Here is a 57671-nt window from a genome sequence, read left to right as displayed (position 1 = left end):
GCGCTATACCGTCTCTACTTGGAACTGTCGCTCGTTGTTGTTCAAACTCACGTTCAGTGAGTTCTGCTTGACCATGTATCATTGTCCTACCCTCAGCATATCTAAGTTAATCCAATAAGGATGTGGTGATACTCTCGCACGCTCTCGCTCGGCTTGAAGGTGGCTAGCCATGCCTTTTTCAAAGAACGCTGGTTCAACCTCGGTATCAATCACACTCATCACATTTCGTAAGTAACGTTTCCAGTCCTTACGACCGAATGAGTCTCGATTACGCACAATTGCCCAATAGAAGCTGTATAGACGGTATAAATCATCGCCAGTAATAACGAAACTCTTGCATCGAAAGCACGCCAGAAAGTCCGCGCAGGTTGTACCGTTTTTAGGCGCTTTATCACCATCTATCGGGTCTTTACATCGACCTGTTGGGGTGGGTTGAGTATCACTTGTAAGCTCTTTCACTCTAATTTCGCCCATCAACCCTAAGTTTCTTTTAGACTTCTCTGGTGCTTCTAAATAATGGTCTATCGTACCTGTACCGCTATGCTTAGCCGATTTTGCTGCTATGAGTATGTTCTCGCCCGAAAGCTCGTAAATACCGTTTATAAATGTTTTACGAATCCTGCTTAGGTTTACTTTGATAGTTTTCTTATCTTCATCGATAAGTTCGTAGTTCTTTACTAGTTTGGCAATATTATAAGACAAGGCGCGATCATAAATAGACGTTGTTCTTCTGCTGTTTCCAGCCCCTCCTGTGGGACGATAAACAATCAGGCTATTAGAGCCTAACTTATCCCTCACAGACTTGTTTAACGCCGTTATTCTTTCAATGATATGCGCCACATCAAGCTTCACTCCTTGCACTAACTCTACTTGCTCAGATTTACGCAAGTTGTGTAACTGTGTGGCATTACCTCTGGCCTTGTAGACGGTAAGTAGCTTGCGGTTTGACTTAAGGGGATGGTCACTTAGAGAGTCCGTTGTCATATTTAATAAAGGCGTGGTATTTATGCCCGTTTGCATTGCGATTGCAAGCACGCAGACGGTTAGTTCATAGCCTGTTAATGGTTCTTCACGGTTAGGCGCGTAAATAGGCTTTAGAGCTTGTTTTAATGCGACAACAAGTTGGCGCTTCTCATGCTCACTGAAAGGTTTAGCTCCTTTTACTCGCCTATTGGAGTTGGGATAAGGGTTTGCAGGGAATATTTCACTGAACGCCTCGTTGGGTATAGGCCAATAACCGTTATTACGCATCGCGGTTAATAAGCCTTTTACTGATGTATAAACTATCTTCTGGCTGGTGTACCCCTTGCCAGCCCCAAGCATGTGCCCCCTAAACCCTTCGATGAATTCAGGTGTGATGTCTTTATGGGTAAGCTCCCGAGATAAAGTGTGATGCCAGATTGCTAGGTAATCTGATAGCTCGCTAAAACCGCCACTCAAATAACCCTTTTTAGTTTTTTCTGTTCCGTTTTTACTGTTTAATAGTGTTTTAACGGTGTAGAACGCTCGATTGGTTATGTCGTCAAAGCCTTTGCCGTAGTGTTTGGTCATATTATAGTTAGCGCCATTACCACCCTTTGAGCCAATACTTGGAAAGTTGATGATAGGGTTTATTGGGCGCACAACCCCTTGGTCAGTATCAGCTTCCATCATTGGTTCGGTGACGTGAACCTTTTTGAAGCGGTCGGCACTAATTTTCCTGTCTTTTTTTCTAGCCATATCCTTTGCCTTTATGCTGCTTCAAGTTCGTTAATAGCGTCTTGATATTCGATGGTAACATCGTCTAATAAGTCATTAACTAAATGTAGGTATTTCATTGTCGTGCTGAGTTGAGAGTGACCCAGCCTAGCTTGGATATACATCAATGGGCTGAACTTGATATTATTTGCCTTTAACAGCCCTTTTAACATATGGGTTGCGTAAGTATGTCTCAGCTTATGTGGGTTAACTTTAAAAGGTAGTTTCAAAGCCTTTAGTGCTTTATTAAACCCGTCGCCGTCAGCTTCCCATTCTTCACCAGATGATGTTAAAAACAAGTATTCAGATTTAACGCCAGAGTCTTCTTCTTGCTGAAATCTAGTGGTGTTTACATAGCGCCAAAGGTCTTCCATTAATCTAGGCGGTATGTCTATGCTTCGCTCATGCTCCCCCTTTGTGCGGTCAATATCTACTCTACACAGAAGCTCACCAGCTCTGGGTTTGCGGATAACATCGAGAGGAAATAACAGAAGCTCTTTCTTGCGAATGCCTGTTTGCAAGCAAAGCCTAGTCATAAGCTTAAGAGTTGGATTTTTAATGGCATTAAGGAGTTCTTTCGTCTCTTCAACCTGTAAAAACTTTATGGATGTTTTCTTGGTCTTTAACATGATATCAACACTAGCTGTTATGCCACCGTCAGTTACTGTATGAGCAAGGAAACTATGCTGATTCTGATTAGCCTTTACATCCTCTAATGAGTAAGGAAGTGAGTTTACCCAGCCACGCCCTACAGCATGTCTGTAAAACCTGACTATGGTTCTTAAGTGCTGATTGGTTGAGTTGGATGATATGCAAAAATCTTCTTGGCAAGAGTCTCGATAAACAGCGAGTAGCATTTCGTGTATGCCGTCATCTTCAATATCTCTCCAGTCTTGGTCATTGTCTTCACAAAAGGTAAAGAAGCTAACTAGATGCTTTGCGTAGGTGTCCCATGTTTTCTTACTCTTAACCCTACTTCGTTTAAGGCACTCGTAAGTTAAAAACTCTAGGCCTTCATTAAAAAGCATTCCAGCTTCAATACCTAAAATATCATTGTTCGTAGACCAAGTTAACAAAGGGAAATCAGGTATTGGATAACCCTTAATCTTAAAGTCAGAAGTGCTCTTTATTATTATCATTACTTACCTATACTACTGTACGTAACACCAGTATAGGTAAGTTATTTGTTAATGCAAGTAATTGTTACACTCGGCACTCTAGATAACATTTAAGTTTCCTTTTTCAATTTCAATGTTATTTAGCGGTATTATCATTATTAAACTCGATAAGTTTTTGGTCTTTATCAAGCCATAATTGATTAACCCACTTTTGAAATTTTATTTTAAAATGTCGATCGCGCACATAGTCGCCAACAAGATCATCCCCAATGTTTGAAACCTCTACATCGACATTTACCTGTTTAATTTTTCCCGCTAAAAAATCACTAAAAGTAGGGATCCCCTCTGGGTAATGAATGGTAACATTGACTATTTTATGCAAGTTGCCGCCCATGGCTTCTAGCACAAAACCTATGCCACCAGCTTTAGGTTTAAGTAGATGTTTAAAAGTGGAATTTTGCTTATCGTGCTTTTCGTTAGTGAAGCGTGTTCCTTCTATAAAGTTCATTATACTGACGGGTTTATGCTTGAATTTAGCACAAGCTTTACGTGTGGTTTCAACGTCTTTGCCTTTTAAATGAGGGTTCTTTTTAATGAAAGATTGGCTATAACGCTTCATAAATGGAAAGTCGAGGGCCCACCAAGCCAAGCCTAAAAAAGGCACAAAAATAAGTTCTTTTTTTAAGAAGAATTTCAAAAAAGGAATTTTGCGATGCATGACTCGCTGCAAGATAACAATATCAACCCAGCTTTGGTGATTACAGACTACCAAATACCATTCTTTCATGGTTAGTTGATCTAAGCCGGTTACCTTAATTTCTGTTTTATTAAAGAGCTTTTGAATGAAGGTGTTAACACCCACCCAATTGCTTGCCATTTGATCTAATAAATAGCTGAATATTTTTTTAGCAAAGGTTAAGGGAATAATAGCCTTACAAAATGAAAATATAATAATAGGTATTAACCAGAAAAGCGTATTAACGGTATAAATTGTTAGCGAAATAATATGAATAAGTAGCGGAGGTAAAAAATTCAACATGGAATACTTGCTCAATATAACAAAAATAAATAGATGTCCGATCATAATCTGATTTGAAGTAATTTTCAGCAAAAACAGTGAAATAAATTAATCACGATTAACAACCGTTTGAAAACGATTATTCATCAAGTTGTTGAAATGAGTGAAAGTTAACTAGGCTTAATGTTAATCATTAGCAGAGAAAGGCGTTTTAGGCGTCTATTATTGATATTTTAGAATGAGGTAAAAAACACCATCTTGTTATTTCAAGTTAAGTAACTCGCCATTTCTTAAGTTTTAAAGGATATAAATACCGAATTAATTCGATATAACAAGTCAACAGGCTAAAAAGGATAAACTCATCTATATTATGGCAAAAAGTTGATTGCAAATTACCTGCATATCGAGGCATGCTATGGGCTGGATCATAGGGGAACAACAATGAATTTTAATCGTGCGGTAATTAAAGTAGGCAGTGCTTTAGTTGCACCAGACAATAAGGGCTGTAGTGGTAAGTATATTCTTGCTATTGCTCGTTTTATTACCGAATGCCAACAGGCAGGTAAAGAAATTATTATCGTTTCATCGGGCAGTGTTGCTGCAGGACGACAATTAATTAAGCACGGCTCTCCCGTACCCTCTATTCCCACTAAACAAGCGATGGCATCTGTTGGGCAAATGAAAATGATGGCGAATTGGCAGCGATTTTTTGATGTTCCTTGTAGTCAGTTACTCATTACCCATGGAGATTTAAAAGATCGCCAGCGCTACATCAATATTAAAAACACCCTACGCATTTTATTGGAAAATGGTGTTATCCCTATTGTTAATGAAAATGACACGGTCGCGACCGATGAATTGAAAGTCGGTGATAACGATAATTTAGCCGCCTTAGTCGCTTTAGTGAGTGAGGCTGACTGCTTATTCATCTTAAGCGATATCGACGGTGTTTATGATCAAGACCCGCGTGAAAACCCTAAGGCAAGGTTACTCCCTGAAATTCACGAAATTACCGCTGAAATTCATGCCATGGCTGGAACAACAAATAACGTTATTGCCACCGGTGGTATGAAAACAAAAATTCAGGCCGCCGAAAAAGCGGTTGAAAATGGCATAGAGACTTATATTTTAAATGGTAGTCGTAGTGAAGTTTTTCAACAGATATTAAAAGGTGAAAACCCAGGTACACATTTTAGTGCCAAACAAGCGGCGACAAAAGCACGCAAACACTGGTTAAAACATACCTTAAAAAGCAGTGGAAAAGTACATCTTGATGCGGGTGCAGTGCATGCTGTGGTTAATGAAGGTGCTTCGCTATTACCCTCAGGTGTCAATCAAGTTGACGGTGACTTTGTCGCTGGAGAGTCTGTTGATATTATTGACGCACATTCTAAAAAGCTGATTGCTAAAGGTATTTGCCAATACAGTCAACGAGATTTGTTGCGTATTATGGGGTGTAATAGTGAACAGATAATCACTTTATTAGGCTGTTGTCCCAGTAAAGTGATTATTCATCGTGATGATATGGTTGTTTTATAAGGCTAGGTAACGGGGTAATTAACTGAGGCTCTAGCGGCCAAACTGTTTACTTTGTGTTGGCTTTTGCTTAGTCACTCTTAATTTTAGACGTTCAGGCCATTGACCACTATGGTCACGTAAGCAAGACTCTTCACTATCTAAATGGACATTGTGGCGAACGTTTTTTAAGACAATACCCACTTTGAGTAACTGCTTTTGAATGACATCACGCAAGTGATCATCAACTTTTTGTTCTTTCGCTGCAATCACTTCTGCATCGATATCGAAAATACAGGTCACCACTAAACTTGCGGGAAAATTAGTGTAATTAGCACGGTGGGTTAACCAACAGAAACCATCAACTTCGTTAGTGAAGTCTTCGCAGGCTAATTTAAGTGCTTTACAAACATTATTATCGATTTTTTGCGTGGTTTTATTGAGTTTCATTATTTATATTCAGCAATGGCTATTAAAGATGATTTTTTCATTAAATGAGTATTATTGATAGTAAATCAGCAATGTTTTTAGTGGCGAGGTGTTAAATAAGGTTTAGCGGTTATCGGCAAGAGCGAGTTAAATTATAATGATAACTTAACGTTAAATGTCGAAGTCCGTTTTAAGAAGGTGTCACTTTTAAGGTATCAGTGAGTTTTTGTCGATAAGGGTGACTTAAGCTAATGATAAGCACCTCCATTATCTTCGGAGGTACTGTTACAGCCAATAGATGTGGCTTTATGCTGCTATATAAGAACAGCAATAATCAGCTAACGTTTTTACTTTGATATCAAATTTAGCATCGGCGTCGACATAAAAGTGTCCACCTGCAGAAATGCTTTGCCATTGCGTCTCATTAGGTAATAATATTTCAACCTCACCAGCGATAATTTCCATCAATTCTTTTTCTGCCGTAGCAAAGGTATACTCGCCAGGCATCATAATGCCTAAGGTTACTACTGAACCATCTGCTAGCGTTACTTTTCTGCTAGTTACGTTACCGTCAAAATAAACATTAGCGGCCTTGGTCAGTGTTACATTCTTTAATTCTGTCATGATAATTTTCCTCTTTGATATAAAATAAAGCGCTGCAGTGTAGCACTTGCTGGCCAGAAAATAATACCATTAGACTCTCTGGCCTAAGTGTTTACCTTTAGTGACCTACAACGCTCGTTTTATTTTATTGATTTGACTCTACAATGCGTTTCATATCTGTCATGTAACCACGTAATTTTTTACCTACGCTTTCGACACCATGGCTGCGAATTGCTTCGTTAACTTCAATTAAGCGTACGTTATCAACACCATTAGAGCTTTCTTTTAAGCCTTCACCTAATTCTTCAAGTGACAATTTGCTGGCGAAATCGCTAAGTAAAGGTTGTGCAGCATGGGTAAATAAATAGTTACCGTATTCAGCGGTATCTGAAATGACTACGTTCATTTCGTACAATTTGTTACGGGCAATACAGTTAGCAATTAACGGTGTTTCGTGTAATGACTCGTAATACGCTGACTCCTCAATGATACCCGCAGCAACCATAGCTTCAAAGGCTAGTTCAACACCGGCTTTTACCATAGCAACCACAAAGATGCCTTTGTCGTAGTATTCTTGTTCGGTAATTTCAATGTCGCAATCAGCTGCTTTTTCAAAAGAAGACTCAGCTGTTTCTTCACGCCATTTTAATAAGTTCACATCATCATTTGCCCAATCTTCCATCATAGTGGAAGAGAAGCGACCTTCGATAATGTCGTCCATATGTTTTTCAAATAACGGACGTAAGATGACTTTTAATGCTTCAGACATATCAAACGCTTTAACTTTAGCAGGGTTTGATAAACGGTCCATCATATTGGTAATACCGCCATGCTTTAAGCCTTCCGTTGTTGTTTCAATGCCGTATTGTAATAGCTTACGTGCATACGCAGCATCCATACCTTGCGCAACTAACTGCTTATGGCCAAGTACTGCAGCGGTTTGCAACATGCCGCATAAAATAGTTTGCTCGCCCATTAAGTCAGACTTCACTTCAGCAATAAATGATGATTCAAGTACGCCGGCACGATCGCCACCAGTAGCTGATGCGTAAGCCTTAGCTATTGCTAAGCCGTTACCTTGTGGATCATTCTCAGGGTGAACAGCAATTAAAGTAGGTACACCAAAACCACGTTTGTATTCTTCACGTACTTCAGTACCCGGACATTTAGGTGCAACCATGACTACAGTGATATCTTCACGAATTTTCATACCTTCTTCAACGATATTAAAACCGTGTGAGTAGGCTAAAGTTGAACCCTGTTTCATATGAGGCATAACAGCAGTAACAGCAGAGGTATGTTGCTTGTCTGGTGTTAAATTAAGCACTAAGTCAGCTTGTGGTATTAATTCTGCGTATGTACCTACGGTAAAACCGTTCTCTGTCGCCCATTGCCAAGATTGACGTTTTGATGAAATGGCAGCTTCGCGTAATGCGTAAGAGATATTTAAACCTGAATCACGCATGTTCAAACCTTGGTTTAGCCCTTGCGCGCCACAACCGACAATGACAATATTCCAGTCTTTAATAAAATTACAGCCATCGCTGAATTCTTCACGCTGCATAAAACGACATTTGCCTAACTGACCTAATTTTTCGCGTAAACTTAAGGTGTTAAAATAATTGCTCATTGGGTTATCCTTTTGTCTCAAATCGACTCAACGTAATGCTGGCGATGTGATTATTTAATGGCTTTATCGGTCTTTCCGACGATGGAGTTATCATAGCGCAAGATTAATGTTGCTTAAAATGATATATTCGCAAGGTAGTGTTGCATAAAGTGCAACGATTGGTGGGTAAAATGTTGTCAATGAATGGTAAGAGTAAATAATGGATCTTAAATCGTTAAAAATGTTTGTGCATTTAACCCACAGTCTTCATTTTGGGAAAACAGCTGAAGCGCACCATGTCAGTACTTCTACCTTAAGTCGAATTATTCAAAGGCTGGAAGATCAGTTAGGTTGTTTGCTATTACATCGTGATAATCGTTCAGTCGTGTTAACTGAAGCAGGCATGTTATTTTATAAATATGCCGAACAGCAACTTGAACAATGGCAATTATTGCAATTGTCGCTCGACCAAAAGCAGGCTGAACTACAGGGTAAACTTCACATTTATTGTTCTGTTACTGCCGCTTATAGTCATTTACCACCGCTATTGGAACGCTTTCGCCAACAACACCCGCTAGTTGAAATTGTATTAACGACCGGTGATGCTGCTGATGCCTTTGACCAAGTACAGCAAAAGTTGGTAGATTTTGCTTTTGGTGTAAAACCTGAAAGCTTATCAAGAATGTTTTATTTTCAGCATATTGCTACTGTGCCGTTGGCCGTTATTGCACCAACGATGGCTTGTCGAGTTCAGCAACAATTACAAGACGAAACAATTATTTGGTCTGAAGTACCGATTATTTTAGCTGAGCATGGTGCGGCGCGTAAGCGTTTTGAACTTTGGTATCGTAAAAAGCAACAAGGTAAACCCAATATTTATGCAACAGTTTCGGGTCATGAAGCGCTTGTTAGCATGGTTGCTTTAGGTTGTGGTGTCGGCATGGCACCAAAAGTTGTTGTTGAAAATAGCCCGGTAAAAGACCGGGTTCAATATTTACAAAATGTTGGTGATATTGAGCCGTTCGACCTCGGCATTTGTTGTTTAAACCAAAGTCGAGAACAAACCTTAGTCAAAGCCTTCTTTGAGGCAATTAAATAGTCTCAGCAACCGCTTTATCGCTAGAGAATAGCCATTGTTATTGGCTAGAAGGCTTTTTGATCAGATACTAATGCCAGATATATTCAATATGACGACTTTAATCTTATTAATTGTGATGTCCGGTTAAAAAGAAACAGCATCGGTTAGGTGTCTCAGTAATCGGTCCATTGCGCGATAAGACAGCGCTTCAATGATATGTTCATGTTGAATATCTTCAATACTATTCATGTCTGCCAAGGTGCGCGCTATCTTTAATATTTTATGGTGGGCGCGGGTAGACAAACCAAGTTTTTCAACGGCAAGCTCTAAAAACTCATGCTCATCAGTACTCAGTTTGCAAAATATCCGTGTTTCAGCACTCCCTAAGTGAGCATTTGCTTTCCCTTGCCGCTGTAATTGTAATTCTCTACACAGCGCAACCCTTTTCTGTATTTGCGCAGAACTTTCATTGTTATGATCATCCTTTGCCCACATACCCTTGGGTAAACGGGTCACCTCAATTTGAATGTCAATTCGGTCAAGAAAAGGCCCCGATAGGCGATTTAAATAGCGTAGCACTTGTTCAGGTGTGCTGCGGTTATCATTGTAAAATCCGGTTGGGCTAGGATTCATCGCAGCTACTAATTGAAATTTTGCTGGAAAGGTTTGTTTGTACATTGCTCTAGAAATGGTAACTTCGGCTGATTCCATGGGTTCACGTAAAACATCGAGCACTTTACGAGCAAATTCTGGTAATTCATCCAGAAATAATACGCCATTATGCGCCAATGAAATCTCTCCCGCTTGTGGTTGGCTGCCACCACCAACCAGTGCCGCAGAAGAAGCCGTATGATGGGGAGCGCGAAAGGGGCGAGTTAACCAAGATTTATGATTGATTTTTTGATGGCTAATCGAAGCGATAGCTGCAGCCTCTAACGCTTCACTTTCGCTCATTGGTGGTAATATTCCAGGTAAACGGCTCGCTAGCATGGTTTTGCCCGTACCGGGTGGCCCAATAAAAAGTAGATTGTGCGCGCCACAAGCGGAGATTTCTAGAGCTCTTTTTGCCAGTGGTTGGCCAATAACATCAGCAATGTCTTTACTAGTAGGCACTTGATAATGCTCTACTGCTTTTGCAGACACCAAAGGTAGCGAGCGTTGCTTTAAAAAGTGTGGGTATAATTGACTTAAATGTTCTATTGATAAAATATTGGCCTGCTTAACCCAACTCGCTTGTTCAGCATTTTGTTTAGGAATAACTAAGGTTCTTTTAGCGTTAGCGCAAGCAATTGCCATTGGAATTTCACCAATAATTTCACGCAATTCACCGGAAAGCGCAAGTTCGCCAGCAAACTCATATTGGCTTAAATCTGTATTAGGCAGTTGCTTACTGGCAACCAAAATACCAAGCGCTATCGGTAAGTCGAAGCGACCTCCTTCTTTAGGTAAATCAGCAGGGGCTAGATTTATGGTAATTCGCTTTGCGGGGAACTGATAACCACAATTGATGATAGCGCTGCGCACCCGATCTTTTGATTCACGTACCGAGGTTTCTGGTAAACCGACAATATTAAATACCGGCAGTCCATTGGCTAAATGCACTTCGACAGTGACAAGGGGAGATTCAAGCCCAACCCGGGCTCTGCTATAAATACAAGCTAAGCTCATAACAAATCCATTTAGTTAGCATCCTGTAAGTTAAGTTTAGGCAGGATTTATCTAAAGTGCTAACGCATCATATAACTAAATTATTTATTTCAATTAAAAAACGCTAGTAAAAAAACTTGCACTTAATATTAGAGCTATGGTACTAATTTAAATAGGCAGCGCAATAGTCAACAAATTTAAAAGTTTTTCATTTTGTTTTTATAAAGAATCAAGGTAATTGAATAAACATGCAAAAATTTAGTTCAGTGATTATTAACATTCTCGTCGTGGTGATTATTAAATCATCGCGAGGTTGTTTGTTGAGCTAAGAAAAACTAAAGCAAAAAACAAACCCTCGCTCCGAAAGGAACGGGGGTTTTTTTATAGATAAAGATGAAAATAATGATGGTCAGTTTTAATATCAATATTTTATATCAATAAATCATACCAACTCAGCGCAAAGGAGAAAGCTCAAACTAACGGTTATGCAAAATGTATTCAGTTGGGTGGGTTAAAAAAAAGATGACAAGTGAAAAGAAACAAACAGGCGGTTCATTACTTTTTGACGTACTTCAGCAGCACGGTGTTGAGCATGTTTTTGGTTATCCTGGTGGCGCTATAATGCCAATTTATGATGCACTTACCGACAGTGACATCCAACACTTCTTGTGTCGTCATGAGCAAGGTGCGGCATTTTCAGCAGTAGGTTATGCAAGAGCATCCGGTAAAGTAGGGGTTTGTTTTGCGACTTCTGGACCGGGGGCAACTAATTTAATTACTGGCCTTGCTGACGCCCTTGCCGATTCAATTCCTATTGTTGCCATAACTGGACAAGTTGCTACTTCGGTGATGGGCTCTGATGCTTTTCAGGAAATCGATATTTTTGGTTTATCACTCGCCTGTACTAAGCATTCTTTTCAGGTAACAGATATTAATGATCTTGAAAAAGTTTTACATCAAGCCTTTGCTATAGCATTGGAAGGGAGACAAGGTCCTGTTCTTGTCGATATCCCAAAAGACATTCAAATTGCGCATGTGGTTAGCCAAGGCAGTGTAGTTTCAACCTTGAAAAATAAAGTTAATTTACCACCGGCTAATGTTGGTTCTGCAATCGCTATGCTTTGTCATGCAAAACAGCCTGTTTTGTATGTGGGTGGCGGTGTAGGTATGGCAAACGCGGTCGATGAATTACGCGATTTTATTGATATTACCCATATACCGAGTGTTTCAACATTAAAAGGTTTAGGTGCTATTTCGCCTAATAATGAAAACTATCTTGGCATGTTAGGCATGCACGGCACTAAAGCGGCAAACTTAGCGGTACAAGAAAGTGATTTATTGGTGGTTGTTGGTGCACGTTTTGATGACCGAGTTACTGGGAAATTAACTGAGTTTGCGCCCCATGCGAAAGTTATTCATTTTGATATAGATACAGCCGAGATTAATAAACGCCGAGCCGCTGATTCAGCGATCTTAGGTGATTTAAAAACTAATTTACCTGCCTTATCGATTCCTTTAGAAATCAAAAGTTGGCAACAAAAATGTCAGCAAATGAAAGCTGATTTTTCTTGGGATTATAATCATCCTGGCAGCACTATTTTTGCACCAGCGGTACTTAAAGAGTTGAGCGATAAAATGCCGCTAAACAGTTGTGTTACCACTGATGTTGGTCAACATCAAATGTGGGCGGCACAGCATATGTCATTTGATCACCCTAGTAACTTTTTAACCAGTGCTGGAATGGGCACCATGGGCTTTGGCTTACCTGCCGCGATCGGTGCACAAGTTAGCCGACCAACAGATTGTATTATTACTGTTTCAGGCGATGGCTCTATCATGATGAATGTGCAAGAACTCTCAACAATAAAGCGTTTTCAGTTACCGGTAAAAATTGTCCTCATTGATAATGCCAAATTAGGTATGGTCCGCCAATGGCAAGATTTATTTTTTGATGGACGTTTAAGTGAAACAGATCTTTCTGATAACCCTGATTTTGTCATGCTTGCAAATGCATTTGACATTAAAGCTAAACAGATAAGCTCTAAGGCAGAGGTTTCTGAGGCGATTGAAGAGATGTTAGCGCATAACGGGCCTTATCTTTTACAAGTTAAAATAGATGCCGCAGATAATGTTTGGCCACTAGTTCCACCCAATACAGCCAATGATAAAATGATGGAGAGTACTTAAGATGAATCATTATCAATTACGTATAAAGGCTGATGATAAGCAAGTGGTGTTAGAGCGTATTTTACAAGTCACCCGCTACCGAGGCTTCCTAATCGAAGGCATTAAGGCGCGAGTTAATACCGGTACAAATATCGGCACTATAGAATTAATGGTGCGAAGTGAGCGACCTATTTCACTTTTAGTTGATCAAATTAATAAACTGATTGATATCAAAGACGTCAAGGTAGACAAAAATACCACGAAGTAATGTCGCTCATAACCAGTTATAATAATTGCGCAACAAGCACCCATAAAAATTCAGAGTTGGTTGGGTAATTAAACTACAGCTAACTCGTTAAAAATATTATAAATTAGGAAGAAAAATGGCTAAAGTAAATGCAGAACTAATTTGGTTTAATGGTGAACTCATGCCTTGGAAAAATGCTACCGTGCATGTAATGAGTCACGCTTTGCATTATGGTTCCTCGGTATTTGAAGGTATCCGTGCTTATGATACTCATAAAGGTACGTGTATTTTTCGTTTAGAAGAACATATTAAACGTTTATTTGATTCAGCAAAAATCTATCGAATGAATATCCCTTTTACCCAAGAAGAAATTGTTCAAGCCTGTAAAGATGCCGTTGCTGAAAATGGTTTAGCTTCTGCTTACTTACGTCCGTTGGCTTTTTTGGGTGATATCGGTATGGGGTTACGTCCACCTATTGATGCAAAAGCTGATGTAATGATTGCTGCATTTAGTTGGGAAGCTTACCTAGGCGCTGATGCTATTGAGAATGGTGTAGAAGTTGGAGTGTCAAGTTGGAATCGATTAGCACCTAACACTATGCCAACAGCAGCAAAAGCCGGTGGTAATTACCTTTCATCACAACTGATTTCAGCTGAAGCTGCTCGTCATGGTTATGCTGAAGGTGTCGCACTTGATATCAATAATATGGTTAGTGAAGGAGCCGGTCAAAACTTATTTTTGATCCGCAAAGGTATTCTTTATACCCCTCCTGGAACGGCTTCGATTTTACAAGGTTTAACCCGCGATACTGTATTTTTTCTTGCAGAACAATTGGGTTATGAAGTACGTGAAGAGCCAATTTCTCGTGAGTCATTGTACTTAGTTGATGAGTTCTTTATGTGTGGCACAGCAACGGAAGTTGTACCAGTAAAATCAGTGGACGGAATGCTTGTCGGTAATGGTACCCGTGGACCGATCACTAAAGCTATTCAAGAAGCATTTTTTGGTATTTTCAACGGAACGACTACTGTTCCTGATAATTGGTTAGATCCTGTTAAATAGCGGTAATAAAAGCAACTCGTTGTCATTACCACTTTATCGGCATCGGCAATACTCGCTTCTCGCGATAAGCCCGTTACGCCTTCTTTGCTAAAGTGGCAAATGTTGAAGAGTTGCTATCACCGTAAACTATAAATAAAACCGATAAGGTTTTATTTTAAGAGCTTCTTGGAACAGTAGCTTTCAAAATAAAATTTTTCACAATATTAATTCACATTATCAATTGGAATGTAAATATCATGCCTAAATTAAGATCTGCAACTTCTACTCAAGGCCGTAATATGGCTGGGGCTCGTGCTTTATGGCGCGCAACAGGAATGACGGATAATGATTTTGGCAAACCAATTATTGCGGTTGTTAACTCCTTTACTCAGTTTGTACCCGGTCATGTTCATTTAAAAGATATGGGACAGCTTGTTGCCGGCGCTATTGAAAAAGCGGGTGGTGTCGCTAAAGAATTTAATACCATTGCGGTTGATGATGGTATTGCCATGGGTCACAGCGGTATGCTTTACAGTTTACCTTCGCGTGATTTAATTGCCGATTCGGTTGAATATATGGTTAATGCGCATTGTGCTGATGCTATGGTCTGTATTTCAAACTGTGACAAAATCACGCCGGGTATGTTAATGGCGGCTATGCGCTTAAATATTCCAGTGATTTTTGTTTCCGGTGGTCCAATGGAAGCTGGTAAAACTAAGCTTTCTAACCAAATTATCAAACTTGACCTTGTTGATGCGATGATCCAAGGTGCTGACCCAAAAGTCTCTGACGCGCAAAGTGACCAAGTTGAACGTTCGGCTTGTCCTACTTGTGGCTCTTGTTCGGGTATGTTTACCGCAAATTCAATGAACTGTTTAGCAGAAGCGTTAGGTTTAGCACAACCGGGTAACGGTTCAATGCTTGCAACCCATGCTGACCGTGAACAACTGTTCTTAAACGCGGGTAAAGAAATTGTTAAATTAACTAAGCGCTACTATCAAGAAAATGACGAGTCGGCGTTACCACGTAATATTGCTAACAAAGCGGCGTTCGAAAATGCCACTTGTTTAGATATTGCTATGGGTGGTTCAACAAATACCGTGTTGCATTTAATCGCTGCTGCGCAAGAAGCCGATATTGATTTCACCATGAAAGATATGGATCGCTTATCAAGAGTTGTCCCGCAGTTATGTAAAGTTGCTCCTTCTACACCTAAATACCATATGGAAGACGTACATCGCGCTGGTGGTGTCATTGCAATTTTAGGTGAATTAGCTCGAGCTAATTTATTAACCATGGACATCAAAAACGTACTGGGTTTAACACTTGATGAAATGCTTGAAAAATACGATATAACGTTAACTAAAGACCAAAGCGTGATCGACTTTTTCCGTGCAGGCCCCGCAGGCATTCGTACCACGAAAGCTTTTAGTCAAGATTGTCGTTGGGATACTGTTGATGACGATCGTGAAAACGGCTGTATACGTTCACTTGAACACGCGTATTCATTAGAGGGTGGCTTAGCGGTATTAGCCGGTAATATTGCCCCTGATGGTTGTGTTGTTAAAACGGCGGGTGTATCAGATGATAATTTAGTCTTTACCGGTCCAGCTCATGTTTTTGAAAGCCAAGATGATGCGGTTTCAGGTATTTTAGCGGGCAAGGTTGTTGCTGGCGAAGTGGTTGTTATTCGTTACGAAGGCCCTAAAGGGGGTCCTGGTATGCAAGAAATGCTTTACCCAACCACTTACTTAAAATCTATGGGGTTAGGTAAAGAATGTGCCTTATTAACCGATGGCCGTTTCTCTGGTGGTACTTCTGGTTTATCTATTGGCCATGTTTCTCCTGAAGCTGGCAGTGGCGGTATGATTGCCTTAGTTGAACAAGGTGACATTATTCATATCGATATTCCTAATCGCGATATTACATTAAACGTCAGCGAAGCAGTTTTAGCTGAACGTCGCACTAACATGGAAGCAAAAGGCAAGGATGCTTGGAAACCACTTAACCGTGTACGCCCAATTAGCTATGCCTTGAAAAATTACGCAATGTTAGCAACAAGTGCTGACAAAGGTGCTGTACGTAACCGTGATTTACTTGACGGTTTAGTTGGGGCGTAAGGTGAATTTCTTGATGACCTTTTGGAATAAATATAATGACTGAAGCTGAACAGCAAGCTTTAGTGCTTGCGAAAGAAACTCAAGAACAAGGGCTCGACTATTTACGAAGAATTCTATTGGCACCCGTTTATGATGTTGCTATAGAAAGTGAATTAACATCATTAACTAAGTTGTCATCACGTTTAGGCAATCAAATTTTCCTTAAACGTGAAGACCAGCAACCGGTTCATTCTTTTAAGATCCGTGGTGCTTATAATAAGCTTGTTAATTTAACTGAAGAGCAGTGTATTCATGGGGTGATTGCCGCTTCTGCCGGTAATCATGCTCAGGGCTTGGCACTTGCAGCAAATAAGCTCGGTATTAAAGCCACGATTGTTATGCCAATAACAACACCTGATATAAAAGTTGATAATGTACGTCGTTTTGGCGCCGAAGTGCGTTTAGTCGGTAAAAGTTTCAATGAAGCGCAAGTTGCTTCATTAGATTTTGCCCGAGATGAAAATAAAACAATAGTTCCTCCTTTTGATGATATCGATATTATCGCTGGACAAGGCACGGTTGCCAAAGAACTTTTACAGCAGCACCCAAAAATTGACGTTGTTTTTGTTCCAGTCGGTGGTGGCGGTTTACTAGCAGGTATGTCGGTTTATTTAAAGCAACTACGACCCAATATAAAAGTTATCGGTGTTGAAGCAGAAGACTCTGCTTGCTTGAAAGCCGCTATGGAAGCCGGTAAACCGGTCGACTTAGAACAAGTGGGACTGTTTGCTGATGGGGTTGCCGTAAAGAGGATTGGTGAAAACACCTTCAATGTCATTAAACATTATTGCGATGACGTGATCACGGTAACAACCGATGAAATTTGTACTTCTATCAAAGACATCTTTGAACAGACGCGCGTGATTTCAGAACCTGCTGGCGCATTGTCACTGGCGGGCTTACAGAAGTATTGTAAAACCAGTGCTGGAGATGAAGCATTAGTTGCTATTCTGTCTGGCGCTAATATGAATTTTCACACGTTACGATATATTTCAGAGCGATGTGAATTAGGTGAGCAAAAAGAAGCGGTGCTCGCAGTAAAAATTCCAGAAAAGAAAGGTAGTTTTAGAACCTTCTGTCATGCCTTAGATGGACGAGTGATCACTGAGTTTAATTACCGTTATGCAACAAAAGCCGATGGCAGCCATAAAAGTGCTAATATTTTTGTAGGTGTTAGAACCAGTGGTGAAGATGATCGAAATCACTTACTGTCGCAGTTAACTAAAAGAGATTATCGAGCAACAGATCTTACTGATAACGAATTAGCTAAACTTCATGTCCGCTATATGATTGGTGGCCAAAACTCTTCACCAACGCCAGAGCGTATTTTTCGTTTTCAGTTTCCTGAATATCCAGGCGCATTGGAAAAGTTCTTAGATACCTTAGGTGAGCATTGGAATATTACTTTATTTCATTACCGTAATCATGGTGCGGCTTTCGGTCAAGTATTAGCTGGCTTTGAAGTGAAGAATGATGACCAGCTTGCCTTTTTTAATCATCTAAAAGATTTAGGTTATGAGTGGCAAGAAGAAACCGAAAATAAAGCCTATCAAGCATTTTTAAATTAAATCGAGCGATTATTTAAATAACCTTTACTGATCATATACTAAAGCCACTTTAATTGAAGTGGCTTCTTATATTTTATACTTTTCAATTGCAGAAAAATTAGTTTATTCTATATCCATAAAAACTATATGGACAATTCATGATGCAAGTAAGCCAAGAAGATGAATCGGTAATACCCCCCTCTAAGTTAAAACCCTTGGATAAACATAAACGTGTTGATGCCTTAGATATTTTACGCGGCCTAGCTCTCGTTGGTATTTTATTGATGAATATTGAATGGTTTAACCGTGCAATTATTTCTTTAGGCGGACACGATACAACATTAACTGGTATTGACCATGCAATTGGTTGGTTAATTCGTTGTTTTGTTGAAGGTAAATTTTATAAATTATTTGCCCTTATCTTTGGAATGGGCTTTGCTGTTATGTTGTTACGTGCCAAAGATGCAGGTCGACCCTTTGGTGCTTGGTTTGTTCGTCGTATGTTGGTATTGCTGCTCATCGGTATAGCCCATATGATTTTTTTATGGGGCGGTGATATTTTACACCAGTACGCTATCGCGGGTTTAATCCTATTAGCTTGGGTTACCTATAAAAAAACAGAAGACCCAAAAGCTTATTTAAAACTAGCCTTAATGTGGCTAATGATCCCTCTTTTTCTGGTGAGTTTTTTGGGTTCTATATTGGGCATGGTTTTTAACGAGTCTAAGTATCAAGAAATATGGCAAAACGACCTTGATATATATACAGCAGTTGAACAGCAATTACTGACAAATACTGATGTTATATTAGAAAAGAACGATGCTATTGATAGTGAAGAGTCTAGTGCTGAAGAAGCTATACTTACCGATGAAGAACTGAGAGAAATCACTATTGCTGAAACTATTGAGCAACGTAAAGCATTACAGGCGGATATTGCTGAAGAAGATAGTGCCTTTATGCAAAATAGTTATTGGCAAGCTACAGAATACCGGCTTGGCTTTCTGGGATTTATGTTGATGTTCACGCCTATTATGTCGTTGTTCGTTTTAATACCAATATTTATCTTAGGTTTTTGGCTGGTGGTGACAGAAAAAATAACCAAACACCAAGAGCATCATAAATTTTTTAGTCTCTTGGCTAAAGTCGGTTTATGCGTTGGTATTCCATTAAATGTTGCTAGCATCTTAATTATTCAACACCCTGCCGCAGCTATTTCAGTCGTGCTGCAAGGTGTTGGGCAAACACTTTTTTATATCGGCCAATATTTACTTTCGGCAGGATATTTAGGTCTCGTTGTTTGTGCGTTAAACAAACAAAAGTGGCAGCAGTTTTTTGTCGCATTTTCACCCATGGGGCAAATGGCATTAACCAATTATTTAATGCACTCAGTTATTTTAACGAGTATCTTTTATGGTTATGCGGGAGGGCAATACGGTGAGATATCAAGAGCACCGCAAATGCTTATTGTTATAGCCATTATAGTGACTCAAATAATATTATCTAAATGGTGGTTAAACCGCTACCGCTTTGGTCCCATGGAATGGTTATGGCGTAGCCTAACCTATAAACAAATGCAGCCAATGAAGTTGTAACCTGCGGTAGATTTAAGCGAGTTTACCTTTAAAAGTTAACAAGCAGCCATTGGCTGCTTGTTACATAAAGAAGATAGATTAACTTGTTTTATTGTTTACTTTAATGACGACAATTCTCTTTGTTTAGCAGAAGCAGTTAAGCAAAGAAGAGCCACCGGGTAATATAAGTTTACTTAGTGAAACTCTCAGGTATAGTAATTTATAATTAAGTTTTACTAATGCGAGTGAGTTTTATATGACCCAAAAAAGATTGCTCGTTGTTGAGGACAGTAAGTCAATTGCGCTAGTTATTGAAAAAATTGCTGTTTCCTTAGGATATTCCGTGACCATCGCTCACACCTTTGCTCATGTTAAAGTGTTGCTCGCCCAAGAGCATAGTTTTTTCTTAGCGACGCTTGATTATGGTTTACCTGATGCGCCTAATGGTGAAGTTGTTCCCTATATTGTTCAACACAATATTCCCAGTATTATCATGACGGGCCGAATTGATGACGCTACACATAAGAAATTACTTAACCAACCCATTATTGATTACATTACAAAAACGAATGCTCAGGCTTATCATTACTTACTTCGAATCCTTCATGGTCAACTTCATAACCCAAAAATTGGTGTTTTAGTCGTTGATGATTCTTTAGCCTCAAGAAATCATGTTTGTCAGTTACTTAAACGAAGAAACTTTACAGTTTATGATGTTGAAGATGGTACCAAAGCAATTAAAAAGCTTGAGGAGCAACCAGATATAAAAATTGTGATCCTTGAGCAAGATTTAACCGGGGTGAGTGGCTTAGAATTAGTACATAAAATTAGAGCCAAACACCCAATTAATGAGTTAATCATTATAGCGGTAGCGAGTTCAGAAAAGAGTTTTCAATCAGCACGATTCATTAAAAATGGTGCCGATGATTTTCTACGAAAACCTTTTTGTCCCGAAGAATTCTATTGCCGCGTTATGCTAAATATTGAGAAGCTACAATATATTGAGAAACTAAAAGATATCAATTAAATTAAGTTTATCCTTAAAATAAAAAAGCAGCCGGTGGCTGCTTTTTTATGGGTAAGCAATGACAATAAACATTTATGTCAAATAACCCTAACAACATTTCTATATTCAACAATATTCTTAAATATTCACCTTTATATTATTGCAGGAATAACCAAGAATAAGTCTGCTGTCGACGGCATTTTAATACTTAATCTAAAAAGGAAAAGCAAATGACGCTTGGTGAACAGTTAAAAAAACTTAGAAATGAAAAAGCATTAAGTCAGCCTGATTTAGCTGATTTAACGGGAATAGAGCAATCTTATTTATCAAAGTTAGAAAATGATAAGTCAATGCCATCAAATGATATTTTTAGAAGGTTATTAGCCGCTTATGAGTTATCTTTAGCTGATTTTATAGCTGCATTCGACAGACGCTACGCTGAGTCTCAGCTTAAGCAAATACCTGATATAGAGCATTGGTTAAAGCAGCAACAGCAATCACAAATGTTAAATCAAAGGCGTTATCTTTATATATGCAGTGCACTGATTGTCCTTGCGCTTACTTTATTCTATGTCGGACAAAGTAAAATATTGTTTCCAGAGGTACAGTTTGGATACTATTCTCAAGGCGTTGTTTTAGCGGGAGAGCCAAAAGATATATTTGATGATTGGGAGAAGATGATCCCGCGAGAAGATGTAAAAAACCAGCTTTACTATAAAAAGAAGATGGAGATGACACAACGTAAGGACGAAAAATTCATATTGTCTGAGAAATTCTTAGGGAAAAACTATGTAGTAACATTACCAAAAGGTCTTCGGCTTTATCGTGCTGATAGTGAAAAAATGATTGCTCAGCCAATAAATGCATGGCTACGAATAGCGGGTGTATTCTTGTTTTTCATGGGAATTATGGGCTTTATTTTAGAGCGGCGTATATATAAAATAGTCACTTAGTCATACTCTTAGAAGCGATAAGTTAGTTGTACCGATAATAACTTATCGCTATTTGTGACTTTATTCAGCTAACTTAGTTTCGATTTCAGCGAGCTTATTTTCTAACTCAGCCAGTTTCTGACGTGTTTTTAATAATACTTGTGTTTGAACATCAAACTCTTCACGAGAAACTACGTCAAGCTGTGTTAATTTTCGTTGTAACACCACTTTGGTTTTTTCTTCAATATCTGCAGCTATATCTTTGAATTTAGGTGGAATTGCATCAGAAACTTGTTTGGCGATTTCTTCAATCTTTTTAGCGTTAAACATAATCATTATCCTTAGTTCATCAATGAGCTCATTGTAATGTATTTAATGGTTTTGCCAATGGCTAATTTATTAACTACAAGATATTTAACAATGTAGAGTTTGACCTGTGCGCGGGTATATACGATATAGAGCAAACAAGGTAAAATCATCGCCCTGAAAATCTAATTATCTGAAAAACTGAACACTATGAAACTTAACCCCGGACAAAATGAAGCGGTAAAATATGTTACTGGCCCCTGCTTAGTCTTAGCCGGCGCGGGTAGTGGTAAAACAGGGGTTATCTGTAAGAAAATTGCTTATCTTATTGAAAAATGTGATTACAAAGCTCGTAATATTGCGGCAGTAACCTTTACCAATAAAGCCGCACGAGAAATGAAAGAACGTGTGATTAAGATGATGGACAAAAGTTTAACGCGAGGTCTCACCGTTTCGACTTTTCACTCGCTGGGTCTTGATATTATTCGTAAAGAAATTAAAACCTTAGGTTATAAACCCGGTTTTACTTTATTTGACGACCAAGACACGTTGTCTTTATTAAAAGAATTAACACATGATGAGCTTGATGGTGATAAAGATTTACTGAGTAAATTACAGAGCATGATTTCCAATTGGAAAAATGACTTAATGTTACCTGATTCCGCGATAAAAATGGCTGGTGATGCAGACACCACGATGTTTGCTGAATTCTACCAGCTCTATCAAAAACATATGAAGGCCTATAACGCGCTTGATTTCGATGACTTAATCTTAATCCCTACCTTGTTGTTAAAAAACTTTCCTGACGTTAAAGCACGCTGGCAGAAAAAAATTCAATACTTACTGGTTGATGAATATCAAGATACCAATGCCAGCCAATATGAGTTAGTAAAATTAATCGCGGGTGAACGGGCCTTGTTAACGGTTGTTGGTGATGACGATCAATCTATATATTCATGGCGTGGTGCAAAACCGCAAAATCTTGTTTTACTTGGAGAAGATTTTCCGCAACTTAAGTTGATTAAGTTAGAACAAAATTACCGCTCAAGTGGTCGTATTCTTAAGTGTGCCAATACTTTAATCGCGAACAACCCTCATGTTTATGACAAAGCGTTGTTTAGTGAGTTGGCTTATGGCGTTGAACTGCGCGTTATTCAAGCAAAAAATGAAGAGCATGAAATTGAGCGAGTGGTCGGTGAATTAATTGGTCATAAGTTCTTAAACAAAAGTAAATTTAAAAATTATGCGATCTTATATCGTGGTAATCATCAATCGCGCTTATTAGAAAAAGCATTAATGCTTAACCGTATTCCTTATAAGATCAGCGGTGGGACTTCATTTTTCTCACGCAGCGAAATTAAAGACATGATGGCATTTTTACGTGTTTTGGTGAACCCGGATGATGACAATGCATTCCTAAGAATAGTTAATGTACCACGCAGAGAAATTGGACCCACGACACTAGAAAAACTGGGTAATTACGCCAATATGCGGCAAATCAGTATGTTCGCCGCTAGTTTTGAGTTGGGGCTTGAACAGCATTTAACCGGTCGTGGTTTAGTACATGTGCAAAGGTTTACTCGTTGGTTAGTTGAAACTGGCGATCACGCGGAGCGAGGTGATACGCCTGCCGTGCTTAGAGCGATGATCCGTGAAATAAATTATGAAGACTGGCTGTACGACACTTCGCCTAGCCCAAAAGCAGCAGAAATGCGCATGAAAAACGTTACGCAACTTTTTAGTTGGGTAACTAATATGCTTGAAGGGGATGATGAAGAAGAGCCTATGTTATTGCCAGCCATTGTAACCCGCTTAACCTTGCGCGATATGATGGAACGTGGCGAAGATGAAGACGATGCTGACCAAGTACAATTAATGACACTACACGCTTCTAAGGGGCTAGAATTTCCTTATGTCTTCTTGATTGGCATGGAAGAAGGTTTATTGCCACACCAAACAAGTATGGACGAAGGTAACGTTGAAGAAGAGCGTCGATTGGCTTATGTGGGAATTACCCGTGCGCAACGTGAATTAATTTTTACTTATGCCAAAGAGCGCCGACAATATGGTGAAGTTTCTCGCACCGAAGCGAGTCGATTTTTACACGAATTACCGCAAGACGATTTAAGTTGGGAGCTAACAGAAACTAAAAAAAGCCAAGAGCACAAAGACAAAACCACTAAAATGGGTGTGGCGAATTTGCGTGATATGCTCAAGAATAAAAATAAATAAGTACTTTTTTATGTTTTGGCTAAAGGTAACTAAAACAAAAAATTTCAATTAAGCCCGCCATTAATGATTATAAAATAACGCCTCTTTGCTTCAATGAGGCGTTATTTTTTATTAACAATTAGCCATGAAAATTAAAATAATCTTACAAAGTTAAACAAATGAAATACAAAAACTGAACAGTTAATGTTTTGTATTTCATTATAATTAATCTACACAAAGTTCGACCTCTAACTTAATAAAAGCTGATAAGTCTTTTATTGGTCAAACTTTTAATGAAAAATTAATTATATGGATATCGCAGTTGATGAGTTTAAAGAAAGTGCTGTTGAGTTGTTTTATTTGTATTTCCGTCAGTTCATGTGCATTCGTTCCTTCTTCTTCACCTGACCAGCCTTACTATTATGACTGCGATATGGTGACAAAAAAACTAACCTTAAAATCCACTCAAATGGGGGAGCTAGGAGATTGTGACAATGGCGGTATAGCGGAATGTATCATTATGACGGGTATTTTGAGTACAGCAATCTTGATTGTTTCTGGCAGTGTCGTTTTGTTAGGTAATACTTTGCATTGGTCAGAATATAAGTTGAAATGTTAGACATACAATAAGGTCATCTAAAATTAAAATAGCTCAACAGATATAATTTATTGTTGGTAGTTTTCCTATTCATTATTTTACGGGTTTGTAAAAATAACTTACGCGCTTTGTGAAAGCGAGTAACGCATAAATTACAACGTCCACTTCAAGTTCATTGCTGCCTTTGGTACTTCACCTATTAACGCTAACTAATGCCACAAACCCGACCTAATTTAGTCGTGAATTAATCACCATAAATAGTCCGCTTAGCCACCATTGCAGACACTCGACAGTGATTATCTTGTGGTTAAAATCAAGAATTAGGCTCAAATAGTGCTAATGCTTTAGTGGCAATCGTCAGAAGTCTCTGTTCATATGGCATAATAAAGGATCCTATGGTGATGGTTTTATGATGAAATAACTTGGTTTACCAATCACCAGAAACAAAAAAAACACCAATCATGACAATTGATGTTTTCTAGAATCAAGTTTTAAAAAACTGGCTTAAGATTGTTTCTTAAATCGACGTGATGCTAAACCAATAATTCCTAATGCAAAAATAGCTAGTGTTGATGGTTCGGGAACGTCAACTTGATTGTTATTACGAACTAACACGTACCGCTGCCAAACGTTATTACTGTTTAAATTTGTGTTCAGGCCTGAACGCCAACCTCCATTCACACTGTCTCCGTTGTTTCCGGCATGCCACGAAATCCTCAAGTCACCACATGCGGAATCAGAGCGACACACTGTGTCCGCTGAATTCTGTGATATCGACGACGTGTCTGCGAACCCGAGAGATGACGAATTTCTGTACCAATATGCGTCATCAGCAAATAGTGTAGTGTTTTGAGACGTGATTGTATTAAGAACTGTAGTAGAAGTAAATGCAAATAAGTCGTAAGTCAGACTGCTTGAAAAACTAGAAGAAGCCAACGCAACCGTGCTCCCAGGTGCTATGCTTCCTAATACGCCTGCATAATCAAAAGAACTTCCATAGCCGCCCTGATACACAACATTCCAATCATTGTCTGCCACGAGTTTTGAATAATCCGAAATGATTCCTGCATTTGCGACAGTAACTAAACAGCTAACCGCGACTATTCCGCCAGCAATGAAGCTACTTAAAGATTTATTTTTCATATTGATATTCCTTTTAAACAGTTTTGGAAAAAATCCTAAAAGTGAAACGACATCACTTACACATATCTATGCATAAATCACACCAATTAATTAATATCTAATTATTTCAATTGGATAAATAAAATAAAGCCTCGCGACATACCTTGACTGTAAAAGAGTCTGACACAAAAAACTACAGATAAATTATCAAGTTCAAACCTCCTAAAACAGCCATTTCAGTTATCTAGTTAACTAAAGTTCATTATTGCTAATTATCATTCGTCACATCAACAACGAGACAAGCCAGTTAAAATCTCACATTGCTTCCACCTAGCAGCTGACTTTCAATCAGTTAGCTTGATATGTCATTCGTTGGTATTACTACAAGCCCAAAATCTTGATTTCAAATAATAAAGCGTCTATTTTCATACCAATTAATTAGCATAAAACAAGTGGTAAAATTTAATTTAGGCGTACTAATGGTGCTTTAGCTTTCACTGTTAACATCCAAAAATTGAATTACACTGTCGGCTTTGAGGTTTAAAGCGTACCTTAGCTATAACGATGTTGTAGCTTCCGCTAAGCGCACAGAGTGATCGTTAATAATTCAAATTGACTGGCAGCAATGGTGGTAAAAAGGACTGTTTTTAGGGTTAATTAAGGCCAAAACAGGTAGGTTTTGGCATTAGTCGTCGTTAAAGGTAGTTATGTTAGCAATTATATTGTCGGTTAGCGGCCTTTAGAACACTAGTAGTTAAGACCTCAAATAGGCACAAAATAATAATGTTTGTCGTCTCAAAAAATTTATTTCGTCTCAAGCCGATAACGTCAACTTAGATTTAGTCCTCAAACGGATATCTCCTGAAGTAATTATCTCAGCTTAGATTAATGTTAGATAACCTCATTACTGATATCTACTCAGACAGTTGAAGCAGGTATTAGTGAAATATAATGGCTGCACAAATACATAAGGTACTAAAAAGCAAAGTACCAATAATAACTTTATGATTTTTGTGTTGCTGCGTTTTTAATTCAGTGAATAAGTTCATTTGCTTTTGACGGGTTACTTGGGTCGTTTTTAAATAATCATAAAGCAGGTCTGGCATTTCAGGCAGTTTTTCATTCCAAAAAGGCAGATTCTCTTTTATCTTTTTAAATACGGCTTTAACACCCATTTGCTGTTTTACCCAATTCTCTAAGAAAGGTTTAGCGGTTTGCCATAAGTCGAGTTGTGGGTATAGTTGTCGGCCTAAGCCTTCGATATAGAGTAAGGTTTTCTGTAATAAAACCAATTGTGGTTGTACTTCCATATTGAATCGTCTGGCGGTGTTAAAAAGGCTTACCAGCACTTGCCCAAAAGATATTTCTGATAAGGGTTTGTTGAATATTGGTTCGCAAACAGTGCGAATAGCAAATTCAAACTCATCAACACTGGTCTCGCTTGGTACCCAGCCAGAGTCGACATGAAGCTCGGCAACTTTCCGATAATCTCTATTAAAAAACGCGACAAAATTTTCGGCCAAGTAGCGTTTATCTTCACGGTTTAACGTACCACAGATACCACAATCTATCGCTATCCATGTTGGATCAGCAGGGTTTGTTGCATCGACAAAAACATTGCCTGGATGCATATCAGCATGAAAAAAGCTGTCACGAAATACTTGGGTAAAAAACACTTCAACCCCACGTTCAGCAAGTAATTTCATGTCTACGCCAAGCCCTTGAAGTGTCGCTATCTCTCCAACGCCAATACCATAAATACGTTCCATAACCATCACGTTTTCATGGCTAAAATCACTATAAACTTTGGGTACATATAATACGCTATCGCTGGCATTACCCTGGGAAAAATTGTGTTTTAATAAGGTTGCATTCGCGGCTTCACGGTTGAGATCTAGTTCGTCAACAATCGTTTTTCGGTATTCATTAACGACCTCTTTTGGGCGTAGTCGTTTACCATCAGGTAAAAATTTAGCGACAACACCCGCAAATAGCGACATGACTTTTACGTCAGCTAAAATTGTCTCAGTAATGTTGGGGCGTAAAACTTTAAGGACTACTTCAAAAGGTTGTCCGTCTTGCAGCAAGGTGGCTGTATGCACTTGGGCAATTGACGCCGAAGCAAGAGGTTTACTATTAAAATCACTAAAATGCTGATTAAATGTTTCTTCACCTATAGCTTCTAAAACAATAGCTTTGGCTAATTCACCATCAAAAGCAGGTACTTGATCTTGCAGCAATGCCAGTTCGTTGGCAAAATCTTCAGGAAGTAAGTCACGACGGGTTGACAACATCTGGCCAAACTTTACAAACACCGGACCTAAAGATTCAATCGCTAGGCGAAGTCGCAAGGCTGAAGGCTTATCTTGGTGTTTATTACGTAACCAGAATAATGTAAAGCGAATGAATTTTGCATACCAAGGTATCATATGGCTTGGGATCAGTTCATCAAGACCAAATTGAAGAAATGTTTTAATGATGCGATAAAGTCGTAAACTGCTCACAATGTTCCTTGAGAATTAAGTTGAGGGAGTTATTTTTTCAGCAAGTCGCTGAATACGTTCCGCTACTGTATTTGTTTGCTTAGTTATTTCAGTAACCTGTTCACTAAAACTACCGAGTTGACTGGCTGTGACCACTAAGCGTTTTTCATGCACTAGCCATTCGCTGGCGTCTGCTTGTATCTGTTGTGTGGCAAAATTAATTTTTTTCGCCCAGCGCTTACCTAACTGCGACAACTTATAAGTAGGAATATCACCAATATGCTGAGCAATTTCGCTTTGCCAATCGATTTCTAATGATTGGGCAATATTAGCAAACTGTTGAGCAACTTTAATGTCACCTTGAACATCGAGTTTCTCTTGTTTGATTAACTCCGTAATTTGTTGCTCTTTCTTTAGTTCACGTAAGGTTTTTATACTCGTATTTATTGTACAGTCGCTACGTTCAGTTAAGCCAGTCACTAACACTTTGTTGTTATTAATAGAGAAACTTAGTGGAAAACCTAACTCAGTTAATAAAATGGTCAATGTTTTTTCTTCTAAGGTCTGCAAAACACTGGCACCCTTAACATTGATTGCGAGTGCTTGATTAAAGGCAAACTCTACGGTTGAACAAAGCGTTTGTTGAAACATTAACTGACTACTGAAGTTTGTCACGATTAAAATTTATACCCTTTGTGCAGAGCAACAACACCACCGGTAAGGTTTTTGAAACTTGTCTGTTCAAAACCCGCCGAATCCATCATTTCTTTTAATGTTTCTTGATCAGGGTGCATGCGAATAGACTCGGCTAAATATTGATAGCTATCACCATCTTTAGCCACTAATTCGCCCATTTTAGGAAGAATATTAAAAGAATAAAAGTCGTAAGCCTTACTGATTAACTGATGTTCTGGTTTTGAAAATTCTAGCACCAATAAACGACCACCGGGTTTTAATACACGGTAAATAGACCTTAGCGCCATATCTTTGTCCGTAACGTTACGTAAACCAAAAGCTATGGTGACAATATCAAAGGTATTGTCTTCAAAGGGTAAGTATTGTGCATTGGCTTGTACGTATTCAATATTTTGTACTAAACCTTTGTCACGTAACTTATCTCGACCAACATTGAGCATAGAGCTATTAATATCAGCAAGAATAACCTTGCCGTCACGACCAACTAGCTGTGAAAATTTTGCGGTTAAATCGCCAGTACCACCTGCTAAATCTAGTACTTTGTTACCCGGACGTACGCCACTAGCATCTATGGTGAAGCGTTTCCAAAGGCGATGAATACCAAAAGACATTAGGTCATTCATCACATCATATTGCGCGGCGACAGAGTGAAATACACTGGCAACCTTTGACTCTTTCTCGTTTTTATCTACCGTTTGAAAGCCAAAATGTGTGGTGTTGTCACTTGAAGAATTTGATTCATTTTCTTGATGATTATCTTGTTGAGCGGCCATCTAACATTCACTTATCACTAAAATTACTGACAGTTTACCGTATTTTTTAGCAATTATTAACACTTGAAATCAAGTGGTGGTGTTTTTTATTAAATGGACTGTGCTGGTTAAACTTTATCCACTAATTAATATGCTGTATTATGGTTATTATTATTGTTATATACGGCGATGTTATGAAATTTTATTTAGGGGTCGTGATGACTTTATTACTGGGGTGTCAGCAAACATCAGCACCACTAACCGCTAAAAATAGCAGCGAACAAGTTATTATAAAAAAAATTGTTTGTCGTCAGTCAACGATACCACCACTTAAGAACACGCAAAAGTTAAAAGAGCGGTTAATTGCCAATGGTAAAATTGATGGCTCATTATCTAATGAAGAAATAGAGCTTGCAGTTAATAACTATATTCGTAAAAAAAACGCGGCTTTGAAAAACTGTGCTAAATAAAAAGTTACACAAGGAAAACTCATGAAGATACCCTATCTATTAGCTTTGTTGGTCTTGATAAGTCAGCTGCCTTTACGAGCAGAAAATATTGATGATATAAAACGTTTTTCAAAAAGTGCACCAGCAGATGCTGGTGTTATTAACAAAGAGCGTATTCTCTATTGGTTAGAAAAAAGAGGCGAATTGTCAATAAACGCCACTGACCAACAAAAAAAACAAGCACTGTCTAACTATCTGATAAAAAAATCATTTCAACCTAAAGTTTTGCCTCAGGCCTTATCAAAAAAAGTGGTAGCCGCTGAACGTTTTAGTAGTGGAGAACGCCGTAAAAAGATGGGCTTCAATAGTCAGTTGAAAAAAACGCAAATAGCCCATTATTTATTACAAGAAACGGCAGATGCTGACGTTGAAACCACGGTTAATGTTTTAGCGATACTGATCGATTTTAATGATTTAAAGCATAACGATAATGGTTTATCAGCGAATGATACCGATATGTTTTATGCGAATTATTCGCCTGCTCATTATAATGAGCTTTTATTTTCTGCGAGTGGATTTGATGGTCCATCAGGACAAAATATTGAATCGGCTTATCAATATTATCAACATGAGTCTGGTCAGAAATTCTTTTTTACCGGCCAAGTTAAGGGGTGGGTGACTGCAGAAAATAATGCCAGTTATTATGGTAGCAACGACGAAGAAACCGAAAATGATCAAAATGTTAAGGCGCTTGTTGTTGAAGCAGTTACACAACTTGTTGCTAATGGCTTAGATTTATCCCCTTACGACAAAACTGATTTATTTGATTTTGACGGAGACGGAAATGTTAATGAACCTGACGGTATTATTGATCATATTATGCTTTTCCATGCGAGTATCGGTGAGGAAGCCGGTGGTGGCAATTTAGCCGAAGATGCTATTTGGTCACATCGAAGTTTTGTGCTCAATGATACGGGTGATCAACCAGCTACTATCCCCGGTTCTGATATAAAAGCGTTTGGTTATACTATTAATCCGATTGATGCGGCTCCCGGCGTTGTTGTCCATGAATTTGGTCATGATTTAGGTTTACTTGACGAATATGATATCGATAGTAGTGATATTGGGGCGCCTGTTTCAGAGTGGTCAGTTATGGCTTCTGGTACTTGGCTGGGTTCTCCAGCAGGAACTCGCCCGTCTGCTTTTAGTCCTCTGGCCCGTGATTATCTACAGGAGCGTTATCAAGGCAACTGGATAACTCAACGGCAAGTTGATTTTGCGACATTAAACAATGAGAGTATCTCCTTGGTTAGTACCGTTGATCATACTGCGGTTAACCAGATTAAGGTGAACTTACCGCCATCTGTATTAGATTTTCCAGCAGCTTACGCGGGAGAATATCAATTTTATTCTGATAAGGGTGATATGTTGGAAAACAGTATGTCGTTCTCAGTCGACTTGCCAGCAGGTACCCCGACATTGTCGATGAAGGCACGCTGGGAAATAGAACAAGACTATGATTACCTGCAGGTATTAGTAAACGACACCGTAATTAAGGGAAATCACAGCCAAAATAGTAATCCATATTACCCAAGCATAGGTGAATATATCAGCGGAAATTCAGCCGATATTGCCAATGCAGAAGGTGATTTAAAATGGACTGATTTAACCTTTGATCTTGCTAGTTTTGCTGGACAAAGTGTTGTCATTAAAATTAATTATGTTACCGATCAAGCGGAAGGTGGTTATGGCTTTGTCGCAGATGAAATAAAAGTATTCAATGGTGCGAGTGAGATCTTTGCTATCGATGGCGAAGAAGAAAATCAAGCTACACTTTCCGGGTTTAGCCGTTTAGCTGATAAAATTGCCGGTTTACCCCATTACTATTATGTTCAATTACGCAGTCATACCAGTGTTGATAGTCGCTTAAAAAATATCGGCTATGATGCGGGCGTTTTACTTTGGTATCGTAATGAAAATATTGCTGATAATAAGGTAGACGAGCATGCTGGCCAGTTATTTATCGGTGTGGTTGATGCGGATCAAAACTTAGTAAAAGCGTCTAATGGCAGTAACAGAAATTCGGCATATCAGATACACGACGCTGCATTTAGTTTATACGACCAACAACCTTTTAACGGTGATGTGCATAATGTTGCAAAGAGTTTTTTTAGCGATTCCAATGATTACTCTTCGCCAAGTCAACCTGAGTCTGGTGTTATCCTACCCAAACTCGACTTTAGCATGAAGGTCGACTTGCAAAGCTCTGATAGTACTTCGGCAACCGTAACACTTTCAAGCTCCTCGGAAGCGTCCGATTTAAGCGTTTCATTTTCTCATTCAGCTAATGATTTAGTGGTGACCTTTACTTCAATGCCAGTAGGGGGCGATTCACAATATAATTATGCTTGGAATTTTGATGATAATAGTACCAGTAACATACAAAACCCTAGTCACACTTTTACTCAGGCTGGTACCTATAGTGTTGAATTAACGGTAATGGATAGCACAGGCCTTAGCGTTAAAACGACCAAGAGCATCACGGTTAGTAAAGCACCTGCTGTTGTTGTTATACCACCAGCAAAAGTGAAAACCTCAGGTGGAGGAGCAATAAGCTTTGGTTTATTGTTGAGCTTGTGTTTATTGAGAATAATAAGAAAGTAATTTAGGCTTTTCGTTTTTGCTTAGTTGTTTTATTTCTATATAAAGCAGCTTAAGCATTGGTAAAGTATTCGCGATCGCCCATCCAACGCTGAATAATCGCTTGGGCATTTTGTGGGTGTTTTTTCCAAATAAGATAAGCATGTTGCTGTACTTCTGGAATTAAATGCGCATCTCTGAGCAAGTCTGCTATTTTTAGATCGGCGAGACCCGTTTGCTTGGTACCTAAAAATTCACCTGGACCTCGTATTTCTAAGTCTTTTTGTGCGATAACAAAGCCGTCATTACTTTCACGTAATACCGCTAAGCGTTTGGTTGCGGTTTTAGAGAGTGGGCTTTTATACATTAAGACACAATGTGAAGCGACTGTACCTCTTCCTACACGACCACGTAGCTGATGGAGTTGCGCCAAGCCTAACCGTTCAGGGTTTTCAATGACCATTAAGCTCGAATTGGGCACATCAACACCGACCTCAATAACGGTTGTCGCCACCAATAAGTCTAGTTCGCCTTTTTTAAACGTTTCCATTACTGACTGTTTTTCAGCGGCTTTCATTCTTCCGTGTATCAAACCAATTTTTAATTCTGTTAGCTGCTCTTGTAAATACACCGCCGTATCTTCTGCTGCTTGGCATTGTAATACTTCAGACTCTTCAATTAATGTACACACCCAATAAGCTTGTCGATTGTCTTCTACGCAGCCTTTTCGAATGCGTTCAACTACATCTTCACGGCGTGTGTCAGGTAAGGCGATGGTATTTATCGGGGTTCTTCCTGGGGGAAGTTCATCAATAATAGAGGTGTCTAAATCGGCATAGGCAGTCATGGCTAAAGTGCGAGGGATCGGAGTTGCTGTCATAATCAATTGATGCGGATAATTACCCTCAAAAGCGCCTTTCTCGCGCAGTGATAAACGCTGATGTACACCAAAGCGATGTTGTTCATCAATAATAATCAGTGTTAAATTATGAAAGATAACTTTATCTTGAAATAAAGCATGGGTACCGACAATCATCTGCATACTACCATTTTCGATATGCTCTAGTGCGCTACGTCTTGCTTTTGCCTTCGTTTTTCCAGCTAGCCAGCCGACGCTGATATCAAGCGGTTCAAACCAGTTTTTAAAATTAAGGGCATGTTGTTCTGCTAATATTTCTGTTGGCGCCATTAAGGCAACCTGAAAGCCTTTACTGATAGCAGTGAGTGCCGCAAGTGCCGCAACTAAGGTTTTTCCTGAACCCACATCACCTTGTACTAAGCGCATCATTGGCTGAGTTTTCATCAGGTCCTGACGAATTTCTTGTACCACTCTTACTTGAGCATTGGTGGGTGAAAAAGGTAATGAGGCTAAAAACTTATCACTGAGTACTTTATCATCGATTAAAGATATTGAACGATGAGCATCACTAGACTGGCGTAATTTCAGCATACTTAAATTATGCGCCAATAATTCTTCTTTTATTAATCGTAACTGTGCTGGATGCTTACCCTCTTCCAACTGTATTACTGAAGTTTCAGGGGGCGGACGATGAATAAGCGCCAAAGCTTGCGCGAGAGAATAATTTTGCAAATTAAACTCCTCAGGTAATAACTCTTCAACTTGGCCTCGTTCTAATCTAATTAACGCTTGCTCGGTTAAGTTACGTAAAGTTATTTGTCGTAAGCCTTCAGTCGTTGGGTAAACAGGGGTTAGTGTTTCTTCTACCTCGGTTAAAGCTTGGTCTTCATCAAGGGATTTATACTCAGGATGAATTATTTCAAAACCACGAGCGCCACGTTTAATTTCACCATAACAGCGAATGTTCAGCCCCAATGCTAAGCTATTTTTTTGTGCAGCGCTAAAGCGAAAAAAACGTAAGTTTACGGTTCCTGAAGCATCTTGAACGGTAACCAGTAACATACGTCCCTTGCCATTAATGATTTGGCTACCGGTGATTTCACCAATAATATTAGTGAAAACGCCAGGGAAACAGTCTCGTATTGCGGTAACACGAGTCCGGTCTTCATAACGATTGGGTAAATGAAAAAGTAAATCTTGTAGTGAGCGCAAGCCAACTTTTTCAAGTTTTTCTGCCATGCTTGGACCAACACCTTTTAAGCTGGTGATGGCTATTTGTGCGAGTTTGGCTAGCCCTTTTGACACTAAGTTATTGTCCTTTTATCATATAGTCAAATCACCTAAACGGCATATTTAAGGGCTTAGCTATAAAATTTCAGCAATGCTGTCGATTAATTATCTAATGCTTTCCAAGCTGCTTGAGTCATTTGCATCTGTTCCCACCATGATTCAGAGGCAATGATTTGTCCCTCTTCATCAATCACAGGATAAGGTAAGCCCTTACGTTTGCATGCCTCGGCAAAAATAGGATGACCACCTTCAAATAAGAAACGCTGACGGCGATTATCATCAATTCGAGCAGCGTCATACATTCCAGCTAATTGACGCTGACGTTGCGCTTCATACAAAACCACAGAAGAGGCGACAGAAACGTTTAACGATTGCACCATGCCAACCATAGGAATAACAATATCTTGATCGGCCATTGCAAGTGCAATATCTGAAGCACCAAACTTTTCTTGGCCTAAAATAATAGCCGTTGGTTTGGTGTAATCGATCTCACGAAAATCTACAGCGCTATCAGAAAGGTTGGTCACTAAAATTTGCATGCCTTGCTTTTTTAATTCATCAATAGCATCTTTAGTTGTCGTGTAGTTGTGCACATCAATCCAGTTTTGACTACCCGCAGCACTGCCGCCACGTACTTCCATTTCATCACTTTTCCAGATGGCATGTACATCACTAACGCCAACAGCATCGGCGGTGCGAACAACCGCGGCAAGGTTATGTGACTTATGAACACCTTCCATACAAACAGTTAAATCTGGTTGGCGTTTATCGAGCATTGCGTTTATTCTTTTTAATCTTTCAGGAGTCATTACACTTCACATCTACACTTTATGGTTCATCGTCTAAAAATCGCTAAACAAATCTGTATACGAGATTGTTTACATATTTTCGACGATTTGCTCTTAAATTTAACGGTTAGGTGCAACCATTAAATTTAAGGAGGGAAAATATACTTTACAGTTAACAGCGAAAATTAGCCGACGTTAGGTAATTCCATCACGCCATCTATTTCAATTAATACGTCTTTGGGTAAACGAGAAACTTGTACCGCAGCGCGTGCTGGGTAGGGTTGTTGAAAATATTGGCTCATTACTTCGTTTACTGTTGCAAAGTTGGCGAGATCCATCATGAAAATGTTTACCTTCACCATATCGTTAATATTACCGCCTGCGGCTTCACATACCGCAACTAAGTTCTTAAATACCTGATTAGTTTGCTCGGTAAAGTCTTCAGAAACAACAGTCATCGTCTCTGGAATAAGAGGGATCTGACCTGAAAGGTAAACGGTATTATTAACTTTTACCGCTTGGCTGTATGTGCCGATTGCACTGGGTGCGTTATCTGTACTGATAATTGTTTTCATAGTAATTCCTACATGGTAATTTTGTTAAAGACGATTGACTACTTATTGCGCACAACACGCTGAACATCAATCATCACTTTTATTTTTCGAATAATATCGGCTAAATGAACGCGGTCACGACAGGTTATCTCCATGTCAATCGCATATAGTCCCGAGTCTTTTTCACCAGAATTTAGCGCATGAACATTGGATTCACACTTAGCAATAACATTGGTCAATGCGGCGAGTGCACCTTGATGATTCATTATTTCAATACGTAATTTTGCAATGAAGTCTCGGTTAATATCACTGTCCCATTTTACTGGAAATAAGCTACCTTGTTCATGGTTTTTAATGTTACGACAACCTTGTTGATGCACCATTAAACCTTTACCAGGACTCAAGTAAGCTAATATAGCGTCTCCTGGAATAGGACGGCAACATTTTCCGTAACTGACCAACATACCTTCGCTGCCTTTGATTGGCATTTTGGTTTTACTGTTTGGATCGGCGAAGCCACTTTCTGCACTATCTATAGTAAATTCATCGGTTAATCGTCTAGCAATACCTATGCTTAACGCATTACCTAAGCCAATATTGACGAGTAGGCCATCAAGACTGGTATTACCGGTCTCTTTAACAACCTGATCAATTTTTGCTTGGTCAATGTCTTCGATATGGACTTTACCTAAGGCATGACTTAATAAACGTCGTCCTAAACCATAAGATTCTGTTTGCTCTTGTGAACGTAAATAAGTACGAATTTGTAAGCGTGCTTTAGCAGTAACAACAAAGTTTAACCAAGTGGCATTCGGTCGAGCGGCAGAAGAAGTTATAACTTCAATGGTTTGCCCTGAATCAATAGCTCGACTTAGTGGATAAGGTTTACGATCGACCTTAACCCCGACACATGAATTACCAACATCAGTGTGAACAGCATAAGCAAAATCGACAGCAGTTGCGCCCATCGGCAATTCAATAATACGTCCGTCTGGGGTAAAGACATAAATTTCTTCAGGAAATAAGTCTGACTTTACGTTCTCAATAAATTCAAATGAACTACCAGCACTTTGTTGTAATTCTAATAAACTTTGCATCCAACGACGAGCTTTCATTTGAGCTGTGGTGCCACTCTTATCGCCGTCTTGTTTGTACAACCAGTGAGCGGCTACTCCTTTGTCTGCCATTTGATCCATATCTTGTGTACGAATCTGAATTTCAACAGGGATGCCATGTGGACCAATCAATGAAGTATGCAGCGATTGATAACCATTTGTTTTGGGAATAGCGATATAATCTTTAAAGCGGCTTTCAATTGGTTTAAATAAGTTATGCACAGCGCCAAGTGTTCGGTAACAATTATCGATCTTATTCTCTACGATGACACGAAAAGCGTAAATGTCCATGACTTCATTGAACATTAATTCTTTATTGAGCATTTTACGATAGATAGAATAAAGGTGCTTTTCTCGGCCAATAACTTGCGCTTCAATCCCACTTTCTTTAAGACGAGCCGCAATTTCTTCTTGAATGTTATTAATAATTTCTTTGCGATTACCACGGGCTTTTTTTACCGCTGACTTTAACGCACGTGCGCGCATCGGGTAAAGGGCTTCAAAACCTAAAACTTCTAATTCACTTTTAATATCGTGAATACCCAAACGGTTAGCAATGGGGGCGTAAATTTCTAATGTTTCACGGGCAATACGTCGACGTTTATCTGGACGTAAAGATTCGAGCGTGCGCATGTTGTGTGTGCGGTCGGCAAGTTTAATCAGAATTACGCGTATGTCTTGCACCATTGCAAGTATCATTTTACGGAAGTTTTCCGCTTGCATCTCTTCTTTGTTGTCAAACTTTAATTTATCAAGCTTACTGACACCTTCAACTAATTCAGCAACGGTATAGCCAAATAATTCGGCTAATTCGTCTTTAGTTACCGGAGTATCCTCAATAACATCATGGAGCAATGCCGCCATTAAGGTTTCATGGTCAAGGTGCATTTTTGCTAGGTTTAAAGCAACGGCTACCGGATGAGTAATATAAGGCTCACCGCTTGAACGCATTTGTCCTTCATGCGCTTCACGCGCAACAAGGTAAGCTTGCTTTAATAAGTCAATTTGTACTTTAGAAAGATAGCTTGAAACAAGTTCTTTTAATGGTTCAAAAAGGTACACGCATTGAATCCTTGATGATTAAGCTGAACGGTCTTATTACCGCCAGTCAAAGCTTTGAGTCAGCATAACACAATACGTTATTCGTTAAATACTGACAATAAAAAACGCGTATCATTAACAATGATTACGCGTTTAGTTTATATCTCGTCGCTATAAGGCGACAAAAGATTTTATAGCTGTGGCTGAGCGCCACCAACAATGGCTGCAACAGCAGCAAGTTCTGCAGAGTCTTGCTGAACTTGTTCATGACGGTCGCTATTGTTCATTACTTCAGTAGTGATTAAACCGGCTTCAATTTCACGTAAAGCTATAACGGTAGGCTTGTCATTTTCAGGGTCAACTAAAGGATCTTTACCACCTGTGGCAATTTGACGAGCACGACGTGATGCGATTAACACCAAGTCAAAACGATTGCCTACTTTTTCTACAGCACCTTCAACAGTTACGCGAGCCATTTGGTCACTCCAACTTAAAATTTATAAAATAGTGCCGTAGTTTACTGAGCTACAGGCGATTAAGCAAGGTATATACCTATACTAGGTGAAAATACAGTGAAATATTAGTCTTTTAATAATTCATCGAACATTAACTGATGCGTTATCGCTTGCTGCTGACATTTTAGGCGTTGGTTATTAACGATGGTGGTTAAGTCGCTCAGCGCCTGAGTAAAGTCGTTATTAACAATAATGTAGTCAAACTCAGTGTAGTGTGAGCATTCTGCTTTTGCTTGTGCCATACGAGATTTAATGGTGGCATCGCTATCTTGTCCGCGCTTTTTCAAACGGTCTTCAAGTTCTGCTTTTGAAGGCGGACTAATAAAAATTGTGGTGACACTGGGTTGTTTTATCCGTACTTGCTTGGCGCCTTGCCAGTCGATATCAAGAAAAACATCAATACCTTGTGCAAGTTGTTTATCTATCGCAGATGCTGAGGTGCCATAATAGTTACCAAAAACTTCAGCATACTCATAAAACTCATTTTGTTTAATCTGCTTTTGAAATTGCTCAGCATTAATAAAATGGTAATGTTCAGCGTTATTTTCACCTGGACGAGGTGCTCGTGTGGTGTGAGAAACCGACACTTGCATCGGTCTGGCCGACTCTTGAGATAATAAGGCTTTAATTAAACTAGATTTTCCTGCGCCGCTAGGTGCGGAAAGAATAAATAAATTACCGGGAGTTGTCACAATATTGCCTTATAAAAGAGGTGAAAAATAAATAATGTTTATTATAACGAATTGATGGGGTATTTCATCTCTAAACTTGCTTACCGATAGCAAGAGCAGCATTGTTAATAAAAAAGCCAGCTTTTCAGCTGGCTTTATATTTTCATTAACAGGTCAGTTGATTAAACCAAAAGGTTTAACTTTCCCAGTTTAAGATAACTTTACCAGAAAGGCCTGAACGCATGGTATCAAAGCCTTTTTGAAAATCATCAATATCAAAATGATGAGTAATAATCGGTGATAAGTCTAAACCTGACTGAATTAAGCTCGCCATTTTGTACCAAGTCTCAAACATTTCACGACCGTAAATACCTTTAATTGTTAAGCCTTTAAAAATAACTTGGCTCCAATCAATGGCCATATCTTGACCAGGAATACCGAGCATAGCGATTTTTCCGCCGTTATTCATGTTTTCTAACATAGCTTTAAAGGCCATAGGTACGCCCGACATTTCCATGCCAACGTCAAAGCCTTCAGTCATCCCTAGTTCGGTCATCACATCAGTTAAACTTTCTTTACTGACATTAACCGCTCGAGTGGCGCCCATTTTTCGGGCCAAATCTAAGCGATATTCATTAATGTCAGTAATAACAACATGGCGCGCACCGACATGTTTAGCGACGGCTGCTGCCATAATGCCAATAGGACCTGCGCCAGTAATAAGTACATCTTCACCGACCAAGTCAAAAGACAAAGCCGTATGAACAGCATTGCCAAAAGGGTCGAATATCGCAGCTAAATCGTCAGATATTTCATCGGGTAATTTAAACGCATTATAAGCAGGGATCACTAAATATTCAGCAAATGAGCCTTCTCGGTTAACACCGACACCGACAGTATTTCGGCATAAATGTGTACGACCACCGCGACAATTTCGGCAATGACCACAGGTAATATGTCCTTCGCCAGACACCCGGTCACCTAAAGCAAAGCCTTTGACTTCTTGACCAATACCGACCACTTCGCCCGCATACTCATGCCCGACTACCATAGGAACGGGAATGGTTTTTTGTGCCCATTCGTCCCAGTTGTAAATATGAATGTCGGTGCCACAAATAGCGGTTTTTTTAATTTTAATTAATAAATCATTATGACCAAGTTGTGGTTTTTCACTCTCAGTCATCCAAATGCCGGGTTCGGCTTTTAACTTTGCTAATGCTTTCATGGTATTTCCTTTAATCCTAACCTTAACCAATAATGTTCATTGCTTTGCCAATACGAATAAAGGCAGAAATGGCTTTATCAAGTTGCTCTTGGGTATGAGCGGCTGAGATTTGAGTTCGAATACGTGCTTGCCCTTTAGGGACTACTGGGAATGAAAAGCCAATCACGTAGATACCTTCCGCTAATAAGCGGCTCGCCATTTCACTGGCTACTTTTGCGTCGCCTAACATCACTGGGATAATCGCGTGGTCAGCGCCCGCACAGGTAAAACCAGCAGCTTCCATATTTGTGCGAAAGTAACGAGCATTGTCTTTTAATGTTTTACGTAATTTGCCACCCTCGGCTAATAAATCAATCACGGTAATTGACGCATTAACAATAGCGGGTGCTAACGAATTAGAAAATAAGTAAGGACGTGAACGTTGACGTAACCATTCAATCGTTTCTTTTTTACCTGAGGTGTAACCACCTGAAGCGCCACCCATAGCTTTACCTAGTGTGCCGGTTATAATATCAACACGGCCCATCACATCACAATATTCGTGGCTACCTCGGCCTTCTTCACCGACAAACCCGACAGCGTGCGAGTCATCAACCATCACTAAAGCATTATATTTATCAGCTAAATCACACACTGCTTTTAAGTTAGCGATAACGCCGTCCATCGAAAATACGCCATCGGTAGCAATTAATTTAAAACGTGCACCAGCGGCATCAGCTGCAATGAGTTGTTGCTCTAAATCGCTGGCGTCATTGTTAGCGTAACGGTAACGTTTTGCTTTACATAAACGCACACCATCAATAATTGAAGCATGGTTTAATGAGTCACTGATAATCGCATCTTCGGCGCCCAATAAGGTTTCAAATAATCCGGCATTAGCATCAAAACATGAAGAATAAAGGATAGTATCTTCCATGCCTAAAAAGTGACTTAATTTTGCTTCTAGTGTTTTGTGAATATCTTGGGTACCACAAATAAAGCGTACCGATGCCATACCAAAACCATGCTCGTCTAAGCCTGCTTTTGCTGCGGCGATAAGCTCAGGATGATTGGCCAAACCTAAGTAATTGTTAGCACAAAAGTTGACTACCGCTTCACCACTAGCTACGGCAATGTTCGGTTGTTGTGCTGTGGTAATAACACGTTCGGCTTTATATAAACCGTCTTCTTTAACTTGCTCAATTTGATCATTTAAATGTGCATAAAAACTTGCGTTGTTTGAAGAGTCGTTCACAACAATTCCTTATTAATAGGTTTGGATAATAATAGTATTATTATCCTAGACGAAGATTGAAAAAAGTGACACTAGTTAATTTTATGGTTATTTGATTAGTTAAATTGACATGTGACACTATCAAAATGACTATTGTTAGTGTCTAATTGGTTTTATTAATGGTTGATGGGTATAAATGATGATTACAGAAAAAGATGAAGAGCTACTCGCTATTTTACGATGCAACGCCCGAGCAAGTGTTTCTGACATTGCTAGAGCGACTGGCGTATCTCGCACAGCGATACAAAATCGTCTAACTAAGTTAGAAAATAGTGGTGTAATAAAAGCCTACAGTATTGTTTTAGGTAGTGAATATAGTAATCAGTTAATTTCGGCAAATGTATCACTAAAAGTAAATCCTAATCTTAGGCGAAATATTTGTATCGCGTTAAGAAAAATACACAATATTAGTCATATCTACTCTATTAGCGGTCAATATGATTTGTTAGCGACCATTCAGGCACAAACATTAAAAAAGTTAAATGAAATTCTTAATATAGTTTGTTCGTTAGAAGGTGTCGAACGGACAAACTCTTCTATTATCCTAGATACTGTTTTTGAAAAATAAAGCGTATTTACTGATCAGTTCAAAGTGGTGTTTAGCCATGAAGTCAGGTTGATTGCTAGGTACTTATTGCGGCGTAATAAGTTATGCCCTTGGTCAACGCCTTGAAAAATTTGGCTGGTAGAGTGACGGTCGCCATTCCATGAAAATAGCTCTTGGGCGGTTAAAAAACTATCTGCATGATGCGCTGAACTGACGAAATAAGCAGGAATATCAATTAAGTTTTTATAATGCTCTTTTTCCATATGATCCATAATAGGCGAAAGTATAACAAAGCTATTAATGCGAATTTTTTCTGCTAAGCGTACCGCTTCATTGACTGAGCAACCGCTGGCAACCAGTGAGATAGGTTGTTGCTCGCCAATTTTACTGCGCAAATAATTATAAGCCGCCAGAACATCTTTTTCCCAATACGAGGTCAGCATGGCAACTTCAGCTTGGTAGCTAACAATATCTTTTACTTGGTGTTTTATCGTTTGGTGAGAAAAACCTTCAGATTCGCTTGCGCCATAGCCTCTAAAGTCAATGGCTAGTGCATTAATACCTTGCTCGGCTAGTAATTCACCCAGTACATTATAGCTTTCGCTACTGTGGGAGCAGTCATGGAGTAATAATACGCCGCCACCAAGCGCGTCTCCGAGATAATAATTAGCCGATAAGACAAAATCGTCGTCAGCGAGAAACTTTACTTTTTGCGGTGTATCTTTTTTCTTTACTTGGCTAACATCTACTTGATTATATGTTGGTTCTTCATATTCTTGTGCGGATAATAAAGGCGCTAGTAGTATAATGCTGACCATGGCGAACCCATGGTTGAATATGTTCTTGATGAAATGAAATTTGCTCATTTTCCTGCACTACTATTTTAGTTCCTTTAATATCACGACGATAACAAACTCCATCGGCTTTGGGTATTTTTATTGTTTGCTTAAGTCGCTATACTGCGTTTATCAACAACTAAAGAGTTTTTTCTGTGCGTTATCAATTATCTTTAATGTTATATCGACTTGTTTTTCTTTGCTTACTCCCGATCGTTTGGTTGTTACTTCAGTTTCGCTCAGTAAAACAAAAAGCTTATCGACAACGAATCAGCGAACGTTTGGGTTTTTTACCTCGAGAATTTAAAGCGGGTGGCATTATCGTTCATGCGGCGAGTGTCGGTGAAGTTATTGCTCTAAAGAGTTTTATCAGCCAACTGCTAGAAACAAAACCTCATCGTGTTGTCACTGTCACTACTTTTACTCCCACGGGTTCAGAGCAAGTTAAAAAATTGTTTGGGGAACGTGTTCAACATTGTTATTTACCCCTAGATAGTACCTTTTGTGTGGCAGCATTTTTAAATAAATTGAAACCACAGGCGATGGTTTTTATGGAAACTGAGTTGTGGCCAAACTTAATCGCGCAAAGTGCAGATCAAGGAATAAAATTGTTATTGATTAATGGCCGCTTATCACAAAAATCGATGAACAATTATCGCAAGCTAGCTTGGTTAATCACACCGACAATTAACCGTTTTGATAAAGTGTTATGTCAAAGCCAAGTGAACTATGAGCACTTTTTAGCCTTAGGTGCCGATGCTGCTCGCTGCAAGGTTTCTGGAAATGTGAAGTTTGACATCAGTGTTAATCAAACAATAAAAGATAAGCAGCAAGAGCTGGCTGAATTTGTGGTCACCGAACGATTAATCTGGGTTGTTGCTAGTACTCATAAAGGGGATGAAAGTCTTGCGTTAAATGCGTTTGCTGAATTACTAAAAAGCTTGCCACAATTACTACTCATTATTGTACCGCGCCATCCAGAGCGCTTTAATGATGTCGCATCATTATGTGTAGCGCAAGGTTATAATATTGCCCGTCGCAGCACTCAAGAAAAAGTAACTCGTGATAAACAAGTTTGGTTACTCGATAGTTTAGGGGAGCTGTTACCGACGTGTGCTTTAGCTAGCGTTGTAACTATGGGGGGCAGTTTTTCGGATATCGGTGGGCATAATCCCCTTGAACCTGCGCTATTTAAAAAACCGATTGTCGTTGGCCCTAATATGAGTAATTTTGTTGAGGTTATGCAGCAACTCGTTGCTGAAAAAGGCATTGTTCAGCTCACTGACCAAGACAGTGCGAAGATGACTGATGAGCTAAGTAAAATCATTGCTGATATTTTGTTATCAGAAAAAACGCAGCAAACATTGGGAGAAAATGCTTACCGCGTTGTAACACAAAACCAAGGAGCTAGTGCCCGAAGTGTAAAACAATTATTGACGTTACTTTAGTTTAATTAAGTTGTGCTTCAAATGTTAAAAAGATACTGCCCATTTGCTGGTCCGCCAAAGGAGAGTTTGGTGTGTCTTCTTTGTGCTCAGCAACTAATAAATATCGACCTGCAGCGTTTGGCGTGAAGGTGATTTCACCTTTTTCATTTGAGAGCAAAGTTAATGTTTGCGGGTTATTGCGGTAACGTGCGCCGTCGGCGGTAATTTCTACGGCAACATCTTTTTGTGCCTTACCATTAAATAAAAATTTGAAAGTCACCTTTTCATTTTCAGCAATATCTGATGGATGAGTAACCGGTAGCAATTCTAATAATTTACCTTCGGTTTTAAAGTTATCACTCGGTGCATTTAAAGTGACATAACTCTCTATTCTTGCATAACGATAAGTGGTTTTGATCGCTGTAGCTTCGGCCGGTAATTTGCCGGCTAGTTCTGTCTTATTAGCTGATAGTCTTTTATGGTCGCCGTCGATAGTATAAGAGGTGATAAAGCTAGCCTCACTGTTATTGGTGATTTTATAGGTCCCAGGATCTTTTAAGAAGTAATCAATGACACTTTTTCTATGGCCTTTATAGCTTGACGACGCTCTTGATGGCTTGCCATTAGGGGTAATAATTCTCACTAAATCTGCCCCCATAGCTTTATCAACATTAAAGGTTTCATTTGATGCAGTTATATCAACCATGATCCATTCGCCTTGTTCAGCAGACAAATTAAAGTGGCTTGGTAAAACCCAGCGAGAATGAGCGAAAGCTTGTGTACTAATGGCACAGGTTAAGGTGAACGCGATTATTTTTTTTAAAGTCATTTTATATTCCAAGTCTAGTGTTTACGTTTTTGAGTTAAGGGGATGAATACGTTTATTTCGGTAGCACAGTGAATTTTATTTCATCAGTTTCATGGCTTGCCGCTAAAGTAAATGTTGATTTTATGTTGTTTAATACAAATGGTTGGCGCAAAATGGCTCGTCCACCGTTTTCTCTGACTACTTCAATAAATAAAGTATATTGTCCTTTTATTAGTGACTTTTTCTGATCATCTTCGGCCAAGAAAGTCAGAGGATATTTGCCTGCTGCGCGAGTCGCAGAAGTTATACCATCAACAAAGTCAGCATCTTTTTTACCGACCTTACGCCACCATCGTCGAATGTCCTTTAACCATTTCGTTTTTTCTCGCCAAAGTAATAAGGTACGTACTGGTTTTCCTTGTGAGTTTTCAATCCAGCTCGCAACATAGGGCGGATGATACTCGCCGAGTTGCTGCTTTAAAGTCAGTTCAAGCTCTAATTGTGCTGGCGCTGAGTTGCTCGGATTGGCAACGGCATTAAAATTTATCAAGCTTAATAAAATAAGTGATAACCCGATTTTGTTTATCTTCATATAAGTTCCTTTTGTGCTCACTCAAGTAGAGAGCGTTGTTCATGCTAATTGATTTAAATCCACCAGATAGCGGTAGAAATCATGGCGACAGTCACGGTTAAACTTACCGTTAAGGTACGATTAAATCGTCTTTGTGGCATGGCTAAAATAAAGCCACTTAGGGCAAATAGGATGCAAAGTAAACTGGTTATATCAATAATCCACCCCCAAAAAACACTGGTATTTCTTCCCTTATGTAAATCGTTCATTAGCGCCCACCAACCGTAGTCAGTTTCTTCAAAAAACAACTCTCCACTGACTAAATCGAGGGTAATAGCGGTATTTTTTCCTGCTCGTTTTATACTGAAAAACAACTCGTCTTGGCTACTTTCGAGGATCGTGTTGTTTAACGATACCGACAATTTTTGCTCAATAGCTGTCGAAACATTAACAATTTGTAGTGGTGTTAACGGCGGATTTTTAATCATAGACAAATCAATCATTAATGCTCTTTCTACAACGTCAGCTTTGCTGTCACGAAACCATTCAGGATGATTGAGGGTAATGCCGGTTACTGAAAAAAAGAGCAGTAAGCTCAACAATGCCATCGACACATAGACATGAATCAGACGAGAAAAACTTAAAGTACTTTTATTTATTTGCATAGCAGGTGTCAGGGTCTTTAATTTATTAATGAGCAACAAATAACTATTTGTTACCCATTATTTTTAGTCAATTTAGAATGATATCTGTGCGGCTAATCGGTAGCTAATTCCGTCGCCTGCGGTAACGCTAGATATACCACCACCAGCAAGGTAATCAGTATCGAGCAAGTTTTGTATGTTGAAGCGGAAATCAACACCTTGGCCACTTATTGTGGTCTTATAGGTTGCTCCAACATCGATACGGGTATAAGCATCTTTGGATATAGTGTTATCGCTATCGGCAAAACGTTCACCTTGATAAAATGCACCCGCATTAAGAGCAAGTTGGTCCGTTAATTCATAACGAGACCAAATTGATGCTGACCACTCGGGAGCATCAACAGGGGTTTTTCCTTGATAATTTTCATCTTTGTCGTATTTTGCGGCTAAGTTCATTAACGATGCCATAACAAAGAGCTTATCGTTTATTGCGCCTTGTGCAGCAACTTCGAAACCTTTGTGACGCTGCTCACCTGCCTGTTCAGTTTGCGTATCAAAATTAGGATCGCCGTTGATTGTTTCAGTGATTAACTTGCCTGTTTTGGTAATATCAAAAATAGCGGTCGTTACTAATAAACGTTCATCAAATAATTGCCACTTAGAGCCGATTTCAAGTTGTTTAGATGTCATGGCCTCGAGCTTCATGCCATGATTAATATCTCGATCGTTTTCGAGTGTTTCGCTGCTCTGGGGTTCAAACCCTTCTGAATAACTCGCGTAGAAAGTGGTTTGGGCATCAGGATGAAATAAAAGCCCAGCTTTAGGCAAGAACGACTCATTGTTCGCGCCTTCTTTACTTTGCTTGTCGTAACGTCCTCCGACCGATATTTGCCATTGATCATTTAAGGTGATTAAGTCTTGTAAATAAATGCCATAGTAATCATAGGCACTGGTGTAAAGTGAATCGTCAGTTGTGTAGCTGATATCAGGTCGTGCTGGCTCTTCTTGGTCGCTGGAGTAGTCAATTGACTCGCCATTTACTTTACGTTGTCCGTAGTAATAGTCTAAAGAATTAGCGCCAATTAATAATTGATGATCGAGACCGGCGAGGGTAAATTCTCCAGTAAAATCGATAAAAGCAGTTTTAAACTGCCAGTCATCAAAACGGTCGTAGGGATTAGAGGTATAGCTATCACCCTCTAAAAAAGTTGTGGGTTTTTTAGGAGACGATTCAAATCGTTGGCGTTTAAAGCTTTGTTCATTGTAGCCGAGTGCAACTTGCCACTGATTATTTAATGCATAGTTGATATCAACACCGATGTTTTCAACGGTAATGTCAGTAAATGCCCAAGACATATCACGAATGGTTTTATCATGACCAATAACATCGCCTTTTTCATCTAACCAAGAACCTGTATCTAACCCTGCTTCATCGTCCGTTCGGTCATAATGAAGGCGTACTATGGCATCGTCTGAAATATCATAGTCAATGACTAACGCACCTAGAAAACGATCGCGCTGACGTTGTTCATTGTTTTGGTACTCATGCTGATATTTAGCATCTTGTTTAACCAGTACACCTCTGTAACGTAATGACCCATCATCAGTTAACGAGCCACCAGCATCTAACGATAATCGGCTTGAACCTTCTTGGTCAACATCAACACCTAGCGTAAATAATGTTTTAGCTGTTGGCTTTTTTGTCACCATATTCACTAATCCACCAGGCCCTGATTGACCATATAAAATACTTGAAGGACCTTTAATCACTTCGATATTTTCTAAGATTTCGATAGGTTGTTGGTAGTGTGACCAATGCTGGTGGCCATCTCTAAGGTAGCCATTGGAAGAACTTAGTTCAAAGCCGCGTAGATTGAATACTTCACGATTACGTTGTTTAGAGCCGGCAGTTAAACTTGCGTCATTGGTTAATACTTCGCCTAATGTTGTCGCTAGTTGTTCTGCTATTACCGAGTTGGGAATAACGGTGACCGACTGAGAAGTTTCTAATAAAGAAACATTGGTCCGCATTGCGCCATGTGCTTGGTCAACTTTATAGTTATTAAAATAACTACCTTTAACTTCAATAACTTCAACAGAGCTATTATTGGTAGCGCTTTCATTGGCACTTGATGAAAAAGGCGTTAAGCCAACGAAAATTGCTAAGCAGACAGGTGAATACTTCATTGTTATTCCTAAGAGAAAAATTGAGAGATAAATTTACTTGGTGCGAATACTAATGATAGTGATTATCATTTGCAACAAGTAAATTTACTTTATTGTCTTTTTCCCGATAACTGTTATTCGGTTGTTGTAGCTTGTTAAGCTAAATGTGGCGCAAGGATCCCTGGTCTCGCTAAAATAATGCAAGACCTTGTTTTGAATTTATAGCTGATGTGAGGCAGTTTAACCGTCACTATTATTTAAGGAGAAACTCAGGGTAGTGTTCATCAAGAAGTAGGTGCAGTTTTTCTTTAACTTGGCTGAAAGTAATACCATTCATTAAATCACTACCTTTGGCGCGAATCCCCCAAGGTAGCTGTTCAATAGGTTGTCTATATTGTTCTTGGGCAGTATGTTGGTAGCAACTTACTACATAGTTTTGATATAAATATGGCCCGGTACGGCAAGGATTACTGTGCGCGTACAAGCCAATAACGGGTGTGCCAACAGTGACTGCCATGTGCGCTGGCCCAGTGTCAGGAGCTATCACCAAATGAGCTATTTTAAGCACACCAAGTAGCTGTTTCAAATTGGTTTGGCCAACAAGGTTAACAAGATTGGATTGGCTTAAACTGATAATCTCAGTGGCTAGTAATGTTTCTAATGTGGTCGGTCCGCCACAAATAACCACTTGAAAACCTAACCCTGTTAAATAATCGGCTATTTTTGCATAACCTTCGGCATGCCAATTTCTCTCAGCTTTACTTGCCGCGGGCGAAATAACCGCAATAGGTTTATCAGATGCTAACGATAGCCGCTCACTTGCCCAAAGTTCGTTTTCGTCACCAATGGGCATTTGCCAGCTAGGACTTTCGCTGGGAACACCGATAGCTTCTGCAAAACCAATAAAACCATCAAGTACATGTGGTTGATGTTGTGGCGCTATCTGATGATTAGTGAAAAGCCACTGGCCTTCTTTAGCTCGTTTACGGTCGAAACCTATTTTTATTTTTGCTTTAATACAGCAACTCGCTAAACTGGCACGCAAGGCTACTTGCATATGTAATAGCACATCAAATTTTTGACCGGCTAACTCTGCACGTAAATCCCGATAGCCTTTTAAGCCTGCTTTCTTATCAAATATGACAAATTTTACCTGTGGCAATCCTTTTAATAAGTTCGCCTCTACTTTGCCTATCACCCAAGTAATTTTTGTTTGAGGATAAAAACGTTGAATTTGTTGCACCATAGCTACGGCGTGACAAACGTCTCCGATAGCAGATAAGCGTAATAAACATAAATTTTTTGGCGCTGTTAATTGACCCAGCATAAAGGAATCACCACAATAGAGCATATAAAGTATTTGAATTGAGTCTATTATCTTGAAACAGTCAGCAATTGTAAAACCTTACCAAGAAAAAATTTACCAACAAGCTAATATTTATTGTTGCTATAACGCCAATGCAATCGATGACTTTTCTCCTGAAATGCTTAATAGTGATTTTTGGCATGAAAATAATGCCATTACCGGCAGTGCCCAAGGGCGTGGTACTACTTGGTTTGTTCAGTACGACTCTCCAGAAGTAAACACCATGGAAAAACAACAGTGGGTGTTACGTCATTATTTTCGTGGTGGTTTAATTGGCAAAATAATTAATGATAAATATTTTTTTACGGGACAAAATAGTACTCGAGCCGCCCAAGAATACCATTTATTAAATACGCTACAGGGGTTAGCACTGCCAGCACCAAAGCCGGTTGCTTTTCGAGTGATTAAACAGGGGCTTTTTTATCAAGCTGATTTGTTATCTTCTCGAATTGAACATGCTCAAGATTTAGTCGCGGTTTTATCAAAAGCACCATTAGTCGAGCACATTTGGCGAGAAGTGGGCAAGGTGATCCGTCGTTTTCATGATGCTGGCATTTATCATCATGATTTAAATAGTCACAATATTCTGCTCGATGAAGAGAACAATGTTTGGTTGATTGATTTTGATCGCGGCGAACAACGAGCGGTTGCTCAATCATGGCAGCAAGCTAATATGGCAAGATTATTACGTTCTTTTGAAAAAGAAAAAGCAAAATTGCCAAACTTTAATTGGCAAAAATCAGACTGGCAACTTCTATTAGCAGGATACCTGCAGTCAAATGAGTGATTAACGGCATTAAAAATGCAAAATTTAATTGAATAATATTTTGATTTTCAACTGATCAGGCGGTTGGTGATTAAGCGATTTCAGCGACTTCCATACAACGTTTACGGTACATGGTACGCGCTTCTAAAAACTCAGGCATTGCAGATTCAGTGATATAAGGTTGAATAATCACTAATATTTTTAAGACGCCTTCATAAAAAACAGCATCAGTAATTTCAATGTTTTTATTTTGGGTTTGATAAAAGCTTAACCAGAAGGTGTTCACTAAACGCAAGATACTGACAATATCAGGTAAGTCTTCATCAGCAAACTTCATCATATGAGTACTACGTAATGACAACAGCATCTCACTGACACGGGTAGCTATTGATGATTGTACATCAACATATTTTTCATGTAATAAAGGGTTTTTTGCTAATAATACCGGCAGGTTACTGTAGAAAAATCTAAACTTCATCAGTGCTTGAAAAACAGCATCCATATATAAAATGATGGTATCGAGGGGCTTTACTTCGGGCGTTACAAAAGGGACTGTATCTAGTAATAGGTTACGTGCATATTCTTCGTAGATGGAAAGAATAATGTCTTCTTTATTGCGAAAATGATAATAGAGGTTACCCGGACTAATGCTTAAATGCGCTGCAATATGATTGGTTGTTACGTTGCGCTCGCCTTGTTCATTGAAAAGCTCAATGCTGGCTTGAATAATTTTATCACGGGTTTTCATGTCAGTTACTTCTGTTTTTATCATTGTATTATTTTCCATCATACTATCAAAATTGAACTGACGGAAAGGCTTTTCGAGTAAATACTTTAACAAATTCGTCTTTGTAAGTTTCCATTCACTAAAAATAGCCTTTACAATGTTTTTAAGTTTATAAAGAAGATACAACTAATGACGATAAAAGCGATTTACCCAGGAACCTTTGATCCGGTCACTAACGGCCACACAGATTTAATTGAACGTGCGAGTGCTTTGTTTTCTGAAGTTATTGTTGGTGTTGCTGCCAGCCCAAGTAAAAAGCCTCGTTTTGATTTAGCGCAGCGTGTTGCTATGATTGAAGAAGTGAGTCGACATCTGCCCAATATCACCGTGGTTGGTTTTAGTGGATTGCTAGTCGATTTTGCTAAAAAAAATCAAGCCAAAGTACTGATCCGCGGCTTGCGCGCTGTGTCTGATTTTGATTATGAATTTCAATTAGCCAATATGAATAGACGTTTAGCCCCTGAACTCGAAAGTGTATTTTTGACACCATCAGAAGGAAATTCTTTTATCTCGTCAACCTTAGTAAAAGAAGTATCCTTGCATAATGGTGATGTGAGTCAATTTGTTCATCCTATTGTAAAAGCCGCACTCGACGATACTTAATCAGTTTGGCAGTTCGGACAGAACACCGAGCTGCGATTCGATTGTCTAACTTCTTCAAGAATCGTTTGGCAGCTATTACATTGCTTGCCTGCTCGACCGTAAACTAATAATTCTTGTGCAAAATATCCTGGGCGACCATCTGCTTGAGTAAAATCTTTTAAGGTTGTGCCGCCTTGGGCAATGGCTGCAGTTAATACTTGTTTGATAATATCGGTAAGCTGATCAAAACGTGCTGCAGAAATTGTTCCGGCTAAGGCCGTTGGTAGAATACCGGCTTTAAACAATGCTTCATTTGCGTAAATATTACCGACACCGACCACAACAGGGTTTGACATTAAAAAGGTTTTTATTGGTACTTTGCGATTCTGTGCCTTAGTAAATAAATAACCGTAAGTGAAGTCATCACTCAATGGCTCGGGTCCTAATTTACTTAATAAACCTCGCTCGTCAATATTGTCTTTAAACCATAATACCGCGCCAAAACGTCGAGGGTCATTCAAACGTAACGCTTTGCCGTGTGCGAAGACTAAATCAAAATGGTCATGCTTTGCGATGGGTGTATCGGCTTCAATAACTCTAATGGTTCCTGACATGCCTAAATGCAAAACTAAGGTGCCATGTGAAAACTTAATTAATAAATATTTTGAGCGGCGTTCAACAGTATGAACACTATGACCAATCATACTTTGTACTGTTTCAGGAATAGGCCAACGTAATTTTGCATTACGTACAACGACTTGCGAAACGGTTTGCTTTAAAATATGGGGACTAATGCCTTGTCGGCAAACTTCTACTTCAGGTAATTCGGGCATAGTAGCTCTATATCGGGTTTATGGTAAATTACAGTGTTAATGCTTGCATGCGATGAACAAAAGCATCGGCAAAGCGTGTTGCTGATTGTTCATCCATATTAAAATATAATGAAGGCTCAATTAGCTCAGCTTCCATAAGGGCAAAACCCTGCTCACAGCGTACAAAATCAACGCGAGCGTACAGTGGCATGCCTATTTGCGTTTTTATCGCTTTAAGGGCCTGCTCTGCATGCTTTGTTAAGCTTGCTTCGGGTGTTATTGACCTTAAACGACCGCCATGTTCTTCTTGAACGCGAAAATCATCGTCTTTTGGTGTTTTTAAAATGGCGTGACTGTAGTGGCCATTAAAATAAAACAGTGAAAACTCACCTTCATCAATAACATTTTTCATAAAGGGCTGAACTAAAAACTCACTGGCTGAAAACGCTTGGGCAAGTTGCGGATAAAATGTTTGATGATTTTCTTTTGTTAGCCAAAAAGTATTATCAGCATTTGCACTTATACGAGGCTTAATGACTAATTGATCAACATTTAATTCAGTAAAATATTGATCTAGCTGTTGCGGCGTTAAATTTTTCCGCCACAATGTTTTAACAATATTTACATCAAGGCTAACTAATTCACGTAAATATTTTTTATCAATATTCCACTCAACCGTTAGTAAACTATTTTCAAGGTGAGCACTAGATTGCTCAATATCAGTTAACACCTTTAAAAATTCAGCCGCATCGTCTTGGTAATCCCATGGCGAACGAATAATAACGGCGGCATAGTCGTTCCAATTAACACTTTTATCATGCCATGACACCATATGCATTTGCCAGCCTAACGCGAGTAGTGGCTGTGCAAGTAAATGGTCGTAAGCCTCAAAATTTTCAAGGTTGTCCATGGTCAGTATCGCGCAGTCTTGTATTTTATGATGAGTCATCGACATGATCTTCTTTATAGTTTTAGTGAAAGGGGGAAGTTAACTGGCTAATATTTCATTGGGAATGAGCTGTGAAAATATTGCCAACGGAAAAGCTAACCATCTTTTTTGCTGAGGATTAAAGACCAGCAATTCATTATCAGTAATAAACAAATTAAGTAATTGAGCTTGCGCTTCACCGGCTAATTCAACCGTAACAACTAACGCCATTTGGTGGTCAAGCTCGGGTGGAACAGTAACTATGTCACCTGTTATCTCATGCCATGTGAGCATCATTTGCTCTAATGCTTGTCCTGATATTTTTGCTGGTGTTGCTCGCCAAGTGCGTCCGATGCGTTCTATCGCCACTTGCTGGTTAACCGCTAGCGATAGAATAACAGCATGTTTGGCAAATAAGGTCTGTTGTTTATTATCTTGTTGGTCAGTTGATGAATATAATTTTTTATTGGTCACGTTAATCACCAGAATAAAAATCATCACTGAAAAAATGATAACGTTGTTCCAACCAGTACGAGAGAGCTTCATAAAAGACTCATTATTAAATACGATAATAGTGATGATACTAAATTTTAGGCAATAAAAAACCCAGCAATTGCTGGGTTTTTAAAAACTTGAATTAAATTACTTAATTTTAGCTTCTTTGTACATTACGTGCTGACGGATGCGTGGATCAAATTTCTTGATCTCCATCTTTTCAGGCATAGTCTTTTTATTCTTATCAGTAGTATAAAAATGACCAGTACCGGCACTAGAAACTAAACGAATTTTATCGCGCATAATAATTTCCTCTAAAAGTAGTTGTTAAACTTTTCCGCCACGGGCACGGATGTCAGTTAATACTACATCAATACCTTTCTTATCGATAATACGCATTCCTTTCGGAGTTAAACGTAATTTAACGAAACGATTTTCACTCTCCACCCAAAAACGGTGAGATTGAAGGTTTGGTAAAAAACGACGACGAGTCGCGTTTCTTGCATGTGAACGGTTGTTTCCAACCATTGGCACTTTGCCTGTTACTTGGCAAACTTTAGACATTCTGAGTACTCCAAAAATTAATTCCAGGTCGAACTATTATTCCCCAAGACCGTCGCCTCGGGATCCTGAAAAAGGTGGCATATTATAGTGAAACTGAAAAATGAAAGCCACCTTTAATAAGAAAAAACTATATTAACTTAATATTGTATTACTTTACAATGGTTTATCTGTTTTTTGTGGCAGTATAATGCTAGGTTTGAGTGATAATTGTACAGATAAATATCAAATTGTTGTTAATTTATGCCTGAGTCGAGCAATTTTTTCAGTTTATTATGCTGTTCTTCGTCACAAAGTTCGTTAATTAAAATACGAATAATATGTGATTTGGCTAATTTAGTTTCTTTGGCGAGATCTTGTAATTGGATAATCGCTTGTTCACTGAGAGTGAAAGTGGCATGACGAAAGGGCTTATTTCCTTTCATATTCTTACTTGCCAATTGCTGTTTTGCAGCAAGAATGGCTTGTTCAATAGAGACATTTTTGGTGTTGTCGCTATTAACAATTTCAGGGTGCCCTAACGCGTAATTTTCTGCGTCAGCAATAAATTCGTCAACAGTAAATTCCCTTTTCTTTTTATTTCCTTGTGTGGTTTTCTTTAGGTCAGTTAAACTCATGTGAGTTGTCCGGTTTCATTGCTAATAATTCTTCAGCTATAGCAGTCATTTCTATTGCTGCTTTACCCTGAGGTTCTATTTCGAGTACTGAAGAGCCTTGTTCTTCGCTGTCATCATAAACATTACGACTAAAGGTTACCGCGTTTAATACGTTAATACCATATGAGCGGCAAACATCTTTTGCTTCTAATATTCGTTTACCTTGGTTGGGCAACGATGGGCATTGGGTGATAACAAAAGAGGCGAGCATTTTTGGGTTAACCATTTTACAGGTACTGAGCATATCTTCCATGTGCGGCACGGTTTTTAGATCTCGACGTTTAGGGCGCAGCGGAATAATAACATGGTCAGCAACCGACATTGCAGCACGAAGCGCTAAGTTATCTTGGCCACCACAGTCAACAATTACATAATCATAATGCTGTACTAAACTGAGTAAATCGTTACGAATTTTACCGTATAATTGAATACAGTTTATCGCGGGTAACGACGGATCAGAATTTCTTGCTTGTATCCAGTCAGAGGTTGTTCTTTGTGGATCACAGTCAACCATCAACACGATAGCTTTTTTATCTCGGGCAAAATAAACGGCTAAATTCTGTGCTAAACAGCTTTTACCACTACCCCCTTTTTCGCCACCTACTAAAATCATCATAATATAAAATGTCCTTACCTCTTGTTGTAACATTTGCTGTTGTAACATTCGCGTCGAGAATTAATTATAGTGCAACTATTTTATTTTGCATTTTCATTTTCTAAGCGTAATGCCAATTCAAAATAACCGTTCGGTTGTTTAAGACAGCGGATCACTGTGCCATATAAATTTTGGCTGTTGGGGTTGGCTACCTTAAAAACGACGGTCACTTTAGTTTGTAGTGGAATGACATGGTCGCAATCGAGCTTTAAGCCGCCACGCGAAAAGTCCAAACAAGTAATTTTTCGTTGCACGGTTTGTTGCTGGTCATTTACCCAACGTATATCAACTAACTCTTTTTCCATATCTAAACGAAAAGATTGTCGTCGCTCGTCGTCGCTGCTCTGATTGGGTTTAGGTTCATTCATCTAAAGCTCCTTCTGTTATTTATTATTTATAATTCACCGTGTTCAGCAAACGAGTAACACTGATTACCGGCAACAATAATGTGATCGAGTACTTGTATATCAATTAAGCTTAGTGCCTGTTCTAGTCTTTTGGTAATTTGTTTATCCGCAATGCTCGCTTCGGCAATACCCGAAGGATGATTATGCGCTAAAATTACCGCGACGGCTTTTTGTTTTAGCGCCTGCTCAACCACTATTCTCGGGTAGACCGCTGCCGCGTTAATGGTGCCAAAAAATAATCGTTCAAAGGTTAATACTTGATGCTGGCTGTCGAGAAACATTACCGCAAAGACTTCTCTGCTTTCACCACGTAATTCACTGATCAAGTAATCTCGTGTCACCTGTGAAGAGGTTAACGCAGTACCTTTTTGCAATTGCTCGCTAAGATAGCGCTTTGACATCTCCAAACAAGCTTGTAACTGTACATATTTCGCCACGCCTAAGCCATGATGTTGACAAAACTCCTGCTCAGTTGCGCGATAGATGGCGGCAATGCTGCCAAAACTTTTTAAAAGCTGCTGAGCTAGCTCAACTACATGGCATCCCTTTACTCCCGTGCGTAAAAATATAGCCAATAATTCCGCATCACTTAAACTGCTAGGTCCTTTGTGTAGTAGCTTTTCCCTGGGTTTTTCATTTTCTAAC

Annotated in this window: 54 protein-coding genes (2 of these 54 cut by a window edge); 17 read left to right on the top strand and 37 right to left on the bottom strand. The window is 39.1% G+C overall.

The annotated features are described in order from the left end of the window. The 4 genes from H4J62_RS02800 to H4J62_RS02785 form a co-directional block, all read right to left on the bottom strand. Window positions 1-82: the start of a tyrosine-type recombinase/integrase gene (locus tag H4J62_RS02800; protein ID WP_259364913.1), read on the bottom strand. It extends 1826 nt beyond the left edge of the window; only the first 82 of its 1908 coding nucleotides appear in the window; it begins with the start codon at window positions 80-82; its stop codon lies beyond the left edge, outside the window. After that, window positions 79-1719 carry a hypothetical protein gene (locus H4J62_RS02795; protein WP_182214601.1) on the bottom strand — a complete coding sequence of 547 codons (1641 nt, stop codon included), beginning with the start codon at window positions 1717-1719 and terminating at the stop codon, window positions 79-81. Before H4J62_RS02795 ends, H4J62_RS02800 begins: the two co-directional genes overlap by 4 nt. Window positions 1720-1730: 11 nt before the next feature. Then, window positions 1731-2876, bottom strand: a complete 1146-nt coding sequence (locus H4J62_RS02790) for a site-specific integrase (RefSeq protein WP_182214599.1) — start codon at window positions 2874-2876, stop codon at window positions 1731-1733. Between the two features lie 115 nt (window positions 2877-2991). Further along, window positions 2992-3894, bottom strand: a complete 903-nt coding sequence (locus H4J62_RS02785; protein WP_182214597.1) for an acyltransferase — start codon at window positions 3892-3894, stop codon at window positions 2992-2994. A gap of 420 nt (window positions 3895-4314) precedes the next feature. Here H4J62_RS02785 and proB point away from each other — a divergent pair, with 420 nt between their 5' ends. Beyond that, complete coding sequence (gene proB, locus H4J62_RS02780) at window positions 4315-5412, top strand: glutamate 5-kinase (RefSeq protein ID WP_182214595.1); 1098 nt, start codon at window positions 4315-4317, stop codon at window positions 5410-5412. Window positions 5413-5442: 30 nt separating this feature from the next. On the opposite strand, the gene H4J62_RS02775 is transcribed toward proB, so the two are convergent. From H4J62_RS02775 to ilvC, 3 genes are all read right to left on the bottom strand, one after another. Beyond that, window positions 5443-5838, bottom strand: a complete 396-nt coding sequence (locus H4J62_RS02775; protein WP_182214593.1) for a Fis family transcriptional regulator — start codon at window positions 5836-5838, stop codon at window positions 5443-5445. Window positions 5839-6123: 285 nt separating this feature from the next. Then, a complete protein-coding gene (locus H4J62_RS02770) occupies window positions 6124-6441 on the bottom strand; it encodes a pyrimidine/purine nucleoside phosphorylase (RefSeq protein WP_070375377.1) in 318 nt (105 codons plus the stop codon). Between the two features lie 124 nt (window positions 6442-6565). Next, on the bottom strand, window positions 6566-8050 hold the full coding sequence (gene ilvC / locus H4J62_RS02765; RefSeq protein WP_182214592.1) for a ketol-acid reductoisomerase: 1485 nt from the start codon (window positions 8048-8050) through the stop codon (window positions 6566-6568). A gap of 199 nt (window positions 8051-8249) precedes the next feature. On the opposite strand from ilvC, the gene ilvY reads away from it, so the two are divergent. Then, entirely contained in the window at window positions 8250-9128 is an 879-nt protein-coding gene (gene ilvY / locus H4J62_RS02760; protein ID WP_070375379.1) for an HTH-type transcriptional activator IlvY, read from the top strand. A gap of 123 nt (window positions 9129-9251) precedes the next feature. Here ilvY and H4J62_RS02755 read toward each other — a convergent pair whose 3' ends face one another. Then, window positions 9252-10775, bottom strand: coding sequence for a YifB family Mg chelatase-like AAA ATPase (locus H4J62_RS02755; protein WP_182214590.1), 1524 nt, complete (start codon window positions 10773-10775; stop codon window positions 9252-9254). Between the two features lie 501 nt (window positions 10776-11276). On the opposite strand from H4J62_RS02755, the gene ilvG reads away from it, so the two are divergent. From ilvG to H4J62_RS02715, 8 genes are all read left to right on the top strand, one after another. Continuing rightward, window positions 11277-12941 carry an acetolactate synthase 2 catalytic subunit gene (ilvG, locus tag H4J62_RS02750; protein WP_070377107.1) on the top strand — a complete coding sequence of 555 codons (1665 nt, stop codon included), beginning with the start codon at window positions 11277-11279 and terminating at the stop codon, window positions 12939-12941. A 1-nt stretch (window position 12942) separates the two neighbouring features. Further along, window positions 12943-13188, top strand: a complete 246-nt coding sequence (gene ilvM, locus H4J62_RS02745; RefSeq protein ID WP_070375381.1) for an acetolactate synthase 2 small subunit — start codon at window positions 12943-12945, stop codon at window positions 13186-13188. Window positions 13189-13303: 115 nt separating this feature from the next. Continuing rightward, entirely contained in the window at window positions 13304-14230 is a 927-nt protein-coding gene (locus tag H4J62_RS02740) for a branched-chain amino acid transaminase (RefSeq protein ID WP_070375382.1), read from the top strand. A gap of 236 nt (window positions 14231-14466) precedes the next feature. Beyond that, window positions 14467-16329 carry a dihydroxy-acid dehydratase gene (gene ilvD, locus H4J62_RS02735; protein ID WP_070375383.1) on the top strand — a complete coding sequence of 621 codons (1863 nt, stop codon included), beginning with the start codon at window positions 14467-14469 and terminating at the stop codon, window positions 16327-16329. Window positions 16330-16364: 35 nt separating this feature from the next. Further along, window positions 16365-17936, top strand: coding sequence for a threonine ammonia-lyase, biosynthetic (ilvA, locus tag H4J62_RS02730; protein WP_070375384.1), 1572 nt, complete (start codon window positions 16365-16367; stop codon window positions 17934-17936). Window positions 17937-18073: 137 nt separating this feature from the next. Continuing rightward, the gene (locus tag H4J62_RS20285; protein ID WP_259364914.1) at window positions 18074-19507 is read left to right on the top strand and encodes a DUF418 domain-containing protein; all 1434 of its coding nucleotides are present in this window, start codon (window positions 18074-18076) and stop codon (window positions 19505-19507) included. 235 nt (window positions 19508-19742) lie between these two features. Then, complete coding sequence (locus H4J62_RS02720) at window positions 19743-20513, top strand: response regulator (protein WP_070375385.1); 771 nt, start codon at window positions 19743-19745, stop codon at window positions 20511-20513. A gap of 209 nt (window positions 20514-20722) precedes the next feature. Then, window positions 20723-21445, top strand: a complete 723-nt coding sequence (locus H4J62_RS02715) for a helix-turn-helix domain-containing protein (RefSeq protein ID WP_182214588.1) — start codon at window positions 20723-20725, stop codon at window positions 21443-21445. Between the two features lie 60 nt (window positions 21446-21505). On the opposite strand, the gene H4J62_RS02710 is transcribed toward H4J62_RS02715, so the two are convergent. Next, window positions 21506-21754, bottom strand: a complete 249-nt coding sequence (locus H4J62_RS02710) for a ubiquinone biosynthesis accessory factor UbiK (RefSeq protein WP_070375387.1) — start codon at window positions 21752-21754, stop codon at window positions 21506-21508. A gap of 186 nt (window positions 21755-21940) precedes the next feature. Between H4J62_RS02710 and rep the strand changes: the two genes are divergently transcribed. Next, window positions 21941-23962 (top strand): DNA helicase Rep, encoded by a 2022-nt coding sequence (rep, locus tag H4J62_RS02705; RefSeq protein ID WP_070375388.1) that lies wholly within the window; start codon window positions 21941-21943, stop codon window positions 23960-23962. A 1081-nt stretch (window positions 23963-25043) separates the two neighbouring features. Here rep and H4J62_RS20280 read toward each other — a convergent pair. From H4J62_RS20280 to ubiE, 4 genes are all read right to left on the bottom strand, one after another. Further along, window positions 25044-25682 (bottom strand): PEP-CTERM sorting domain-containing protein, encoded by a 639-nt coding sequence (locus H4J62_RS20280; protein WP_259364640.1) that lies wholly within the window; start codon window positions 25680-25682, stop codon window positions 25044-25046. Between the two features lie 917 nt (window positions 25683-26599). After that, window positions 26600-28165 (bottom strand): ubiquinone biosynthesis regulatory protein kinase UbiB, encoded by a 1566-nt coding sequence (ubiB, locus tag H4J62_RS02695; protein ID WP_182231312.1) that lies wholly within the window; start codon window positions 28163-28165, stop codon window positions 26600-26602. A gap of 15 nt (window positions 28166-28180) precedes the next feature. After that, a complete protein-coding gene (locus H4J62_RS02690; RefSeq protein ID WP_182214585.1) occupies window positions 28181-28819 on the bottom strand; it encodes an SCP2 domain-containing protein in 639 nt (212 codons plus the stop codon). 2 nt (window positions 28820-28821) lie between these two features. After that, a complete protein-coding gene (ubiE, locus tag H4J62_RS02685) occupies window positions 28822-29613 on the bottom strand; it encodes a bifunctional demethylmenaquinone methyltransferase/2-methoxy-6-polyprenyl-1,4-benzoquinol methylase UbiE (protein WP_182214583.1) in 792 nt (263 codons plus the stop codon). A gap of 173 nt (window positions 29614-29786) precedes the next feature. Here ubiE and H4J62_RS02680 point away from each other — a divergent pair, with 173 nt between their 5' ends. Continuing rightward, complete coding sequence (locus H4J62_RS02680) at window positions 29787-30062, top strand: hypothetical protein (protein ID WP_182214581.1); 276 nt, start codon at window positions 29787-29789, stop codon at window positions 30060-30062. A gap of 21 nt (window positions 30063-30083) precedes the next feature. Next, entirely contained in the window at window positions 30084-32705 is a 2622-nt protein-coding gene (locus H4J62_RS02675; RefSeq protein WP_182214579.1) for an immune inhibitor A domain-containing protein, read from the top strand. A 49-nt stretch (window positions 32706-32754) separates the two neighbouring features. On the opposite strand, the gene recG is transcribed toward H4J62_RS02675, so the two are convergent. The 8 genes from recG to H4J62_RS02635 form a co-directional block, all read right to left on the bottom strand. Continuing rightward, window positions 32755-34845: an ATP-dependent DNA helicase RecG gene (gene recG / locus H4J62_RS02670; RefSeq protein WP_182214574.1), complete on the bottom strand. Its 2091-nt coding sequence runs from the start codon at window positions 34843-34845 to the stop codon at window positions 32755-32757. Between the two features lie 86 nt (window positions 34846-34931). After that, complete coding sequence (gene trmH / locus H4J62_RS02665) at window positions 34932-35639, bottom strand: tRNA (guanosine(18)-2'-O)-methyltransferase TrmH (protein WP_182214564.1); 708 nt, start codon at window positions 35637-35639, stop codon at window positions 34932-34934. A 164-nt stretch (window positions 35640-35803) separates the two neighbouring features. Next, window positions 35804-36193, bottom strand: coding sequence for a RidA family protein (locus H4J62_RS02660; protein ID WP_070375400.1), 390 nt, complete (start codon window positions 36191-36193; stop codon window positions 35804-35806). 38 nt (window positions 36194-36231) lie between these two features. Next, a complete protein-coding gene (spoT, locus tag H4J62_RS02655; protein ID WP_070375401.1) occupies window positions 36232-38349 on the bottom strand; it encodes a bifunctional GTP diphosphokinase/guanosine-3',5'-bis pyrophosphate 3'-pyrophosphohydrolase in 2118 nt (705 codons plus the stop codon). Window positions 38350-38519: 170 nt separating this feature from the next. Further along, the gene (rpoZ, locus tag H4J62_RS02650; protein WP_070375402.1) at window positions 38520-38804 is read right to left on the bottom strand and encodes a DNA-directed RNA polymerase subunit omega; all 285 of its coding nucleotides are present in this window, start codon (window positions 38802-38804) and stop codon (window positions 38520-38522) included. Window positions 38805-38908: 104 nt separating this feature from the next. Then, window positions 38909-39535, bottom strand: coding sequence for a guanylate kinase (gene gmk / locus H4J62_RS02645; protein WP_182214562.1), 627 nt, complete (start codon window positions 39533-39535; stop codon window positions 38909-38911). Window positions 39536-39710: 175 nt separating this feature from the next. Further along, window positions 39711-40739, bottom strand: a complete 1029-nt coding sequence (tdh, locus tag H4J62_RS02640) for an L-threonine 3-dehydrogenase (protein ID WP_070375404.1) — start codon at window positions 40737-40739, stop codon at window positions 39711-39713. A gap of 22 nt (window positions 40740-40761) precedes the next feature. Further along, window positions 40762-41973: a glycine C-acetyltransferase gene (locus tag H4J62_RS02635; RefSeq protein ID WP_182214561.1), complete on the bottom strand. Its 1212-nt coding sequence runs from the start codon at window positions 41971-41973 to the stop codon at window positions 40762-40764. 175 nt (window positions 41974-42148) lie between these two features. Here H4J62_RS02635 and H4J62_RS02630 point away from each other — a divergent pair, with 175 nt between their 5' ends. Continuing rightward, on the top strand, window positions 42149-42580 hold the full coding sequence (locus tag H4J62_RS02630; protein ID WP_404842490.1) for an Lrp/AsnC family transcriptional regulator: 432 nt from the start codon (window positions 42149-42151) through the stop codon (window positions 42578-42580). Between the two features lie 14 nt (window positions 42581-42594). Here the strand turns inward: H4J62_RS02630 and H4J62_RS02625 are convergent, their stop codons facing one another. Next, window positions 42595-43377: a serine aminopeptidase domain-containing protein gene (locus H4J62_RS02625; RefSeq protein WP_182214559.1), complete on the bottom strand. Its 783-nt coding sequence runs from the start codon at window positions 43375-43377 to the stop codon at window positions 42595-42597. A gap of 173 nt (window positions 43378-43550) precedes the next feature. On the opposite strand from H4J62_RS02625, the gene waaA reads away from it, so the two are divergent. After that, entirely contained in the window at window positions 43551-44843 is a 1293-nt protein-coding gene (gene waaA, locus H4J62_RS02620; RefSeq protein ID WP_182214557.1) for a lipid IV(A) 3-deoxy-D-manno-octulosonic acid transferase, read from the top strand. A gap of 1 nt (window position 44844) precedes the next feature. Here the strand turns inward: waaA and H4J62_RS02615 are convergent, their stop codons facing one another. From H4J62_RS02615 to H4J62_RS02595, 5 genes are all read right to left on the bottom strand, one after another. Beyond that, entirely contained in the window at window positions 44845-45651 is an 807-nt protein-coding gene (locus H4J62_RS02615) for a DUF4198 domain-containing protein (protein ID WP_182214556.1), read from the bottom strand. A gap of 52 nt (window positions 45652-45703) precedes the next feature. Next, window positions 45704-46222, bottom strand: coding sequence for a DUF2271 domain-containing protein (locus tag H4J62_RS02610; protein WP_182214554.1), 519 nt, complete (start codon window positions 46220-46222; stop codon window positions 45704-45706). 53 nt (window positions 46223-46275) lie between these two features. Then, the gene (locus tag H4J62_RS02605) at window positions 46276-46866 is read right to left on the bottom strand and encodes a PepSY-associated TM helix domain-containing protein (RefSeq protein ID WP_070377110.1); all 591 of its coding nucleotides are present in this window, start codon (window positions 46864-46866) and stop codon (window positions 46276-46278) included. A 72-nt stretch (window positions 46867-46938) separates the two neighbouring features. Then, window positions 46939-49032 (bottom strand): TonB-dependent siderophore receptor, encoded by a 2094-nt coding sequence (locus H4J62_RS02600; RefSeq protein ID WP_182214552.1) that lies wholly within the window; start codon window positions 49030-49032, stop codon window positions 46939-46941. A 232-nt stretch (window positions 49033-49264) separates the two neighbouring features. Then, a complete protein-coding gene (locus H4J62_RS02595; protein ID WP_070375411.1) occupies window positions 49265-50338 on the bottom strand; it encodes a glycosyltransferase family 9 protein in 1074 nt (357 codons plus the stop codon). Window positions 50339-50390: 52 nt separating this feature from the next. Between H4J62_RS02595 and H4J62_RS02590 the strand changes: the two genes are divergently transcribed. Further along, window positions 50391-51164 (top strand): 3-deoxy-D-manno-octulosonic acid kinase, encoded by a 774-nt coding sequence (locus H4J62_RS02590; protein WP_220465224.1) that lies wholly within the window; start codon window positions 50391-50393, stop codon window positions 51162-51164. A gap of 70 nt (window positions 51165-51234) precedes the next feature. Here H4J62_RS02590 and H4J62_RS02585 read toward each other — a convergent pair whose 3' ends face one another. After that, window positions 51235-51915, bottom strand: a complete 681-nt coding sequence (locus H4J62_RS02585) for a TetR/AcrR family transcriptional regulator (protein WP_231907340.1) — start codon at window positions 51913-51915, stop codon at window positions 51235-51237. 144 nt (window positions 51916-52059) lie between these two features. Between H4J62_RS02585 and coaD the strand changes: the two genes are divergently transcribed. Next, window positions 52060-52533: a pantetheine-phosphate adenylyltransferase gene (gene coaD / locus H4J62_RS02580; protein ID WP_070375412.1), complete on the top strand. Its 474-nt coding sequence runs from the start codon at window positions 52060-52062 to the stop codon at window positions 52531-52533. Here the strand turns inward: coaD and mutM are convergent. The 9 genes from mutM to radC all read right to left on the bottom strand — a co-directional run. After that, window positions 52530-53345: a bifunctional DNA-formamidopyrimidine glycosylase/DNA-(apurinic or apyrimidinic site) lyase gene (gene mutM / locus H4J62_RS02575; RefSeq protein WP_182214551.1), complete on the bottom strand. Its 816-nt coding sequence runs from the start codon at window positions 53343-53345 to the stop codon at window positions 52530-52532. The genes coaD and mutM overlap by 4 nt on opposite strands. 28 nt (window positions 53346-53373) lie before the next feature. Then, on the bottom strand, window positions 53374-54279 hold the full coding sequence (locus H4J62_RS02570) for a RimK family alpha-L-glutamate ligase (RefSeq protein WP_259364639.1): 906 nt from the start codon (window positions 54277-54279) through the stop codon (window positions 53374-53376). 33 nt (window positions 54280-54312) lie between these two features. Further along, complete coding sequence (locus H4J62_RS02565) at window positions 54313-54798, bottom strand: hypothetical protein (RefSeq protein WP_182214549.1); 486 nt, start codon at window positions 54796-54798, stop codon at window positions 54313-54315. Between the two features lie 96 nt (window positions 54799-54894). Continuing rightward, window positions 54895-55050: a 50S ribosomal protein L33 gene (rpmG, locus tag H4J62_RS02560; protein WP_070375415.1), complete on the bottom strand. Its 156-nt coding sequence runs from the start codon at window positions 55048-55050 to the stop codon at window positions 54895-54897. A 24-nt stretch (window positions 55051-55074) separates the two neighbouring features. Further along, entirely contained in the window at window positions 55075-55311 is a 237-nt protein-coding gene (gene rpmB, locus H4J62_RS02555) for a 50S ribosomal protein L28 (RefSeq protein ID WP_070375416.1), read from the bottom strand. Between the two features lie 233 nt (window positions 55312-55544). Beyond that, window positions 55545-55925, bottom strand: coding sequence for a hypothetical protein (locus tag H4J62_RS02550; protein ID WP_070375417.1), 381 nt, complete (start codon window positions 55923-55925; stop codon window positions 55545-55547). Further along, the gene (locus tag H4J62_RS02545) at window positions 55912-56580 is read right to left on the bottom strand and encodes an AAA family ATPase (protein ID WP_070375418.1); all 669 of its coding nucleotides are present in this window, start codon (window positions 56578-56580) and stop codon (window positions 55912-55914) included. Before H4J62_RS02545 ends, H4J62_RS02550 begins: the two co-directional genes overlap by 14 nt. Before the next feature lie 80 nt (window positions 56581-56660). Then, window positions 56661-56987, bottom strand: a complete 327-nt coding sequence (locus H4J62_RS02540) for a PilZ domain-containing protein (protein ID WP_182214547.1) — start codon at window positions 56985-56987, stop codon at window positions 56661-56663. A gap of 26 nt (window positions 56988-57013) precedes the next feature. Beyond that, window positions 57014-57671, bottom strand: the 3' portion of a protein-coding gene (gene radC / locus H4J62_RS02535) for a DNA repair protein RadC (RefSeq protein WP_070375420.1). It continues 17 nt past the right edge of the window; only the last 658 of its 675 coding nucleotides appear in the window; its start codon lies off the right edge, out of view — the gene reads right to left on this strand; its stop codon occupies window positions 57014-57016.

The sequence above is a fragment of the Colwellia sp. BRX8-5 genome (assembly GCF_014077325.1).
GTDB lineage: Bacteria > Pseudomonadota > Gammaproteobacteria > Enterobacterales > Alteromonadaceae > Colwellia_A.
This window is presented reverse-complemented; position numbering and strand designations above follow the sequence as displayed.

Coding starts and splice junctions, on each gene's coding strand:
- coaD (WP_070375412.1), top strand. CDS start 52,060: ATGACGATAAAAGCGATTTACCCAGGAACCTTTGATCCGGTCACTAAC.
- H4J62_RS02540 (WP_182214547.1), bottom strand. CDS start 56,987: ATGAATGAACCTAAACCCAATCAGAGCAGCGACGACGAGCGACGACAA.
- H4J62_RS02545 (WP_070375418.1), bottom strand. CDS start 56,580: ATGATGATTTTAGTAGGTGGCGAAAAAGGGGGTAGTGGTAAAAGCTGT.
- H4J62_RS02565 (WP_182214549.1), bottom strand. CDS start 54,798: ATGAAGCTCTCTCGTACTGGTTGGAACAACGTTATCATTTTTTCAGTG.
- ilvG (WP_070377107.1), top strand. CDS start 11,277: ATGACAAGTGAAAAGAAACAAACAGGCGGTTCATTACTTTTTGACGTA.
- H4J62_RS02660 (WP_070375400.1), bottom strand. CDS start 36,193: ATGAAAACAATTATCAGTACAGATAACGCACCCAGTGCAATCGGCACA.
- H4J62_RS02790 (WP_182214599.1), bottom strand. CDS start 2,876: ATGATAATAATAAAGAGCACTTCTGACTTTAAGATTAAGGGTTATCCA.
- H4J62_RS02740 (WP_070375382.1), top strand. CDS start 13,304: ATGGCTAAAGTAAATGCAGAACTAATTTGGTTTAATGGTGAACTCATG.
- mutM (WP_182214551.1), bottom strand. CDS start 53,345: ATGCCCGAATTACCTGAAGTAGAAGTTTGCCGACAAGGCATTAGTCCC.
- H4J62_RS02785 (WP_182214597.1), bottom strand. CDS start 3,894: ATGTTGAATTTTTTACCTCCGCTACTTATTCATATTATTTCGCTAACA.
- H4J62_RS02675 (WP_182214579.1), top strand. CDS start 30,084: ATGAAGATACCCTATCTATTAGCTTTGTTGGTCTTGATAAGTCAGCTG.
- H4J62_RS02710 (WP_070375387.1), bottom strand. CDS start 21,754: ATGTTTAACGCTAAAAAGATTGAAGAAATCGCCAAACAAGTTTCTGAT.
- H4J62_RS02605 (WP_070377110.1), bottom strand. CDS start 46,866: ATGCAAATAAATAAAAGTACTTTAAGTTTTTCTCGTCTGATTCATGTC.
- rpmB (WP_070375416.1), bottom strand. CDS start 55,311: ATGTCTAAAGTTTGCCAAGTAACAGGCAAAGTGCCAATGGTTGGAAAC.
- tdh (WP_070375404.1), bottom strand. CDS start 40,739: ATGAAAGCATTAGCAAAGTTAAAAGCCGAACCCGGCATTTGGATGACT.
- trmH (WP_182214564.1), bottom strand. CDS start 35,639: ATGACTCCTGAAAGATTAAAAAGAATAAACGCAATGCTCGATAAACGC.
- H4J62_RS02775 (WP_182214593.1), bottom strand. CDS start 5,838: ATGAAACTCAATAAAACCACGCAAAAAATCGATAATAATGTTTGTAAA.
- H4J62_RS02720 (WP_070375385.1), top strand. CDS start 19,743: ATGACCCAAAAAAGATTGCTCGTTGTTGAGGACAGTAAGTCAATTGCG.
- H4J62_RS02715 (WP_182214588.1), top strand. CDS start 20,723: ATGACGCTTGGTGAACAGTTAAAAAAACTTAGAAATGAAAAAGCATTA.
- H4J62_RS02610 (WP_182214554.1), bottom strand. CDS start 46,222: ATGAAGATAAACAAAATCGGGTTATCACTTATTTTATTAAGCTTGATA.
- ilvD (WP_070375383.1), top strand. CDS start 14,467: ATGCCTAAATTAAGATCTGCAACTTCTACTCAAGGCCGTAATATGGCT.
- H4J62_RS02755 (WP_182214590.1), bottom strand. CDS start 10,775: ATGAGCTTAGCTTGTATTTATAGCAGAGCCCGGGTTGGGCTTGAATCT.
- H4J62_RS20280 (WP_259364640.1), bottom strand. CDS start 25,682: ATGAAAAATAAATCTTTAAGTAGCTTCATTGCTGGCGGAATAGTCGCG.
- H4J62_RS02630 (WP_404842490.1), top strand. CDS start 42,149: ATGATGATTACAGAAAAAGATGAAGAGCTACTCGCTATTTTACGATGC.
- H4J62_RS02615 (WP_182214556.1), bottom strand. CDS start 45,651: ATGACTTTAAAAAAAATAATCGCGTTCACCTTAACCTGTGCCATTAGT.
- ilvA (WP_070375384.1), top strand. CDS start 16,365: ATGACTGAAGCTGAACAGCAAGCTTTAGTGCTTGCGAAAGAAACTCAA.
- H4J62_RS20285 (WP_259364914.1), top strand. CDS start 18,074: ATGATGCAAGTAAGCCAAGAAGATGAATCGGTAATACCCCCCTCTAAG.
- rep (WP_070375388.1), top strand. CDS start 21,941: ATGAAACTTAACCCCGGACAAAATGAAGCGGTAAAATATGTTACTGGC.
- H4J62_RS02570 (WP_259364639.1), bottom strand. CDS start 54,279: ATGTCGATGACTCATCATAAAATACAAGACTGCGCGATACTGACCATG.
- H4J62_RS02600 (WP_182214552.1), bottom strand. CDS start 49,032: ATGAAGTATTCACCTGTCTGCTTAGCAATTTTCGTTGGCTTAACGCCT.
- ubiE (WP_182214583.1), bottom strand. CDS start 29,613: ATGGCCGCTCAACAAGATAATCATCAAGAAAATGAATCAAATTCTTCA.
- H4J62_RS02625 (WP_182214559.1), bottom strand. CDS start 43,377: ATGGTCAGCATTATACTACTAGCGCCTTTATTATCCGCACAAGAATAT.
- ilvC (WP_182214592.1), bottom strand. CDS start 8,050: ATGAGCAATTATTTTAACACCTTAAGTTTACGCGAAAAATTAGGTCAG.
- ilvM (WP_070375381.1), top strand. CDS start 12,943: ATGAATCATTATCAATTACGTATAAAGGCTGATGATAAGCAAGTGGTG.
- H4J62_RS02770 (WP_070375377.1), bottom strand. CDS start 6,441: ATGACAGAATTAAAGAATGTAACACTGACCAAGGCCGCTAATGTTTAT.
- H4J62_RS02550 (WP_070375417.1), bottom strand. CDS start 55,925: ATGAGTTTAACTGACCTAAAGAAAACCACACAAGGAAATAAAAAGAAA.
- proB (WP_182214595.1), top strand. CDS start 4,315: ATGAATTTTAATCGTGCGGTAATTAAAGTAGGCAGTGCTTTAGTTGCA.
- H4J62_RS02595 (WP_070375411.1), bottom strand. CDS start 50,338: ATGCTGGGTCAATTAACAGCGCCAAAAAATTTATGTTTATTACGCTTA.
- rpmG (WP_070375415.1), bottom strand. CDS start 55,050: ATGCGCGATAAAATTCGTTTAGTTTCTAGTGCCGGTACTGGTCATTTT.
- rpoZ (WP_070375402.1), bottom strand. CDS start 38,804: ATGGCTCGCGTAACTGTTGAAGGTGCTGTAGAAAAAGTAGGCAATCGT.
- H4J62_RS02680 (WP_182214581.1), top strand. CDS start 29,787: ATGAAATTTTATTTAGGGGTCGTGATGACTTTATTACTGGGGTGTCAG.
- H4J62_RS02795 (WP_182214601.1), bottom strand. CDS start 1,719: ATGGCTAGAAAAAAAGACAGGAAAATTAGTGCCGACCGCTTCAAAAAG.
- H4J62_RS02585 (WP_231907340.1), bottom strand. CDS start 51,915: ATGATAAAAACAGAAGTAACTGACATGAAAACCCGTGATAAAATTATT.
- ilvY (WP_070375379.1), top strand. CDS start 8,250: ATGGATCTTAAATCGTTAAAAATGTTTGTGCATTTAACCCACAGTCTT.